This window comes from Capnocytophaga sp. oral taxon 902 (assembly GCF_013394735.1).
In the GTDB taxonomy this organism is placed as follows: domain Bacteria; phylum Bacteroidota; class Bacteroidia; order Flavobacteriales; family Flavobacteriaceae; genus Capnocytophaga; species Capnocytophaga ochracea.
Genome location: NZ_CP058261.1, coordinates 2,581,201 through 2,638,871, shown reverse-complemented (window position 1 = coordinate 2,638,871; position 57,671 = coordinate 2,581,201). Strand labels below are relative to the sequence as shown.

Annotated in this window: 50 protein-coding genes and 1 pseudogene (2 of these 51 only partly in view); 14 read left to right on the top strand and 37 right to left on the bottom strand. The window is 38.2% G+C overall.

Annotated features, from left to right (window positions below; translation table 11 throughout):
- Together HW278_RS11335 and priA are read left to right on the top strand one after the other, a co-directional pair.
- On the top strand, nucleotides 1–381 hold the 3' end of the coding sequence (locus HW278_RS11335) for a YihY/virulence factor BrkB family protein (RefSeq protein WP_009411102.1). The gene continues 531 nt to the left of window position 1, outside the view; the window shows 381 of its 912 coding nt (coding positions 532–912); its start codon lies off the left edge, out of view; the stop codon is at nucleotides 379–381.
- Complete coding sequence (priA, locus tag HW278_RS11330) at nucleotides 381–2,834, top strand: primosomal protein N' (RefSeq protein WP_178977881.1); 2,454 nt, start codon at nucleotides 381–383, stop codon at nucleotides 2,832–2,834. Before HW278_RS11335 ends, priA begins: the two co-directional genes overlap by 1 nt.
- A 102-nt stretch (nucleotides 2,835–2,936) precedes the next feature.
- Here the strand turns inward: priA and HW278_RS11325 are convergent, their stop codons facing one another.
- From HW278_RS11325 to HW278_RS11305, 5 genes are all read right to left on the bottom strand, one after another.
- Nucleotides 2,937–3,284, bottom strand: coding sequence for a DUF2853 family protein (locus tag HW278_RS11325; protein ID WP_009419954.1), 348 nt, complete (start codon nucleotides 3,282–3,284; stop codon nucleotides 2,937–2,939).
- A gap of 39 nt (nucleotides 3,285–3,323) precedes the next feature.
- Entirely contained in the window at nucleotides 3,324–4,997 is a 1,674-nt protein-coding gene (gene menD, locus HW278_RS11320; RefSeq protein WP_178977880.1) for a 2-succinyl-5-enolpyruvyl-6-hydroxy-3-cyclohexene-1-carboxylic-acid synthase, read from the bottom strand.
- A complete protein-coding gene (gene ppk1 / locus HW278_RS11315; RefSeq protein WP_178977879.1) occupies nucleotides 4,998–7,103 on the bottom strand; it encodes a polyphosphate kinase 1 in 2,106 nt (701 codons plus the stop codon).
- A 1-nt stretch (nucleotide 7,104) separates the two neighbouring features.
- Entirely contained in the window at nucleotides 7,105–8,379 is a 1,275-nt protein-coding gene (locus tag HW278_RS11310) for an ABC transporter permease (RefSeq protein ID WP_178977878.1), read from the bottom strand.
- A gap of 150 nt (nucleotides 8,380–8,529) precedes the next feature.
- Entirely contained in the window at nucleotides 8,530–9,459 is a 930-nt protein-coding gene (locus tag HW278_RS11305) for an ABC transporter ATP-binding protein (protein ID WP_002672307.1), read from the bottom strand.
- A 627-nt stretch (nucleotides 9,460–10,086) separates the two neighbouring features.
- Between HW278_RS11305 and lgt the strand changes: the two genes are divergently transcribed.
- From lgt to idi, 3 genes are all read left to right on the top strand, one after another.
- A complete protein-coding gene (lgt, locus tag HW278_RS11300) occupies nucleotides 10,087–11,046 on the top strand; it encodes a prolipoprotein diacylglyceryl transferase (protein WP_002672317.1) in 960 nt (319 codons plus the stop codon).
- Between the two features lie 61 nt (nucleotides 11,047–11,107).
- Nucleotides 11,108–11,623, top strand: coding sequence for a DUF192 domain-containing protein (locus HW278_RS11295; protein ID WP_009419960.1), 516 nt, complete (start codon nucleotides 11,108–11,110; stop codon nucleotides 11,621–11,623).
- 18 nt (nucleotides 11,624–11,641) lie between these two features.
- Nucleotides 11,642–12,160, top strand: coding sequence for an isopentenyl-diphosphate Delta-isomerase (gene idi, locus HW278_RS11290; protein ID WP_009419961.1), 519 nt, complete (start codon nucleotides 11,642–11,644; stop codon nucleotides 12,158–12,160).
- A gap of 57 nt (nucleotides 12,161–12,217) precedes the next feature.
- Here the strand turns inward: idi and speB are convergent, their stop codons facing one another.
- From speB to pncA, 7 genes are all read right to left on the bottom strand, one after another.
- The gene (speB, locus tag HW278_RS11285; protein ID WP_178977877.1) at nucleotides 12,218–13,123 is read right to left on the bottom strand and encodes an agmatinase; all 906 of its coding nucleotides are present in this window, start codon (nucleotides 13,121–13,123) and stop codon (nucleotides 12,218–12,220) included.
- Nucleotides 13,124–13,224: 101 nt separating this feature from the next.
- The gene (locus tag HW278_RS11280; RefSeq protein WP_002672326.1) at nucleotides 13,225–13,599 is read right to left on the bottom strand and encodes a DUF4293 domain-containing protein; all 375 of its coding nucleotides are present in this window, start codon (nucleotides 13,597–13,599) and stop codon (nucleotides 13,225–13,227) included.
- 56 nt (nucleotides 13,600–13,655) lie between these two features.
- Nucleotides 13,656–14,561 carry a YitT family protein gene (locus tag HW278_RS11275; RefSeq protein ID WP_009411114.1) on the bottom strand — a complete coding sequence of 302 codons (906 nt, stop codon included), beginning with the start codon at nucleotides 14,559–14,561 and terminating at the stop codon, nucleotides 13,656–13,658.
- A 104-nt stretch (nucleotides 14,562–14,665) separates the two neighbouring features.
- A complete protein-coding gene (locus HW278_RS11270; RefSeq protein ID WP_111972429.1) occupies nucleotides 14,666–15,856 on the bottom strand; it encodes a pyridoxal phosphate-dependent aminotransferase in 1,191 nt (396 codons plus the stop codon).
- Nucleotides 15,857–15,871: 15 nt separating this feature from the next.
- Complete coding sequence (locus HW278_RS11265; RefSeq protein WP_111972430.1) at nucleotides 15,872–16,696, bottom strand: endonuclease/exonuclease/phosphatase family protein; 825 nt, start codon at nucleotides 16,694–16,696, stop codon at nucleotides 15,872–15,874.
- 18 nt (nucleotides 16,697–16,714) lie between these two features.
- Entirely contained in the window at nucleotides 16,715–18,169 is a 1,455-nt protein-coding gene (locus HW278_RS11260) for a M14 family zinc carboxypeptidase (protein WP_178977876.1), read from the bottom strand.
- 23 nt (nucleotides 18,170–18,192) lie between these two features.
- Nucleotides 18,193–18,732 (bottom strand): bifunctional nicotinamidase/pyrazinamidase, encoded by a 540-nt coding sequence (pncA, locus tag HW278_RS11255; RefSeq protein WP_016479475.1) that lies wholly within the window; start codon nucleotides 18,730–18,732, stop codon nucleotides 18,193–18,195.
- Between the two features lie 473 nt (nucleotides 18,733–19,205).
- Here pncA and HW278_RS11250 point away from each other — a divergent pair, with 473 nt between their 5' ends.
- From HW278_RS11250 to HW278_RS11240, 3 genes are all read left to right on the top strand, one after another.
- The gene (locus HW278_RS11250; protein WP_178977875.1) at nucleotides 19,206–19,847 is read left to right on the top strand and encodes an O-methyltransferase; all 642 of its coding nucleotides are present in this window, start codon (nucleotides 19,206–19,208) and stop codon (nucleotides 19,845–19,847) included.
- Nucleotides 19,848–19,935: 88 nt separating this feature from the next.
- Nucleotides 19,936–22,158, top strand: coding sequence for a patatin-like phospholipase family protein (locus HW278_RS11245; RefSeq protein WP_053580689.1), 2,223 nt, complete (start codon nucleotides 19,936–19,938; stop codon nucleotides 22,156–22,158).
- Between the two features lie 88 nt (nucleotides 22,159–22,246).
- A complete protein-coding gene (locus HW278_RS11240) occupies nucleotides 22,247–23,701 on the top strand; it encodes an aminoacyl-histidine dipeptidase (protein ID WP_178977874.1) in 1,455 nt (484 codons plus the stop codon).
- A gap of 91 nt (nucleotides 23,702–23,792) precedes the next feature.
- Here the strand turns inward: HW278_RS11240 and fumC are convergent, their stop codons facing one another.
- Nucleotides 23,793–25,190 (bottom strand): class II fumarate hydratase, encoded by a 1,398-nt coding sequence (fumC, locus tag HW278_RS11235; protein WP_015783032.1) that lies wholly within the window; start codon nucleotides 25,188–25,190, stop codon nucleotides 23,793–23,795.
- A gap of 589 nt (nucleotides 25,191–25,779) precedes the next feature.
- Here fumC and HW278_RS11230 point away from each other — a divergent pair.
- Nucleotides 25,780–26,736, top strand: a complete 957-nt coding sequence (locus tag HW278_RS11230; RefSeq protein WP_178977873.1) for an acyltransferase family protein — start codon at nucleotides 25,780–25,782, stop codon at nucleotides 26,734–26,736.
- Between the two features lie 23 nt (nucleotides 26,737–26,759).
- Here the strand turns inward: HW278_RS11230 and HW278_RS11225 are convergent, their stop codons facing one another.
- The 8 genes from HW278_RS11225 to HW278_RS11190 form a co-directional block, all read right to left on the bottom strand.
- Nucleotides 26,760–27,488, bottom strand: coding sequence for a DUF4369 domain-containing protein (locus tag HW278_RS11225; protein WP_178977872.1), 729 nt, complete (start codon nucleotides 27,486–27,488; stop codon nucleotides 26,760–26,762).
- 48 nt (nucleotides 27,489–27,536) lie between these two features.
- A complete protein-coding gene (locus HW278_RS11220; protein WP_178977871.1) occupies nucleotides 27,537–28,604 on the bottom strand; it encodes an isochorismate synthase in 1,068 nt (355 codons plus the stop codon).
- 20 nt (nucleotides 28,605–28,624) lie between these two features.
- Entirely contained in the window at nucleotides 28,625–30,370 is a 1,746-nt protein-coding gene (locus tag HW278_RS11215) for an ABC transporter ATP-binding protein (RefSeq protein WP_178977870.1), read from the bottom strand.
- 68 nt (nucleotides 30,371–30,438) lie between these two features.
- Entirely contained in the window at nucleotides 30,439–31,068 is a 630-nt protein-coding gene (locus tag HW278_RS11210; protein ID WP_002675733.1) for a trimeric intracellular cation channel family protein, read from the bottom strand.
- Nucleotides 31,069–31,115: 47 nt separating this feature from the next.
- Nucleotides 31,116–31,769 (bottom strand): hypothetical protein, encoded by a 654-nt coding sequence (locus HW278_RS11205; protein WP_178977869.1) that lies wholly within the window; start codon nucleotides 31,767–31,769, stop codon nucleotides 31,116–31,118.
- Nucleotides 31,766–32,392: a hypothetical protein gene (locus HW278_RS11200; protein WP_178977868.1), complete on the bottom strand. Its 627-nt coding sequence runs from the start codon at nucleotides 32,390–32,392 to the stop codon at nucleotides 31,766–31,768. The genes HW278_RS11205 and HW278_RS11200 overlap by 4 nt, the downstream gene beginning before the upstream one ends.
- Before the next feature lie 36 nt (nucleotides 32,393–32,428).
- A complete protein-coding gene (gene mtaB / locus HW278_RS11195) occupies nucleotides 32,429–33,736 on the bottom strand; it encodes a tRNA (N(6)-L-threonylcarbamoyladenosine(37)-C(2))-methylthiotransferase MtaB (protein ID WP_178977867.1) in 1,308 nt (435 codons plus the stop codon).
- A 30-nt stretch (nucleotides 33,737–33,766) separates the two neighbouring features.
- Nucleotides 33,767–34,126, bottom strand: a complete 360-nt coding sequence (locus tag HW278_RS11190) for a hypothetical protein (RefSeq protein ID WP_015782817.1) — start codon at nucleotides 34,124–34,126, stop codon at nucleotides 33,767–33,769.
- Nucleotides 34,127–34,481: 355 nt separating this feature from the next.
- Between HW278_RS11190 and HW278_RS11185 the strand changes: the two genes are divergently transcribed.
- Together HW278_RS11185 and HW278_RS11180 are read left to right on the top strand one after the other, a co-directional pair.
- Nucleotides 34,482–36,617 (top strand): S46 family peptidase, encoded by a 2,136-nt coding sequence (locus HW278_RS11185; RefSeq protein WP_178977866.1) that lies wholly within the window; start codon nucleotides 34,482–34,484, stop codon nucleotides 36,615–36,617.
- 52 nt (nucleotides 36,618–36,669) lie between these two features.
- Nucleotides 36,670–38,058 carry an MATE family efflux transporter gene (locus tag HW278_RS11180; RefSeq protein WP_178977865.1) on the top strand — a complete coding sequence of 463 codons (1,389 nt, stop codon included), beginning with the start codon at nucleotides 36,670–36,672 and terminating at the stop codon, nucleotides 38,056–38,058.
- 88 nt (nucleotides 38,059–38,146) lie between these two features.
- On the opposite strand, the gene HW278_RS11175 is transcribed toward HW278_RS11180, so the two are convergent.
- The 5 genes from HW278_RS11175 to HW278_RS11155 all read right to left on the bottom strand — a co-directional run bounded on the left by HW278_RS11175 (nucleotide 38,147) and on the right by HW278_RS11155 (nucleotide 41,206).
- A complete protein-coding gene (locus HW278_RS11175; protein ID WP_178977864.1) occupies nucleotides 38,147–38,755 on the bottom strand; it encodes a hypothetical protein in 609 nt (202 codons plus the stop codon).
- Between the two features lie 140 nt (nucleotides 38,756–38,895).
- A complete protein-coding gene (locus tag HW278_RS11170; RefSeq protein WP_178977863.1) occupies nucleotides 38,896–39,264 on the bottom strand; it encodes a 3-hydroxyacyl-ACP dehydratase in 369 nt (122 codons plus the stop codon).
- 16 nt (nucleotides 39,265–39,280) lie between these two features.
- Nucleotides 39,281–39,886 (bottom strand): hypothetical protein, encoded by a 606-nt coding sequence (locus HW278_RS11165; protein WP_002671588.1) that lies wholly within the window; start codon nucleotides 39,884–39,886, stop codon nucleotides 39,281–39,283.
- On the bottom strand, nucleotides 39,864–40,478 hold the full coding sequence (locus HW278_RS11160) for an outer membrane lipoprotein carrier protein LolA (RefSeq protein WP_178977862.1): 615 nt from the start codon (nucleotides 40,476–40,478) through the stop codon (nucleotides 39,864–39,866). Before HW278_RS11160 ends, HW278_RS11165 begins: the two co-directional genes overlap by 23 nt.
- Nucleotides 40,475–41,206 (bottom strand): polysaccharide deacetylase family protein, encoded by a 732-nt coding sequence (locus HW278_RS11155; RefSeq protein WP_178977861.1) that lies wholly within the window; start codon nucleotides 41,204–41,206, stop codon nucleotides 40,475–40,477. The genes HW278_RS11160 and HW278_RS11155 overlap by 4 nt, the downstream gene beginning before the upstream one ends.
- 635 nt (nucleotides 41,207–41,841) lie before the next feature.
- On the opposite strand from HW278_RS11155, the gene HW278_RS11150 reads away from it, so the two are divergent.
- Nucleotides 41,842–42,768 (top strand): leucine-rich repeat domain-containing protein, encoded by a 927-nt coding sequence (locus HW278_RS11150; RefSeq protein WP_178977860.1) that lies wholly within the window; start codon nucleotides 41,842–41,844, stop codon nucleotides 42,766–42,768.
- 59 nt (nucleotides 42,769–42,827) lie between these two features.
- Here the strand turns inward: HW278_RS11150 and HW278_RS11145 are convergent, their stop codons facing one another.
- The 10 genes and pseudogenes from HW278_RS11145 to dnaN all read right to left on the bottom strand — a co-directional run bounded on the left by HW278_RS11145 (nucleotide 42,828) and on the right by dnaN (nucleotide 56,349).
- Complete coding sequence (locus HW278_RS11145; protein ID WP_178977859.1) at nucleotides 42,828–43,790, bottom strand: beta-ketoacyl synthase chain length factor; 963 nt, start codon at nucleotides 43,788–43,790, stop codon at nucleotides 42,828–42,830.
- A 46-nt stretch (nucleotides 43,791–43,836) separates the two neighbouring features.
- Entirely contained in the window at nucleotides 43,837–46,581 is a 2,745-nt protein-coding gene (gene ccsA, locus HW278_RS11140) for a cytochrome c biogenesis protein CcsA (RefSeq protein ID WP_178977858.1), read from the bottom strand.
- A 337-nt stretch (nucleotides 46,582–46,918) separates the two neighbouring features.
- Nucleotides 46,919–47,836: a UDP-3-O-(3-hydroxymyristoyl)glucosamine N-acyltransferase gene (locus HW278_RS11135; protein WP_178977857.1), complete on the bottom strand. Its 918-nt coding sequence runs from the start codon at nucleotides 47,834–47,836 to the stop codon at nucleotides 46,919–46,921.
- A 2-nt stretch (nucleotides 47,837–47,838) separates the two neighbouring features.
- Nucleotides 47,839–48,405, bottom strand: coding sequence for an elongation factor P (gene efp / locus HW278_RS11130; RefSeq protein ID WP_002671577.1), 567 nt, complete (start codon nucleotides 48,403–48,405; stop codon nucleotides 47,839–47,841).
- Between the two features lie 45 nt (nucleotides 48,406–48,450).
- Complete coding sequence (gene lpxA / locus HW278_RS11125) at nucleotides 48,451–49,245, bottom strand: acyl-ACP--UDP-N-acetylglucosamine O-acyltransferase (RefSeq protein ID WP_002671575.1); 795 nt, start codon at nucleotides 49,243–49,245, stop codon at nucleotides 48,451–48,453.
- A 6-nt stretch (nucleotides 49,246–49,251) separates the two neighbouring features.
- Nucleotides 49,252–50,639, bottom strand: a pseudogene (locus HW278_RS11120) (bifunctional UDP-3-O-[3-hydroxymyristoyl] N-acetylglucosamine deacetylase/3-hydroxyacyl-ACP dehydratase).
- Between the two features lie 7 nt (nucleotides 50,640–50,646).
- On the bottom strand, nucleotides 50,647–51,666 hold the full coding sequence (gene lpxD, locus HW278_RS11115) for a UDP-3-O-(3-hydroxymyristoyl)glucosamine N-acyltransferase (RefSeq protein WP_009411365.1): 1,020 nt from the start codon (nucleotides 51,664–51,666) through the stop codon (nucleotides 50,647–50,649).
- A gap of 160 nt (nucleotides 51,667–51,826) precedes the next feature.
- A complete protein-coding gene (locus HW278_RS11110; RefSeq protein ID WP_178977856.1) occupies nucleotides 51,827–53,044 on the bottom strand; it encodes an HD domain-containing protein in 1,218 nt (405 codons plus the stop codon).
- Nucleotides 53,028–55,118, bottom strand: coding sequence for an LTA synthase family protein (locus HW278_RS11105; protein ID WP_178977855.1), 2,091 nt, complete (start codon nucleotides 55,116–55,118; stop codon nucleotides 53,028–53,030). Before HW278_RS11105 ends, HW278_RS11110 begins: the two co-directional genes overlap by 17 nt.
- A 106-nt stretch (nucleotides 55,119–55,224) precedes the next feature.
- Nucleotides 55,225–56,349, bottom strand: a complete 1,125-nt coding sequence (dnaN, locus tag HW278_RS11100; RefSeq protein WP_002671565.1) for a DNA polymerase III subunit beta — start codon at nucleotides 56,347–56,349, stop codon at nucleotides 55,225–55,227.
- Between the two features lie 343 nt (nucleotides 56,350–56,692).
- Here dnaN and HW278_RS11095 point away from each other — a divergent pair, with 343 nt between their 5' ends.
- Both HW278_RS11095 and HW278_RS11090 read left to right on the top strand, forming a co-directional pair.
- The gene (locus tag HW278_RS11095; RefSeq protein ID WP_178977854.1) at nucleotides 56,693–56,974 is read left to right on the top strand and encodes a hypothetical protein; all 282 of its coding nucleotides are present in this window, start codon (nucleotides 56,693–56,695) and stop codon (nucleotides 56,972–56,974) included.
- Between the two features lie 108 nt (nucleotides 56,975–57,082).
- Nucleotides 57,083–57,379: a thioredoxin family protein gene (locus HW278_RS11090; protein ID WP_178977853.1), complete on the top strand. Its 297-nt coding sequence runs from the start codon at nucleotides 57,083–57,085 to the stop codon at nucleotides 57,377–57,379.
- A 41-nt stretch (nucleotides 57,380–57,420) separates the two neighbouring features.
- Here HW278_RS11090 and HW278_RS11085 read toward each other — a convergent pair whose 3' ends face one another.
- Nucleotides 57,421–57,671 carry the end of a DUF3810 domain-containing protein gene (locus HW278_RS11085; protein ID WP_178977852.1) on the bottom strand. It continues 805 nt past the right edge of the window, so the window shows 251 of its 1,056 coding nt (coding positions 806–1,056); its start codon lies beyond the right edge, outside the window; the stop codon is at nucleotides 57,421–57,423.

Genomic DNA, 57,671 nt, shown 5'->3' with positions numbered 1-57,671 from the left:
ATTTATTACGAAGTGTATTTAGTGCCTTACCTCGATAAAATCAATTTTATTACCGATTACGAAACGCTACTTAAAATATCGAAAATAGTTTTCGTCGCACTGATTACCTACTTCGGTACAGGACTGCTGTTTTACTTCGGTACAGTTGAAGGCAGGGAAAGTAAGTTCTTTTCAGCAGGTTCGCTCTTTACAGTGTTATTGTTCGGCGTGACAACCTATTTGTTCGGTATTTATATCGAGAATTTTTCTCGCTACAACCAGCTGTATGGGTCTATCGGGGCATTGCTTATCTTCCTGCTTTATATATGGTTAAATGCCAACATATTGTTATTGGGGTTTGAACTGAATGCTTCGCTTCTGAAACTTAAAAAACACGACTGATGTATTTCGTAGATGTAATCTTGCCGCTTCCGCTTTCTAAACTTTTTACCTATCGTATTAATGAAAACGAAGCACATTTCTTACAAATGGGGATGCGCGTGGCTGTTCCATTCGGTAAATCGAAAGTATACACGGCTATAGTACATCATATACATACGGTCGAGCCTTCTTATGACACCAAAGACATTGAATATATCTTAGATGAAACGCCTATCGTTACTCTCCAGCAAATAGAACATTGGCAATGGATAGCCGATTTCTATATGTGCACTTTAGGGGAAGTACTAAAATCAGCCTTGCCATCGGCTTTTTTATTAGAAAGTGAAACAATAATCGAAATTGCAGAAAAAGAACTAAGTTCAACACTCTTTACCGATGACGAGTGGCAGGTATACGAAGCCTTACATTACAAAACAGCCCTCAAAGGTAGTGAGGTGAGCAAGATAATCCCCAAAAATAAGGCTCTGAAAGTGATGAAGAGCTTGGTAGAGAAAGGAGCTGCTCGCATTTCCGAAAGAATATTTGAGAAATATGTACCAAAACTCATCAAATACATTCGTTTATCTTCTGAATATCAAACCGAAGAAGGCTTGCAAAAAGCCTTAGAACTTTTGAAGCGGTCGGAAAAACAAAAGAAGTTGATAATGGCTTATTTTAATTATATCAACAGAGAAATATTGCCTTTAAAAGCAGAAAAATTATTAGAAGAAGCCAGTGTATCGACAACAGTACTAAAATCAGTAATAGAAAAAGGTATTTTTGAAGAATATTACTTACAGAAAGACCGCGTTAGCTTCGCTGATAGTGATGTTTTGAAAAAAAAGGTACTCAATGAGGTACAAGAAGAAGCTCTTCATCAAATTCAGAAACAGTTTCAGACTAAAAACACAGTTCTTTTACAAGGGGTTACCGCCTCTGGGAAGACTGAAATTTACATTGAACTTATCGACCAATATTTAAAGGCAGGAAAACAAGTACTCTATCTTCTTCCTGAAATCGGCTTGACGGTTCATCTTATCAACCGATTGAAGAATCATTTTGGCAAGAGCCTCTCAGTATATCATTCTAAATACAGTACGAACGAACGGGTGGAAGTTTGGAATAATGTACTAAATAATAATCCCAAAGCGCAATTGGTTGTAGGTGTCCGCTCATCAGTTTACTTGCCTTTCAGGCAATTAGGGCTTGTAATCATTGATGAGGAGCACGATAATTCTTACCGACAGTTTGAACCAGCTCCTCGAATGCAAGCACGGGATACTGCTATTATGTTAGCAAACATTTTCAAAGCTAAAACTTTGCTAGGTTCGGCAACGCCTTCGTTGGAGAGTATGCACAACGTGAAGACTGAAAAGTACGGATTTGTATACTTATCAAAACGCTACGCAGATTTCCTTCCTCCTATTATCGAGCTTATCGATATTAAGGATAAGCACCATCGCAAACGTATGAACGGGCATTTTTCCGACGTTCTGATAAAGGAAATTACGAATACTTTATCGCAAGGGAGACAGGTACTTCTCTTTCAAAACAGGAGAGGTTATGCTCCTATCGTGCAGTGTATGCAATGTGGCACGGTGCCTCAATGTCCGCATTGCGATGTAAGTCTCACTTTCCATCAAAGCAGTAATCAGTTGCGATGCCATTATTGCGGTTATGCGATTCCTATGCCCAAAGCCTGTATAGCTTGCGGAAGTGTTGATTTAAGAACAAAAGGCTTCGGAACAGAGCAAATTAGTAAAGAATTAGAAGTGCTTTTCCCAAAAATAGCCATAGACAGAATGGATCAGGATACTACCAATGGTAAATACGGATATGAAAAAATATTATCCAAGTTCGAGCAGCAAGAAACGCAAATATTAGTAGGTACGCAAATGATCACGAAGGGATTAGATTTTGAAAACATAGGTCTAGTAGGCGTAATGAATGCCGATGCTCTTATTCATTCTCCTGACTACCGAGCTTACGAAAGGAGTTTTCAGCTATTATTGCAGGTATCAGGGCGTGCGGGAAGAAGTGCCCAACAAGGAAAAGTATTGATACAAACCTATAACCCACAGCACCCCGTAATTCAGCAAGTATTACAAAATGATTTCAGAGGAATGTATCAAAGTCAGATAGAGGAACGCCAATCCTTTTTATATCCTCCTTTTGTACAAATGATAAAAATAACTCTCAAACACAGTAATTTTAACCGAGTAAATGAAAGTGCTGAGTGGTTTGCTAATACACTTCGTGAAGTTTTTGCTTCTCAAAGAGGAATAGACGTCCTAGGTCCTGAATTCCCTCCTATTTCTCGTATTAGAAATGAATATCTGAAAGATATTTTGGTGAAAGTACACTCCTCCGAAGTCTCTTTACGTCACACTAAAGAGCATATCAGGCGCATTGAAACTAGTTTTCAAGCTATCAGCAACTTTCGTGCTATTCGGGTAAGTTATTTAGTGGAATAATTACTATTTATTTGAGATATGAATGTTCTTTCTAGAAATATCTACATAAAAAATAAGAGGCTATCTGAATTGGATAGCCTCTTGTTCTTTTTAAAAAATCTTTTATTTGTTGTAAACACTTTCTTTTTTGAAGTGTTTAGCCAACAAATAATAAACAACTGCACGGTGCTTATTTCTGTTTGATTTACCGTATTTTTCTAACACAGCTTCAATAGCTTTGTCTAACTCAGGACCGTCTTTCAAACCTAATTTTTTGATTAGGAAGTTTTGTTTTACACGGTCTAACTCTGCTTGGTCAGAGCCTGATACTTTAGAAGCATCGGCGTTGTAGATAGAAGGACCTAAGCCCACAGTTACTTTTGTTAAGAACGCTACATCTGGGTTCTTTTCACCACATTTTTCTTTCAAATCTTGGGTGTACACAGCAATTAATTCATCACGTTTGCTCATAATTTTTTATATTTAAAATTATTAATGCGGTAAAGGTAGTCATTTTTTCAATACCTCAAAATATTTTAACAAAACTTTATCATTTATTTTTCTTGGTGTATGAATTTCTAACAGCTTAGGTTTCTCTGACACTTCGAAGAAATTACTTAAATCTTTCTGTAAATCAGATAGATTAGTTGCTAACTGATAGCTAATGCCATACATTTTACAAAAATGTTCTGCTGTAAGCCTATGAGGTGTCTCAAAGAAGTATTCAAAGTTAGGGTCAGCTTTATCACCGGGTAGTATTCTGAAAATGCCTCCACCTTGATTATTGAGGAGAATCACTCTAAAGTCTTGTGGAATATATTTGTTCCAAAAAGCATTGCTATCGTAAAAGAAACTCAAATCACCTGTAATGAACACTGTGGGCGATGCGCTTCCTACAGCAGCCCCAATAGCAGTGCTCATACTACCGTCGATACCGCTAGTACCTCGGTTGCAAAACACCTTCCAAGAAGGGTGTGCTTTTATCAGTTGGGCATACCTAATTGCAGAACTATTGCTTATCTGTATAATATAATCATTAGGAATATTACTGAATACCTCACTGTACACTTTAAAATCGGAGAAAGGCGCTTGGCTGATATACTCTAAATGTATTTGCTGTATCTCGTTTTTCACCTCTAACCACTGCTGTTGATAAGTAGAAGAAACATTAACCAAATTAGGAATTACTTCCCTCAAAAAAGTATTGATATCCGCTTTAAAATGAGCTGTTAAACAGAAATACGAATCATAACCTTTGTGCAAATCTACATTATAGTGATAAGTAGGTTTATAACTACGTAAGAACTGTTTTATCTTTTTGGAAACTACCAAGCCTCCAAAAGTAAGTAATAAATCAGGTCGTAAGGCTTCTTTTAGAGCTGGGTCTCTTTCAGTATAAGTGAGCAATTTATCGATATAAGGAATAAAATCGGAGTGGTGCAAGTTAGATGTAGTTTCTGTCAGTACCAATACCGAAGGGTCTTTAGCAAGCCACTCTACATATTGTGTTTCTACACTATTAGGAGCCAATACTCCTACTAATACCATTTTTTTAGCTGAATCGTTCCAATGTTTCACGAAATCAGAAGCTCTTCTCTCATTAATAATAGGTTTCTGTGGTTTTGCAGCTATATTCTTAAAAAGATAGTGCTCTTCCGTAGTAAGGTATAAGGGTTCTTCAAAAGGTACATTGATGTGCACCGGCAATTGCTCCTCTATAGCTGTATTCAGTGCCCTGTTTAGCTCGTAAAAATTACTCTTATCGCTATGTGCTTCATCGGATAGATTGGCATTATAGGCACTGTGGTTTGCCAGTACATTCACCTGACGTATGGTTTGCCCGTCACCTATGTCTATTTTACTCGACGGACGGTCGGCTGAGATGACCACCAATGGTATATTGCTGTAAAAAGCCTCTGAAAAAGCGGGATAGTAATTCAGCAAGGCAGAGCCCGATGTACATACCACTGCCACAGGTTGGTGTAATTGCTGAGCAATGCCCAAGGCAAAAAAAGCAGCACAACGCTCATCTACGATGCTGTAACAACTAAAATAAGGGTCGTTGGCAAAGCCAATAGTCAGAGGGGCATTACGCGACCCTGGTGAAATAACAATGTGCTTTACTTGTTTGGCTTTGCAAGCTTCTATTACGTATTGTGCTAATTTTATTTGAGGTCTTTTCATCTATTTGGTGCGCTTATTTTTATGCTGATAATACTCGTATAAGGCTACCTGTGAGCGCAAAGCTGGGGTAGTATGAGGGCGGTAGGTATTGTCTTGTGCCTCGTTAATTATACGTGCCTTTACATTGTCTGCCCAACTTATTTCGAAGGTGTCTATCAACTCTTGCTGTATTGCTTTGTCGTAAATAGGGCAACCTACTTCCACTCTGAATGAAATATTGCGCGTCATCCAGTCGGCTGAAGAGATGTAGAATTTAGGGTTGCCTCCGTTGGCAAAGATAAACAAACGTGGATGTTCCAAGAACTTATCAACTATACTTATTACCTCTATATTCTCACTCATTCCTTCGATTCCTGGCACCAAACAGCAAATACCACGTACAATCATTTGTATTTTTACTCCTGCACGGCTGGCTTCGTATAGCTTGTCTATCATCTTGTAGCTAGTAATGTTATTCATCTTCAGCTTGATATACGCCTCTTTGCCTGCCTTAGCATTCTTGATTTCTTCGTCTATCAGGTGTTTGAGTTGCTTTTTGGTATAGTGTGGAGACACTATCAGATGCTTGAATTTTTGCACATTGTAATTGGTATCAAAGAAGTTAAAAATTTTGTTCACCTCTTTAAGTATCTCCTGATTGGCAGTAAACAGCGTATAATCAGTATAGATTTTAGCAGTAGTTTCATTGAAGTTACCAGTGCTGATAAATCCATAACGTTTTAGTTCTTTTCCTTCTTTACGTTCAATCACACATATTTTGCTGTGTACTTTCAGTCCGCGTACGCCGAAGATGACTTTTACACCTTCTGCTTTTAGCTGTTCAGCATATCGTATATTCGATTCTTCATCAAAACGAGCTTGCAATTCTATCTGTACGGTTACTTGTTTGCCATTTTTCACTGCATTGATAAGTGAATTTACTACTTGTGAGTTCTTTGCCAAACGATAAATGGTTATTTTCACCGATTTTACCTTAGGGTCAAGGGCAGCTTCCCTCAAAAACCATATAATGTTAGAAAAAGTATGGTAAGGCGTGTATTGCAAATAGTCTTTTTCAGCAATTTTCTTTAGCAAACTCTCTTCTGAGGTGAGTCCTTGTACAGGTAGTGGCTGTATAGAGGCATATGTCAAATCCTTGCGCCCTAAGCTGGGGAAGTTCATAAAGTCGCGACGGTTATGGTAGCGCCCTCCTGGGATTACGCTGTCGGTTTTCATAATACCCATTTTCTCTAATAAAAATTGCAAGGTGTCCTTGTCTATCATCTTGTCGTACACAAAGCGCACCGGCTCGCCTTTGCGTCTGTCTTCTATACTGGTCGAGAGTTTCTCGATAAAGCTCTTGCTCAAATCATCGTCTATGTCCAACTCGGCATCACGGGTGATTTTAATCATATTTGCCGTAAGCGATTCGTAATTGAAAATATTAAATATCTTGTGCAAGCAAAAGCGTATCACATCATCAAGCATAATAATATAATGCTTATCCCCTATTTGAGGCAACTCTATAAAACGGTCGAGGGTAACAGGCAACTCAATAAGGGCGTACTGTATTTTTTCTTTATAAACACGTGATGAAAAGAACTTTTGTACTCCTGAGGCTTTTTCGTCTTCTTCTTTTAGGGTCATTTTTACTGCCAAATACGCCACATCGTCTTTCAGTTGTGGGAACTTCTCTAAATCGTTAAGAATAATAGTAAAAAGGGCGGGGCGTACTTTGTCGTAGAAATAGCTATTTACAAAGGCTTCGTGCTCGGGTAATAACGTTTTTTCATCTACCATAAATATCTGCTCTTTCTCCAATTCCTTGGTAATAGTAGCGATAATTTTCAAGCTCTCTTCTTGTAGCTGTATTACCTCTTTGGTAATTTCTTCCAAGAGCTCTTTGGCGTGTACCCCCAGTTCTTTATCTGAGGTTTCGTTCATCGCCACACGCTTTACAGTAGCGTAACGCACTTTAAAGAACTCATCTAAGTTGTTCGAGAAGATACCCGCAAAACGCAAACGCTCCAATAGGGGCACTCGCTCATCGGCTGCCTCTTGAAGTACGCGTGCATTGAATTTTAGCCAACTCAATTCGCGGTTGATATATTGATTTTTTATCTTCATTTTACTTCATTTTGAGCCATTTCCATACCTCTCTATAGCTAGCTTTTTTGCCGTACATCAAGATACCAATGCGGTATATCTTAGATGCTAATTTAATGACCGCAAAGAAAGTGAGATACAAAATAACGAGGGAAATCAGTACTTCCCACCACGCTACCCCAAACGGTATGCGCATCAACATTACTACGGGCGAAGTGAGAGGTATGTATGAAAATACTACCGAAATCGTACCGTGAGGCTCTTCAATTACTGAGAACATACCTACATAAAAGGCTAATATTAGCGGTAATAATATAGGCATTAGGAACTGTTGTGTGTCAGTTTCGTTGTCTACCATTGCGCCAATCATCGCATAAAGCGAACTGTATAGCAAATAACCTCCTATGAAAAACAATAGGAACACCACAAAGGTTTCAGCAAAAGGAAAATGGTACAAAGCAGCCACTATATTGTTGATTTCCGACACGTTACCCGCTCCTTGTACCGCTTGGGCAGAGGTATTTACTTCAAAGAAGGAGGGTGCTAATGCCAACAGTACACCTCCTATAACTATCCATATCGCAAACTGGGTAAGACCTGCTAATGAAGTACCCAATATCTTGCCTAACATTAGTTCAAAAGGCTTAACTGATGAGATAATGATTTCCACAATGCGATTAGTTTTTTCCTCTATCACACTGCGCATTATCATATTACCATAGATGATGATAAACATAAAAATAAGATACCCCGCTATGCCTCCAATGGTTATTTTCATTACGTTATCCAACTCCGAGGTCTTCTCTCCCGTAAAATTCTCCATTTGTATGCTTATATGCGTTTTAGCGGCATCTATCTCCTTTTTGTCAATTCCTTTTTTAGTAAGGTTATGCTGAAAAAGTGTCCGCTCCATAGCATTAGTAAGCTCACTGGTAAGCGATAACGAAGGCGACTCTTCACTATAAAAAGCAATATTTTGGTCGCCATTATCAGGGATATACAACAATCCGTATTTGCTTTTTGCCAACACTTCGGCTTTGGCATCTTTGAGTGAAACATTGCTGAGATATTCGTACTGAATAGTCTCGGTATTCTCAAAAGTGTTGGTATAGAGTCCACTCTCGTCTACAATCACAATATCCTTAGCCTTGCTCTTATTGTTTACGTTGGTCAAAAAACCAATCACAAGCGCAAAGATAACCACTATCAGCGGACTTACGAACGTCATTATTACAAACGACCTATTACGTATTTTATTCAAGTACTCTCTTCGAGTAATAATTCCTAAGTATTTCATCTTAATTTGTCAATTTATGCTATCTAAAAGTCTCTTTTGCGTCGCTACAGCTCCTCCTCTTGGGGGTTAAAAATCTATATTCAATAAAGAACCTTCCCTCTCTTTATTCACTTACTCCGTTATAGCGGAAAACCTTTCAGACATCTTATACTATTCTTTCAATTTATTAATGGTCGATATAAAAATCTCATCTACTGAGGGGATAGACTCTACAAAGTGCGTTACTTCGGCACGTGTAGTGAGGTATTGCAACAAATCGTTAGCCGTTTGTCCCTCTTTCTTCTGGATATGTAATTTTAACTCGTCATATAGCGTTTTAAAATTTGTCTCACTCACTTCAAATTGGCTTTTAAGTTCAGCTAAGAGGGCTGTTTTCTGCTCTTCAGCAACTTTTAAACCTACTTCATACAAGTTGTTTTTATAAGCCCTCTTAATGTCGATGAGCTTACCATCTAATATCTTACGCGATTTATTGATTAGCGCAATATGGTCGCACAACTCTTCAACCGATTCCATTCGGTGAGTAGAGAAGATAATCGTTGCTCCTTGCTCCCGTAAGTATAGAATTTCGTCCTTGATAATATTCGCATTAATGGGGTCGAAACCGCTAAAAGGCTCGTCGAATATCAGCAGTTTAGGGTTGTGAAGTACAGTTACCAAAAATTGAATTTTCTGTGCCATACCTTTGGAGAGCTCTTGTACTTTTTTGTGCCACCAATCGCCAATATCAAGGCGGTTGAACCAAAATTTAAGTCGCTCCTTAGCTTCTTCCTTGCTCAATCCTTTCAGTTGTGCTAAATACAAAGCCTGCTCACCTACCTTCATCGTTTTGTACAAACCACGTTCTTCGGGTAAATAGCCTATTTGTGCCGTATGCTTAGGTTGTAACAGTTCTCCGTCGAAGAATACTTTACCCGCATCGGGCAATACAATTTGGTTGATAATACGTATCAGTGAGGTTTTTCCCGCCCCATTAGGTCCCAGCAGACCAAAGATACTCCCCTTAGGGATATGTAACGACACATCGTCTAAAGCCGTATAGTCGCCGTATTGTTTACTAATATTTTCTATTCTAAGCATTTATTTAATGGTTACTGATAAATGATTAACAGTTAATTCTAAAGTGCAAAGATATAGCAATTCAAACTCAAAAGCAAATATTTGTCATTGGTTTGTATTCAGTAACTTTGCTAATGGTTGTTTTTTACTACAAAGTTTTTTTGCGTTTTCCTCGCAATATACCCCATTTTAACACTTTTTTCTCAATAATAAGAAGAGCATTTTTTATGAGTTGATATACAGCATACTAAGGGCTTATCTTCGCCTTAGCTTCGGTTTAGGTTCGCCTTACCTTCGCTCTTCCTTCGGTTGAGATGGCTCAAAAGTAAAAGATAAAAATTAAACCAATATATTGTTTATCAATATTTTGTATTTTTGAGGTTCAAAATAAGACCTTTTGGTATAAATTTAAAAAATCTGCGGTATTTAATATTCTTTAACAGAAAAATCTCAGTACATTTTAGTTCATTACCCCAAGCCCCAATCTGTCCTATTCTATTCACTTAATCATCATTATTAGTATTATTGGCATTTCTAGTATTAACTTCGGTATTATTGATATTATTGGTATTAACTCGGTATTAATTTTATAAATAACTTGCCGTTTTAAATAAAAATCGTACTTTTGCATCTCAAAAATAAATACTAATGATTGCTTTAAATTTTATATGGAATTCTAATGAGATTCTTGCCTCTTTAAACCTACCTTTTATAGGTACTTTTTCACTTCGCTATTACAGCTTGATGTTTATCGTGGCTTTTAGCTTGGGGTGGTTTCTCACTAAAAAAATATACCTCAACGAAGGCAAAACAGTACAACAGCTGGACACCTTGTTCGTTTATACCGCTATAGCTACCTTAGTAGGCGCACGTTTAGGCGATTGCTTATTTTACAATTGGGATTATTTCAAAGACCACTTGCTCGAAATCTTTTTACCTATTAAAGAGAAACCCGGTGGCGGTTGGGAGCTTACAGGCTTTTCAGGTTTAGCAAGTCACGGAGCTGCCGTAGGTATTATTATCGCAATGATACTGTATGTGCGTAAGTATAAAGATATTAGCCTATCGTGGATATTAGACCGTGTGGTGATTCCTATCACTATCGGAGGTATGTTTGTGCGCTTTGGTAACTTTTTCAATTCCGAAATCAACGGCAAAATAGTAAGCAATACTTATCCGTTAGGGGTAAAGTTTGTACAAGGCGGAGCTATCTCTCCCCGTCGAGCAATGGCTATTACTGAACAAACCGACCCTCAAACTGCTTATAAACTCATTGCTCACGACCCTCGTTATGCTGATATTTTAGCTTCTATCCCTTACCAACACCCTGCACAATTATACGAAGCTTTTGGCTATTTTTGCTTGTTTTGGGTATTGTGGTACGTGTATTGGAAAACTGACAAAAAAGACCAACCTTACTTCATCTTTGGACTATTTTTAGTCCTCTTGTGGAGTATTCGTTTTGCAGTGGAATTTGTAAAAGAAAGTCAAGGAGGTTTCGAAAGCTCTCTCGGCTTGCTCTCTACTGGTCAGTGGCTCAGTATTCCATTTATCTTAGCAGGTTTCTACTTGTTATTCAGAAATCGCATCGAAACACGTAAGTATTAATATTAATTTTGTGAACATTTTAGAACTTAATTAGAGTTAAAATTTAAATTTTATAATTAGAATGCAATTTTTTAGAAAACACTTTGTAACTGTAGCATTAGTATTGGTAGCCTTAGCAGCTATTGCCCTTATTTTACCTCGTTTCTTCTCTAATGAGAGTAATAGAGTACAAGAAATAGAAATCACTCCTCAGGATATTGATTTTACTCGGGACGGTGAAGTCTCTATCTTTAAGAACGACTCTCTTATCCAAACTATTGAAGTTGAATTTGCTAAAAATGATGAGGAGCGTGCCTTAGGACTAATGTACCGCTCTTCAATGGACGAACATCAAGGAATGTGGTTTATTTTTCCAGAAGAAGCTCCCCGTTCTTTCTATATGAGAAATACTGAAATACCTTTGGATATCATCTATTTAGATAAAGATAAAAAGGTGGTAAGTATAGCTAAAAATGCTCGCCCTTACGACGAAACCTCTTTACCCTCAGAGAAACCTGCTATGTATGTATTAGAAATCAATGGAGGATTGTCCGATAAATGGGGAATTGAAAAAGGCGATAGAATGGAAGTAAAATAAGTACTCCTATTTGCAAATATGGAAGAACAAGTAATATTAGTGAACGAACACGATACTCCCATAGGCTTAATGGGGAAGCTTGAAGCACACCAAAAAGCCTTATTACATAGGGCTTTCTCGGTATTTATACTCAACGATAAAGGGGAGATTATGCTACAACAAAGAGCTGCGAGTAAATATCATTCGCCTAACTTGTGGACGAATACTTGTTGCAGTCACCCACGTCAGGGCGAGACAACTATTGAAGCAGGCAAGCGTCGCTTACAAGAAGAAATGGGTTTTGTTACTGAACTTACCGATATATTGAGTTTTATCTACAAAGCCCCTTTTGATAACGGGCTTACAGAGCACGAACTCGACCATATTCTCATAGGATACTATAACGCCTCCCCTACTATCAACCCTGAAGAAGTAGCCGATTGGCGTTGGGAACTTCCAGAAAAGATAAAGGAAGATATTGCTAAGCACCCGCATCGGTATACTGAATGGTTTAAGATTATTTTCGATAAATTCTTACATCAAGTACTAAAAGGATAAACAAAATAGGCTATTTGATTTTTCAAATAGCCTATTTTGTTATTTATAATCATTAATTTATCCCTTCTTCGCAAAAAACTCTTCTATACTTTTATTCTCTTTTTTCTTACTTCTATATTTAAAATAATAAGCTAACATCTTGTAATAAAGTTTAGCTGCCAAGAAAGCCGTAGGCTTAGCCTGCGGACTATCCATTAGTTCTACAATGTCAAACGCTACCACATTACATTTTTTAAACACTTTACGTAAGAGTTTAAGAGTAGGGTACCATTGCAATCCTCCTGGTTCAGGAGTGCCTGTTGAAGGTGCAATAGCAGGATCAAAAGCGTCTAAATCTATCGTGATATATACATTCCCCGATACCTTGTCGAGTACATCTTCAACCCACTCTTTGTTTTTAGCTATTTCGTGAGCGAAAAATACACGTCCTTTTGGTAAATACTGCTTCTCTTCTACATCCATCGAGCGAATACCTACTTGTACCAATTTGTGTTTTTGGTTGGCTTCGAATACGGCACAAGCGTGATTAGAGGTCGAACCGTGATATTCAGGGCGCAAATCAGTATGGGCATCAAGTTGCAATACTGTGAGTTTTTCATACTTTTCACCTACGGCACGTATAGAACCAATAGACACTGAGTGTTCTCCACCAAAAAGAGTAAAGAGCTTATCTTCGTGCTTCAATAGTTCTTGGGTTTTTTCATAAACCGCTTGCGTCATTGCCTCAGGCGAACTGTTTTCGCTTACTTCACCTGCTAAAAACACTCCGTTGAGATAAGGCTCGGTATCTGTTTCAATATCGTATAGCTCCATATTTTCTGAGGCATCTAAAAACAATTCAGGTCCTTTATCGGCTCCTTTACCCCAAGTAGACGTACCATCATAAGGTACCGTTACCAGTATTACTTTCGAGTTTTCCAGCGTTGCATTTTCTGTTGGAATACCTGCATATGTTCTTTTCATTATCTGATTTATTTAATAAATAGGGCACAAAGATAATAAAAAAATCCTAAGTTTAAACACTTAGGATTTTTTTAACGCACAACACTACTAAGATTATAGGTCTATCGCAATCGGTCTGCTGATTTTACGAGCTTCTCGTCCCGTCTGATAGCCTTGTTGGCTAAAAACAAAAAAACGATAGAAAGCACGGGTACGAAAACCCCAACACCTTTCTCCGAAAGCAAGCCTTCTCCAGATGAGTTTAGCATTCGATATACAAATATTCCTAGTAAAGTAAAATTTATAAGGACGTTCAGCCAGTTAAGCCACTGCTGAACACTTCTTTTCTTATATTTAAATATGGTGTATAGAGCCAATATTGCTGTTATCCCTAATAAGATACTCCTAAGCCAATCTATACTGAAAAGCATCGGGACGGCTACGGTAGCTACAATCACTACCAACAGCATATAAATAGTTTGTATTCTCTGAATCATTCTTTTTTGTTTTGAACGTGCAAATATAGTACTTTTTCTAAAACCTGAAAAATATTTTACTTTAATTTATCAAAACCATTACCATAAACCCCCATTACGTTAGTCTTCGTTACAAAGGCAGCAGGATCTATTGTTCGCACCAAACGGAAGATAGAAGTAGCCTCTGTGCGGCGAGCTATTACAATCACTATTTTTTGTGAGGATTTAGAATACCAACCTATCCCATCGATAATAGTACAACCGCGTTTGAGTTCACTATTGATGTGATTCGCAATCTCATCATAGTGTTTAGAGAAGATAAACAACTGCACCGACTGTCTTGCTCCATTGATAACAATTTCTACCATCTGCCACATCAGTGGTAAGAGGATAAGTCCGTAAATAGTCTTTTCGAGTGAATTGTCTTGGCGTTCCAAAATGAAGAAAGACGATAGCACAATACACACGTCCACCACCAAAAGAATACGCGCTATACTAATGCTGTAATACTTGGTAATAACAAAGCCTATTATATCAGTGCCTCCTGTACTTCCGTTAGCTGAATAAACCAATCCTAAACCCGTACCGCATAGCAATCCTCCCATAATTACATTTAAGAAGTCGTCTCTCAAAGGAGGGTGTTCTATAAAGTAAGGCATTAAATACTCTTTCCCAGCCCAAATCAATCCCGATAGAATAGTTATAGAGATGAGTGTTCGGTAGGTGAATTGCTTACTCATTGCTTTAAAGCCTATCACCAAGAGTATAAAGTTGATAATCCAATAGGTAATAGCCAAGTCGGCTCCTAACTTATAATTTAGGATAAGACAGATACCTGCCAAACCTCCTGTTACTATCCCATTAGGCATTATAAAGCCTGTAATTCCTATCGCATATGATATAAGCCCTAAGATGATAATAAGATAATCCTTTATGTAAAAAGACTTTAAGTATTTAATAGTCTTGCTATCTGCTATTGCCATAACACTACTTTAATTTTACAATGATTCTTTAGTCATTTATTTTTTAGGCGCAAAAGTACTATTTTTAATTGAATGTGCAAACCAAAACTGAAAAAGTGTTTTAATTATTGCAAACTCTCTTTTATACGTCTTATAGCTTCTCGTAGGTCTTTCTCGGAAGCGGCATACGAAAAGCGAATACAATTAGCATCACCAAAAGCTTCACCTGTAACAGTAGCTACCATTGCTTCTTCTAACAGATACAAAGAGAAGTCGGTTGCGTTGTGGATATTGCGACCTCTTAGGGTTTTGCCAAAGAAAGACGATACGTCGGGGAACACATAAAAGGCACCTTCGGGGACGTTGAGTTTGAATCCGTCAATCTCACTTAGGAGTTGTAATACTAAATCTCTGCGCCTTTTAAACTCGTCTACCATATATTGTATTTTGCTCTTAGGTGCTTTCAGGGCAGCGATAGAAGCGCGTTGAGCTATGGCATTAGCACCGCTGGTTATTTGTCCTTGTACTTTGGTACAGGCTTTAGCAATCCATTCAGGGGCACCCATATAACCTATACGCCAGCCGGTCATCGCAAAGGCTTTGGACATTCCATTTACGGTGATGGTACGTTCATAAAGTCCGTCGATTTCGGCTACACTAGTTACTCTCTCATTGGTGAAGTTGATATACTCATAAATCTCATCAGAGAGAATAAAGATGTTAGGGTGTTTTCTAAGCACTACGGCTAGAGCTTCTAATTCTTCTTTGCTGTATATAGAACCACTGGGGTTACAAGGGGTATTAAACCATACCATTTTAGTTTTAGGAGTAATAGCTGCTTCCAACTGAGCTGGAGTTATTTTGAAGTCGCTCTCAATGGTTGTATGAACCTCTATGGGAACGCCTCCTGCCATTTTAGCTATTTCCTTATAACTCACCCAATAAGGAGCAGGAAATATCACCTCGTCACCGGGATTGAGCATCGCCAAGGCTACATTTGCCAAGCATTGTTTAGCTCCCGTAGATACTACTATTTGTGACGGCTTGTAATGAAGGTTATTGTCGCGTCTGAACTTTTCGCAAATCGCCTCTCTCAATTCCAAATAACCATCGATAGGAGTATATTTGCTGTAGTTCTGTTGTACTGCCTCGATAGCTGCTTCTTTTATAAAATCAGGGATATCGAAATCGGGTTCGCCTAAGCTAAGACCAATGATGTCCTTGCCTTCGGCTTTTAGTTCACGCGTTTTGGCTGCCATTCCTAAGGTAGCCGATACTTCCATAGCGTTGATACGGTCAGATAAATACTGTTTCATACTGTTTTAAAAAGTTTATTTTAGTTGTAATTCTACCCATACAGGTAAGTGGTCGGAAGGATAGAGACCATCGATGCGGGTTTCTATAATTTTATATTGTTTTACTTTTATAGACTTCTGAACAAAGATAAAATCTATATGTCCTTTTAAAGGTTCATCGGTTTTAAAAGCATTAAAAGTACCCATATTAGGTGTTTTATTAGTGGGTGATAACTGGGTATCGTACAACTGAGATGCTATTTTTTGTACGGCAGGGTGCTCAGTAGGAAGATTGAAATCACCCATTAAGATGACTTTCCCGCTCTTGGCAATCTCTTTAATTTTCTGTAAAACCAAATCGGCACTTTGTACCTGAGCTACTTTGCCTTCGTGGTCGAAATGGAGATTGAACACCCAAAATATCGTCTTTTTATCTTTGAGTTTTACCCAAGAGCAGATGCGGTTACAGCAAGTAGCGTCCCATCCTAAGGAAGGCACCTCAGGAGTTTGAGAAAGCCAAAAGTTCCCTTTGTCGAGCAAGGTAAAACGACCTTTTTTGAAGAAGATAGCCGAATGTTCACCCGCTTCCTTACCGTCGTCACGCCCTACACCTTCACGCTGATAAGTAGGGAAACGTTCTTCCAAAAATTTAAGTTGGTGTGGTAAGGCTTCTTGTACTCCAAAGATATCGGGGTTTGCCTCTGTAAGCACTGTAAATACCTTTTCTTTCCTATTACCATCAGTCCAAGCGTTTACACCGTCTTGAGGAACTTCGCAACGAATGTTATAGGTCATTACAGTTAGGTCTTGCGCTATAGAAAAAGTAGGCAAGACACATAAAATAAATAATAATGGTTTCATAATAATGTTACTTTTAAATCATTCTTTTCGGTAAATGGGATAAATAGGTTTGTCTTCTTCTTTCCCTAAAACACTATCAAAAAAGTTCCAATTAAAGAAAGAATCAGGTGCTTGAGGTTCTAAGGTTTCTAACAGATAATGTTTAGCGGGTTGCGCTACCTCAATAAGATAATCGCCTTTGTAAAGTTGTACTTTTTCTTTCTGAGAACTCACTTGTGTTTGGTGATGCAAATAATGCCCCTCAAACGGATAGGTGTAAGTTTTAAAACTCTCAATGCGATAAGATGTTACATTCATCAGCGTATCTTTCTCTATTTCTGTTATTGCTACACCGTTAGCTTTTAGACGGTCAATTACTCTTTGCCATACTTTAGGAACGATATAACTTTGAGGAATACTAACACTGTGCACGGGTTTAAAATGATTGTAAAGAGGTTTTTCATCTACTTTTGTATATTGAGTAGAATCTATTTCCCATTCCAACGAATATTCTTTTTGTGCATTATCAGCCTCTGTTTGTTTGATTTTTACTTGCTTGATATACTGATTGTCAGCATCGGCTATTTCTACAAGGGTTTTCATCATCTCATAGTTAGCTTCTACGCGTTGTTTGTAGGGTTTCTGCTCATTAGTATTAATGCGGATACTCATACAGTCCCACAAGCTGACATAACCAGTGGCATATCGAGGAATATCGGGGTGTGAGGATAAGGTTAATTGCTTAAAAGGGGTTCTCAAACTATCGCTTTGGAAAGGGAGTTGTCTTTTTTCTAACTGCTGAGAGAGACGTGGCAATAAAGCATCACGTACATAACCTCCTGTAAAAACGCCTAACTTCTCAATTTGTGAGGTAGAATAGCTTAACACATAAGAAGTATTAGCTACATCAGTTACGTGGTTATCAATAAAGATATCTGGCTGTACTTCTTGTAAGATTTTAGCAAACGACAAGGTATTCTCTACATCAGCTTTTACAAAATCGCAGTTTAAATCGTAGTTTGCTTCACTGTTTTTCCTACCTGTGAGCATTCCGCCTATATTATACACTGGGATAGTTACTACTATTACATTTTTGGAAAGCTTAATTTCATTCTGCGCCAAATTACGAAAGAGCAACATAGTAGCGTCCACTCCATCAGGTTCGTTGCCGTGAATAGCATTATTGATAAAAACAATGGTTCTATCTTTGTGATACTTGGAGAGATTAAACTCGGCATCGGGACTGTAGATTACCAAGTGCAACGGCTGACCATTATCGGTTTGCCCCATTGTTTTAAAGGAAATAGATGCAAATTCTTTCGATAAATCTTTGTAGTAGTCTATTACTTCCTGATATGATGAGCTCTTGGTACCATCAGTTTGCTCAAAGGGTGTTTGGTAGTTTTCTCTTGGAGAGAAGAAAGGTGTATCACAACCCGCAAAAGCCACAGCTAATATTATATACGCAATATATTTCACTTCTATTTTTAACATATTATTCTTTTAATATTTATTTTTTAGCAATTGATTGACCTTATACCTTTGTCGAACAAACTTACCTTATAGCCTAAGGCTTTGGCATCATTGGCACTATAAGCTACACAAAAATCACCTGCTAAGCCACAAAATACGAGTTCTGTAATGCCTTTGTCTTGCAAAAAGCCGTGTAATCCTGTGTTGTTCTGTTTATTATTATCAAAAAAAGCACTGTAGCTATCCACTTCGGGGTTCATTCCTTTGCGAAAGATGGCTGCAATGGGACGAATATCTAAATCTTTATGCAGTTCAGCTCCGAAAGTACCTTGCACACAGTGGTCTGGCCACAGTATTTGGTCGATACCTCCGAGCTGTATTACTTCAAAAGGCTTTTTACCAGCGTGCTGACTTGCAAAACTTTTATGAGTAGCAGGGTGCCAATCTTGCGTTGCAACAATAAGGTCATACCCTTGTGTCATTTCGGCATTGATAAAGGGAATTATTTGGTCGCCTTGGGGTACAGGTAATGTACCGGTAGGCATAAAATCGTTTTGAACATCTACAATTACAAGTGCTTTCATAGTAACTCTTTTCTAAACTAATGATTAATGATTAATGGTTAATGATTAATGATTAATGGTTAATGGTGAGTTAGGAGGGATTATATGAAATCTTATGTGATAAACGGTGTGAGCCATACTAGCAAATAAGCAATGAACGAACAAAATATCCTCTCCCCACCCCTCTTCCAAAAAGAGGGAGTGTAGTAACGGAAAAATAAGACAAACAATGAACGAACAAAAGACGAACAAAAGGCGAACGATGAACGAACAAAAGACGAACAATGAACGAACAAATGACGGTGCGAGCCGCACGGGCAAATGAACAATGAACGAAGAAAAGGTATAGTAAAGTTATTGTTATATTGGAAATAAAAAGTACTTTACCTCGCTTCTTCTACATTTCTACCAATCTTCTCTACCTTTGGCTTTTGTGGCAAAGGTACAGCTTTTTTGAATATTATTGCTATCTTTGCCAAAAAAATATTTTACTAATGCACTTTTTATCAGAAGATTTAGAAAATTACGCTTGCGAACATACTGACAACGAACCTCCTTTACTGCAAGAACTCAGTAGGCGCACTCACCTTACTGTATTGCAACCGAGAATGATTAGTGGTCATTTACAAGGGCGTTTCCTGAGTTTGCTCTCTAAATTGATACAGCCTAAAACTATTTTGGAAATAGGCACTTACACGGGCTACGCAACCCTCTGTTTGGCAGAAGGTTTGGCAATTGATGGTGTTTTGCATACTATCGACATCAAAGAGGAACTCACTGACCTGCAAAGAGAGTTTTTTGACCGAAGTGGCTATGGGGCGCAAATTATGCAACACTTAGGCAAGGCAACCGATATTATCCCTACTCTCAGCACTACTTTCGACCTTGTTTTCATAGATGCTGACAAACAGAATTACGCTCATTATTTTGATTTGGTGATAGAGAAAATGAACTCAGGAGGTGTTATCCTCTCTGACAATGTGTTGTGGAGTGGTAAAGTAGTGCAAGAAGTAAAGCCTTCGGATAAACATACCCAAGCCTTAATGGCTTACAACCAAAAACTAAAAGAAGATCCTCGTATAGAGACAGTGCTACTCCCCATACGGGACGGTATTACCATATCGAGAGTAAAATAGAGTGATTAAAAAATTAATCCTCATTTTTATATTGTTATTTGTTAATTATTTTATACCTTTGTACCTGTTTTAAAAAGCAATTCATTGGATGAGAATATTCTTAGCAACCATATTTCTGATACTTAGTAGTCCTCTTCTGCGTGCGCAAGATACTACCCACAAAAAGGATTTAAAAGTGGGATTGGTACTCAGCGGTGGAGGTGCGAAAGGGTTAGCACATATAGGGGTACTAAAAGTGTTGGAAGAAGCAGGAGTGCGCATCGATTACATCGGGGGTACGAGTATGGGGGCTATGGTAGGAGCTTTGTATGCGGCGGGTTATTCAGCTAATGAGTTGGACTCTATCTTCCGTCAGTTAGACTTTGATAAACTCTTGCAAGACAAGACTTCACGTCGTGCTAAATCATTACACGAGCGCTATATATACGACCGTTATGCAGTAGCATTACCTTTCAATAACTTCAAAGTAGGGTTGCCTCGTGCGGTATCAAAAGGACAAAACATCTACAATGAGTTTGTGAAACTACTCTATCCGGTGAATGAAATCTATGATTTTTCGCAGTTACCCATTCCTTTCTTGTGTGTAGCAACGGATATAGAAACAGGTAAAGGCGTAGTACTTGAAAACGGTTTCTTGCCTCAAGCAATACAAGCAAGCGGTTCGTTTCCTTCGCTATTTGATTTGGTAGAAATAGATGGTAAATGGCTTACCGATGGCGGTATTGCCGATAATTATCCGGTAGACGAAGTTAAGAAAAAAGGAATGGATATTATCATAGGGGTAGATGTACAGAGTCCGCTAGCAAAACGAGAGGAGATTAACTCTTTTTTGAGTATTTTTTCGCAGATTACTACCTTCCCAATGATAGATAATATGCCAAAAAAAATAAAAGAGACCGATGTATACATCAAACCTAATATAGAGGGATTCAACGTTATTTCGTTTGATAAAGGAGAGACAATCATCAACAATGGCAAAATAGCAGCGGAACATTTTCTACCAAGATTGCGTGAGATTGCAGCTCAACAAAAACATACAGAGGAAAGAGAACGAATACAAAAGATAGATTCCTTTTACTTAAAAGACGTCCATTTTCATAACAACGAGCACTTTTCACGTAGTTATTTGCGCGGTAAACTACACTTGAAATATCTAAACCGTAAGATTTCGTTCGAGCAACTGAACGACGGAATCGACAACTTGATGGCTACTAACAATTTCCATTCTATCAATCACCAGATTAGGCACACATTTGAAGGGGAACATATAGACTTTTATTTAAGAGAGAATCCGCAACGCACCTTTTTAAAATTTGGAATACATTATGACAATCTGCTAAAAACAGGGTTCTTGATGAACTATACTCGGAACTATTTCTTACAAAGCAGTGATTTTCTTTCACTCGACCTTATTGTAGGAGATAACATACGCTATCAGTTTGATTATTTTGTGGATAAGGGATTTTACATCAGTTATGGATTGCGGTCTAAGTTTGTGCAATTCGACCGAAAGCTGAACACAAAACGCTTGTCTAACTACCGAATAGAGCAGTCGGAACTCAACCGAATGGACGTAGAGGCTTACGACTGGGTAAATCAGCTGTATTTGCAAACACTTTCGGGTAATGGTTTTGTATTTGGCTTAGGAGTAGAGCACCGTAAAATACAGTTTGATACTGAGCAAGTGTATTCAATAAGTTCAGCGACTTCGTATTCGGAAAAGAGTCATATAGGCAGTTTGTATTCTTATCTTAAATACGACAGCTTTAACAATAGCTTTTTCCCCAGTAGAGGGGTGTACTTCAATACACAGTTCAATTTTTATGCACTTGCCTCTAACTACTCAGATTTTAACAAATTTACAACGGGTAAAACAGAGTTATCATTTGCTTTTCCTATCTTGCCAAGATTGAGCGCACGAGTAGGATTAGAAGGCGGTGTTACGATAGGAGGCTCTAATGTATACTCATTAGACTTCTTTTTAGGAGGGTATAACAAGAATGTATTTACGAACTATTCACCTTTTTACGGCTATGATTTTTTGAGCATTGGTGCTAAAAACTACTTAAAATCAGAATTGGTAATAGATATCCAACCCTTTAAGAAACAACACTTGCTATTATTAGCGAATATTGCTAAAGCAGACAACAATCTTTTTGAGAGTTTCGAGTGGAAGAAATACCCAGACTATTCGGGGTATGGGATAGGATATAGCATTGAGAGCTTTTTAGGTCCTATAGAACTGAAGTGCACTTACTCACCTGAAATACGACAAGCGATATGGCTGTTTAATATAGGATACTGGTTCTGATTAGGTAAAAGATAAAAGGTAAAAGGTAAAAGCGGTAGCGACTAAATACTAACAACTGATAACTAAAAACTAATAATTAATAAATATAATGAAAATAACAGAGTTAGAACCAAAACAGTTATGGGCGAACTTTGCGAGCTTGAATGCTGTGCCTCGTCCATCAAAAAAAGAAGAGAAAGTCATTGCTTTTATGGTGGCTTTCGGCAAAAGTTTAGGGCTTGATACCTACCAAGACGAAACGGGCAATGTGATTATTAAAAAGCCTGCTACGGCAGGAATGGAAAACCGCAAAACAGTAGTGTTACAATCACACCTCGATATGGTACACCAAAAGAACAATGATACGGTATTCGACTTTAGTACGGAAGGTATTAAAATGCTAGTAGATGGCGACTGGGTACGTGCTGATGGTACAACTTTGGGAGCCGATAATGGTATTGGGGTTGCAAGTATTATGACTATCTTACAAAGTAAGGATATCCCTCACCCTGCTCTTGAAGCTCTCTTTACTATTGACGAAGAAACAGGAATGACAGGAGCCAAAGGGCTCAAAGGCGGATTGCTCTCTGGTGATTTTCTTCTCAACTTAGATACTGAGGAAGACGACGAAATTGATATAGGATGTGCCGGTGGTGTAGATGTATCGGCGTTTAGAGAGTACGATGTGGTAGATACGCCTGATAATTCAGTAGGCTATACACTTACCATAAAAGGATTGCACGGCGGACATAGTGGTACAGATATCCATAAGGGCTATGCTAATGCAAACAAACTGATGAACCGTATATTATTCACTTGTACTGAGAAATTTGGTTTGCACATTGCAAGTGTAGATGGAGGCGGTTTGCGCAATGCTATTCCGAGAGAAAGCGTAGCGGTGGTAACTATTAATAAAAACGACGAAGTGGCTTTTAAAAAAGAAGTAGCTACGCTTACCCAAGCACTCCAACACGAGTATTCAGTAACTGAACCGACTCTTACAGTATTACTTGAACCTACTGCGGTACCTGAGAAAGTAATGGAAGAAGAAGAACAAGAAGATGTATTACGCGCTCTTTACGCAGCTTTCAATGGGGTGTACAAAATGAGTCAGACGATTGCTGACCTTGTAGAAACCAGTAATAACGTAGCAAGAGTACAAATTAAAGACGGCGAAATAAACGTGTATTGCCTCACTCGTTCGGCTTCAGAAACTTCTAAATATGATTTGGCTGATACGATTCGCAGTAGTTTTGAGTTAGCTGGATTTGAAGTAGAATACACCGGTAGTTACCCAGGTTGGGAGCCCAAAGTAGATGCTGAAATCTTGAAGATTGTAAAAGCACAATACAAAACGCTCTTCGGTGAAACACCTAATGTAGTAGCTTGCCACGCAGGCTTAGAATGTGGCATTTTAGGGACCCATTACCCCGAAATGGAAATGGTGAGCTTTGGTCCTACTATCAAAGGGGCACACTCGCCTGCTGAAAAGGTAAATATAGCTTCTGTACAGAAGTTTTGGAAGTTCTTACTAGCGATATTGCAACATATTCCTAACAAATAAGAACAAATATACAGTTACTTACATAAAAAAGGGAAAGCTATCAATTAGATAGCTTTCCCTTTTTTTTAATATTATAAACTTTTTATATTACTTATTTAAGGCTTCCGACCATATCTTCAGGGCGTACCCATTTGTCGAAGTCTTCCGGAGTTACATAACCTAAACGCACAGCTTCTTCTTTAAGAGTAGTGCCATTGCGGTGAGCCGTTTGGGCTATTTCGGCTGCTTTATAATAGCCAATCTTAGTGTTAAGAGCTGTAACAAGCATTAACGAGTTATCTACTAATTCCTTAATACGTTTGTAATTAGGTTCAATACCACTTGCACAGTGTTCTTCAAATGACACGCAAACATCTCCTATCAACTCAGCTGATTTAAGGAAGTTAGATGCCATCAATGGTTTAAATACATTTAATTCATAATGACCTTGTGTACCTCCTATTGAAATGGCTACATCATTACCCATTACTTGAGCTGCCACCATTGTCATAGCTTCACATTGAGTAGGATTTACTTTACCGGGCATAATAGAGCTACCAGGTTCGTTAGCAGGAATGATGATTTCGCCTATACCTGAGCGAGGTCCTGAAGCCATCATACGAATATCGTTTGCAATCTTATTGAGCGATACGGCTAATTGTTTAAGAGCTCCGTGGCTTTCGACAATTGCATCGTGAGAAGCTAAAGCTTCAAACTTATTAGGAGCGGTTACAAAAGGTAGACCGGTGAATTTAGCAATGTATTCAGCTACTTTCACGTCGTAACCTTTAGGGGTATTGAGCCCTGTACCTACGGCTGTACCTCCTAAGGCTAATTCTGAAAGGTGAGCTAATGTGTTTTTAAGAGCACGCAAACCGTGGTCGAGTTGAGATACGTAGCCAGAAAGTTCTTGTCCCAAAGTAAGTGGTGTAGCGTCCATAAGGTGCGTACGACCTATTTTTACTACATTTTTAAAGGCTTCGGATTTAGCAGCGAGAGTATCGCGTAGTTTCTGAACACCAGGAATAGTTTTCTCAACTACCATTTTATAGCAAGCGATGTGCATACCGGTAGGAAAAGTATCATTAGACGATTGTGATTTGTTTACATCGTCATTGGCTTTTAGTACGGGGTCGCCTTCACCTATTTTTTTACCAGCCAACACTTGAGCACGATTGGCAATCACTTCGTTCACGTTCATATTAGATTGTGTACCTGAACCGGTTTGCCAAATTACTAATGGGAATTGGTCGTTGAGTTTGCCTTCGAGAATTTCATCGCAAACTTGAGCGATAGCATCGCGTTTTTCGGCTGAAAGCACTCCTAAATCGAAGTTTGCATAAGCGGCAGCTTTTTTAAGATAAGCAAAACCACGGATAATTTCAATCGGCATAGAAGCGGGTGCACCGATTTTAAAGTTGTTGCGTGAACGCTCTGTTTGTGCTCCCCAATATTTATCGGCTGGCACTTTCACTTCACCCAAAGTGTCTTTTTCAATTCTATAACTCATTTTGTTTGTATTAGTTAAAATAATCTTCTTTTAAAAACGCTACAAAGGTACGTTGTATTTTCTAAATATTAAAATTTTTCTGAGATTTTTTGATACCGGCCAATTCCTTTATCAAGTGCATTTTTTTTATTAGCTTTTGATAGAATAAACCTTTTAGTTTTTCAAAATCTAATACTTTTGTTGCTCTATACAAGTTCCCATCGCTACATTACCTTTGTCATTCGTTACCCGTCATTCGTCATTCCTTCCTTTTTCTTTCGTTTTAACACTTTCTACCACACACTCTTAATCATTCATTCCCAACTACTTAAATACCCTTTCTATACCAATCTTCCAAGATTCGTATAAGCTTCCTATAAGCTTTCTATAAGCTAATCCCATCTTAAAAGCACTTTCACACCTGCTACGATACCCTTCGTTTTCTTCCGAAAAGCCCCAATATGCCACTTTTGTAGTACACACTTTGTTAAAGTTTTTTTATTGCCTCAGGTATTTCTGGCATCATTGGCATTATTGACATTTCTGGTATGAATCAATTATTTTGTAGTATCAAAAAAAGAATGTATTTTTGCCTCATAAAGAAGTAACTATGAAAGAACGCAACCCTCTTATCGATGTGCTCAAAGGTTTTGCTATCATCTTGGTAGTGATAGGGCACGCTTCGCAATGGTTTTCGGGTGATGACCGCACCAACCCCTTGTATGTAACCATTTACGCTTTCCATATGCCCCTTTTTATGTTTCTTTCAGGCTATGTAAACTTCAATATTCGTGGCGAACTGAACCTCAGCAAACGCTTTCAGGTGTTGGTGATTCCTTTCTTCGTCTGGTTTTTAATTTCTGTCACCTATCACGGTTATATCCTCGATATAGAAAAAGTATGGGAACATCTTTGCGTGCTTATTTATAAACCCACACAAGGAATGTGGTTCTTGTGGTTGCTATTTTGGGAGTGTGCCTTGCTCTACCTGGCTTTGAAGATTAATAAACATCGTGAAATATGGGTAATGATAGGTCTCTGGAGCATTCTCATCTTCTTGCACCGAGTTACAGGAGCACAACCTATCTTTTATGGATTGCCCGAATTGTGTTGGTATTTCATCTATTTTTCATTGGGTTATGCCACACACAAGTACAAACCTCAAGCGCTGAAAATCCTCCGCCCTATGGGTTGGGTGAGCCTTATTGCCTTTCCGCTCCTATTGCTCTTTCCTGTCGATAAAGCTCATTACATACTTGACTCTCTCCGTTTATACGCTTTAGCACTTACGGGTATCACTGCTTCTTATGTTTTATGGGAATGGTTCTGCCGTTCTGAAAATAAGGCAACACAATGTTTGAAGTATTTAGGAGGCATTTCTTTAGAAATATATGTCACCCACTATTATATGCGCTTCTTAGTAGTTTACATCAAAGAATATATAAGCGATAATTTCTATTTGAACGTAGCTATATTTACCGTTTTAGCCATCATCGCTTGCGATATAATACAACGATTGGTACAGCGCATAAAATGGCTAAGAAGAATACTCTACGGTAGATTTTAAATAGGTGAAAAACTCTTAATTTTTCACTTCTCCATTTCTTTTTCTGCCTTGCGAGCTTCTTCTATATAGTTTTTGAACTCTTTGCCGTATTTAGAATTGGCAACCTCTTTATTGAGTTTTCCATAAATAGAATCTAAGTATTTTACGCGAGTATTGGGGGCATCAACCAATACCACATAAGGGGTGATATACGAATCGGGGTGCGTAAGGGCATAGTTCAAAACAAAGAGGTGACGACGGAAGTTATTTTTCTCCGATGCTGCATTCAGCGAGTCGGCTAAGGTAGTATTACCCGCCTTAAAAGCATTCACTTGCTGTTCGAGGAGTTCAGCATTGCGCATTCCGAACTGTCGCATAGTGTGGGCATACTCTCCATAATCCTTTTGCGATTGTGAACCACTGATATTGGCTTTCACTTCAAACATATCATAAGAACTGTTGATAGTAATCTGCTTAGGTTCACCAAAGAACATTAGGCGGTCACCGAGGTCGGTACCTGCTTGTTTTTTTAAATCGAGGTAAATAAAAAACACTTCAGGACTCTCTAAATGTCGCTTGAAGGTAAACTTACCATTGCCATTGGCTACTACCGAATCGATATTGGTGAGCTTATCGTTTACGAATTGTTGTAGGTAGATAGTACCTACTTTCAATCCGTCGATATTTCCTTCCACAATCATTGTGTTTTTGTCGTCCTTCTTGCAAGCTACTATCATTAATAGTGCTGAGACTGCCATTACTATTCTTTTCATTATTGTTTAGTTTTTAGTTATTAAAAAGAGAGACAATTTAGCCAAAGTTTATATGATTGTCATCATTGTCATTGCTTTATTTTGTGTTTCTTCGTATTCTTTTTCAGGAATGGAGTCTTTGGTAATACCTCCTCCCACATACAAATAGGCTTCGTTATCAGTGATTTGCATACAACGCAAATTCACATAGAATGCTTGGTTATTGTTGGACACCCAGCCACAATAGCCTGTGTAATATTGCCTTTTATAAAGTTCGTTTTCTATAATAAAAGTGCGCGCTTCCTCAGTAGGATAACCACAGACGGCTGGTGTAGGGTGCAGACGTTTTATTAACTCATATACTTTATCAGGAGCTATCTTTCCTCTTATTTTAGTACATAAATGCATCAGACTACCTGCTTGCACAGTTTTAACTGCTGAAACCTCAAGTTCATTAACATACTCTTGTAACTGCTGCACGATGGTATCAGTAACTATTTGCTGTTCTTCTTTTTCCTTAGTATGCCAATGTATCTCACCTTCTTTAAAAGGTTGTGTTCCTGCCAATGCCATTGTGCAAAAATCTTCGCCATTACTGCGGAAGAGTGTTTCGGGCGTAGCAGCGAGCCAAGTCCCTACTTTTGGGTGATAAAACAAATAGCAAAATGCCGAAGGGTATCGTGTTACCATATTGGCAAAGCTCTTAAACGGATTTACGACTTCTTTGATAGTTATCTTGCGCGAAAGAACCACTTTCTCAAAATGACCTCCGTGTATCTCATCAATAGCTTTGGTTACTAAATCTATGTGCTTTTGTTTTTCGGCTTCGGTATCTTCTAAAATATCAATATTAGTATTTTCTACAATCGATTGTGTAGGCAAATGGCTTACGGTAACTTTGTTAGGAGTGATGATAACAGCAGGTTCGTTAGCATCGAAAGGAGCGAAAACAAATCCCTCTTGTTCTTCTTTATCAGTGTTAAAAAAATGAAGTGTATCATTTTCTTGTTCCAACAATATTACTGAAGTGTGATAAGGGGGCTTGTAGCACACAAAAGGTAAGTGTTCAGCATATTTGTGCTGTACTTGTTTTAAAAGTTCTTCAAATGAAATATAATCTTCAGTTTCTATTCTCATAAGTTAAATCACATAACAGCTTATATGGTTTGGGTATCATAAAAAGCTTTAAAAGCACCATTTCGTGCCAATAGCTCATCTTTGGTACCTTGTTCTACTAATTTTCCTTTGTCGAGCATCAGTATTTTATCGGCGTATTTAGTGATAGACACACGATGACTCACTATAATTACGGTCTTGCCTTTTAAGGTATCGCGCAAATTAGTTAAAATCTTCTCTTCGGTATCAGTATCTACGGCTGATAAACAATCGTCTAACAAATAAATTTCGGCTTCTTTGAGCAATGCTCTTGCGATAGCTACTCGTTGGCGTTGCCCGCCACTGAGTGATACCCCGCGCTCTCCAAGCACCGAGTCGTATTGATGAGTGAACTCTGTAATATTGTTGTGTACCACTGCTTTTTGGCAGGCTTGTATTATCTGTTCTTCGGTAGCATTTTTATTGCCAAAGCGCAGATTGTTGCGAATAGTGTCCGAAAACAAAAAGTTCTCTTGTGGCACTACCGAAATAGCTCTGCGTAAGCTGTGTAGATTCAATTCTCTTACGGGTTTGCCTCCTATCAGTACTTCACCCTGATTTGCATCGTACATACGTGCAATGAGATCTAACAGTGTAGTCTTACCACTACCGGTTTTGCCTATAACGGCTACTGTTTGTCCTGCTTCTATGTGGAAAGATACGTCTTTAAGAGCTTCTATTCCTGTATCTTCATAACGGAAAAATACTTTATCAAATGTAATATCTCCTTTAATAGGGGTAAGCTCTCCTACCTGATTGCGTATCTGAGGTACTTCGGAAAGAAACTCGTTGATGCGCTTTTGCGAGGCTTCCGCTTGTTGTACAATAGAACTTACCCAACCCACCGTAGCCACAGGCCAAGTGAGCATCATCACGTAAATACTGAACTCTACAATTACTCCAATAGATTGTATTTCACCGGTGTAATAGAGCTTTCCCCCAATAAAGATTACAAAGATAAGGCTCAATCCTATCATCAGTATCATTGTAGGGATAAAGAAAGCCTGTATCTTAGCGAGCTTGATGTTTTTCTGACGACCGTCTTCGGCGAGTACTGCTAATTGCGCATCGGTAGCCGCCTCGTTATTATACGATTTTATCACCCCGATACCCGAGAAAGTTTCTTGCGAGAAAGTAGAAAGGTCGGATAGGTAGGCTTGTACCTTCATCGTTTCGATATTAATCTTTTTGCTCATTTTGTAGATAAGCAAAGAGAGAATAGGCAGTGGGATAAGGGTGTAGATAGTAAGTTTGGGAGAGATGATAAACATTAGCGGAATTACGCAAGCAAAAAGTGTAATAGTTTGCACACTGTACATAATAGCAGGACCTGCGTACATACGTACTTTCGATACGTCCTCGCTGATACGGTTCATCAGGTCACCTACTCGGTTGCGTTTGTAGAAGCTAAGCGATAACTGTTCGTATTTCTTAAATATCTCGTTTTTCATATCGTATTCGATGTAACGAGATACATTGATGATAAGCTGACGCATAAAGAACATCAGCACTGCCGATATGATAGTTGTACCGATGATAATAAGCGCGTATTCTATAAGTAAGGAAGTCATTTGTGAGGCATCTTTGTTAGCCGATTTAGCAAAGTCCTCAATGGCTGCGATAGAGTTTTTTACATATCGCGGCATAAAGAGTGAAAACACTCGCGACACTATGGTAATAAGTATCCCAAGTAGTAAGTGGTATTTATATTTATAAAAATATTTACGTATATGTCTCAGATGTGCCATTGGCTTAAATTCTCAATCAGAGTGCAAAAGTAATAAATAATGAGCAAATAACAATAAGAACTCAATTATTAAAACTTCGGTAACTCCCAATGGTATTTTACCGATAGCAATCGCACAGCTATAACTACCATTATGGTAATGAATACTACTAAGTTGTGATTTACAAAGTTATCAATAAGGAAATAAACAGTACCTCCTGCTATGCAAGCCGTTGCGTAAATCTCTTTGTGGAAGACAGCAGGTAGTTTGTTGGCTAATATATCCCGAATAACTCCTCCGAAGCTACCTGTCATCGTACCTAAGATAATAGCAATAGTAGGCGACAAGCCAAAACGCAATGCTTTTTCTATCCCGATGATAGTGAACACCCCCAGCCCAATAGTATCAAACACCATCAGCGATTTGCTCCAATGCTCAGAGAATTGCTTTTTAAAAACAACAGTAATCACTACACTAATGACTATCATCAATATATATGTAAGGTTGTTCATCCAGAATACCGGTACACTGCCTATCATAATATCGCGGAGCGTCCCCCCTCCTACTCCTGTTACAAAGGCTAAAATGAGCATTCCAAATATGTCCATACGGCGTTCTAACCCCACTAACACGCCCGAAATACCAAATACAGCCGTTCCTATTAAGTCCCAGAGATAAATCTGGTCTATCTGCGATAGTACATTGATAAAATCTTCCATTCTAAGTTTTATTTTAATTTCTGTGACTTGCCACACTTCTCTTAGCATTAATGCCAAATCTCCAAAAGTCGCCAAGTGTCCCCTACTGGCACAAACACAAACGCAATAGCTTTTTCCGTATTTTTACAACATACCCCATCGGGATAATAACTAAAAGTATAGGTTTGCAGGGCGTTGATATCATCGGTGAGTAACTCTTCTTCGGTAAGAAGTACACTGCCGTCTTTCTGTACCAACAAACGCATTAAAGGCTCTGCCAAATGCTGTTGTCTAAACGCCATATCAGTAGTGAATTGCTTGAAGAAAGTAGGGAACTGCTTTTGCTGGTCTACCAGCTGTTTAGTTTGCTTTTCCATTTCGGCATAAGGTAATAAGCTACCGTCCTTTTGCTGTAAGAATACCTGTTTGCAATCATCTTTAGCTACACAAAAGGTGTACAAATGTATATCGGCATAAGGCAATTGGCTCAGCAACTGATAGCGGTAATACGCTTTACTATCTTGTTGCAAGCTATCTTGCACCCAATAGGTGCGATTACTACCCGCAAGACTTTCTATCTGTTGTATTTTCCCTTTTACTTCTGCTAATTCAGCAACTGTTTGCTTAGCGGTCTCAGTATTACAGCTCTTTTTTAAGCTAATAATAGGGTTATCGCAAGCTAAAAACAGTAGTAAAAGGGGTATTGTTAAAAGAAATTTCATCTTTCAGATATTACTTTTACTTTATAATCCAACTTATCTACATCTATATTTTCAGGAATTATAGGCAAAGTATCCATCTTTTCAAAAAACAATTCATAGCCACACTTACTCTCAAAAATATCAGGTTCATTTACATCTAAGAAGCCTAATACTTTTACCCCGTAATTACCTGCTGGGATATCAAATCTATCTCCTGTGTCTCCATTTAATTCTACATCTTCTACAGCGGGTTGAGGATTTAGGCTCTTTTCATTAGCAAAATCGGAATAATTACTTTCGTAATCCCAATTCATTATCATAAAGATATCTTCTACAGCTAACCTTCCGCTTTTTACTTGTAGAGGTAATGAGACTTCATTTTTAAAAACTACCCATTCGGTAGGGATTTCACTTTTAGTAGTTGTATTTATGAGTATTTCATAATCAAAAGGTTCTATATTATAGATAGGTAGTAATATTCCTCGTTGGATACTTTCCTCACCTATTGCAGGGTTATTGATGAAGTATTTCAGTAAATCGTCATCTTCTATACCTTTTTCGAGTAGGAACTCTTGTAGTACTACTGGATCAAAGAGTACAAACCCAGGGAATTCTAACATTAATTCTGTTTTATAGCGTACCATTGTTGTTTTATTATTTTTAAATTTCTTTATTTTACTTTATACAAATTCAAATCTTACCATTCCGTCTGCATCTATCTTAGTGAGCTTTACTTTGTGCAATGTATTCACTAAGGAAGGATCCCACGGGGCTTTTACCTTTACGTAGTTCTCTGTAAATCCGTGAATGTAACCCTGTTTGTTGTCGCTCTCAAAAAGCACAGTCTTCTCTTTCCCCAGCTGACTCGTATAAAAGGCATTGCGTTTCTTTGCCGAGAGTCCACGTAACATCTTACTGCGCTTAGCGCGTACGGCGTCGGGCACTACCCCGTCCATTAGCACCGCCTCAGTATTGTCGCGCTCAGAATAAGTAAATACGTGCAGATACGATATGTCCAAATCATTTAGGAAGTAATATGTTTCCAAGAAGTGCTCATCGGTCTCCCCCGGAAAGCCTACAATCACATCTACCCCTATACAAGCATCGGGCATCACTTCGCGTATTTTGGCTACTCTACTCACATAAAGCTCACGCAGGTAGCGGCGTTTCATTTTTTTGAGGATTTCATTACTTCCACTTTGTAACGGAATGTGAAAGTGAGGCACAAAGCTGTTAGATTGCGCTATAAAGTCGATTGTTTCGTCCTTAATGAGATTCGGCTCAATCGATGAGATGCGCAGGCGTTCTATGCCTTCAACCTTATCAAGGGCTTGCACAAGTTCCAAAAAGGTATGCTCGTGCTTTTTGTTGCCAAATTCTCCCTTGCCATAATCACCTATGTTCACGCCCGTAAGCACAATTTCTTTGATACCTTTTTCCGAGATTTTCTTAGCATTAGCAATGATATTTTCAATAGTATCACTGCGCGAAATACCACGTGCCATCGGTATGGTACAGTATGTGCACTTGTAGTCGCAACCGTCCTGTACTTTTAGGAAAGCCCTCGTACGGTCTCCAATAGAGTAGCTCCCCACATAGAAATCTGTTTCCGAAATCTCGCAGGAGTGTACCACACCCTCATTATTTTTGGTAAGGTCATCGATATATTGGGTAATGTTGAACTTTTCTTTTGCTCCCAACACCAAATCTACCCCATCTACCGAAGCGAGTTCTTCGGGTTTCAGCTGGGCATAACAACCCACTGCCACCAAGAATGCCTTAGGGTTTGTTTTCAGTGCTTTACGCACTATTTGTTTGAATTGCTTGTCAGCATTTTCAGTTACCGAACAAGTATTGATTACATATATATCAGCGGGGTCGTCAAAATCTACGCGCTGGTAGCCTTCTTCTTCAAAGCTCCGCGCAATGGTTGAAGTCTCCGAGAAGTTTAGTTTGCAACCCAAAGTATAAAATGCTACTTTCTTCATTATTAATTGTCAATTATCAATTGTCAATTGTTAATCGTTAAAAAATTCTCTCTCTAAAAAATACTGTACAATGGCTTTTTTCATCAGTATGGTTTGTTCACCAGGCTTTAGGTCAGGGAGGTTTTGCACCAAACGGTAATGAGGCCAGCCGTCAGGGTCTGTAAATTCGTATTGGTAATAGCCAAAGGGTTCTAAGAGCTTACAAATGCCAATGTGCATCAAGTCTACTTTCTCATCTTTGACGTAAGTGCGTCCCAATTGTCCCAATTCTTGTACCCCGATGAGGTAGATAATCCCATCTACCCCCAATGTCTCTCCTTCGGTAAAAGTATCGGAAAGGCGTTGTACCACCTCTTCCCAACGGGCTTTTAGTAGCTCGTGTTCGGTCATAATAAATTCATTTTGGGTGCAAAAGTACAAAAAAAAATCATATTGCAAATTCGTGCTACATCTGCCTTACCTTCATCTTATCCCCTCTTTAGTTCCGCCTTATCATCGTTCTTTGTTCGTCCTTTCTTCGTCTTTTATTTATCTGCCCATGCGGCTCGCACCGTCTTTTGTTCGTCTTTTGTTCGTCTTTTGTTCGTCTTTTGTTCGTTCATTGTTCGTTCATTGTTCGTCTTTTGTTTGTCCTTTTTACTAATTCTCTCATTTTCTAATTAATCTGCGTACACGGCTCACACATTTGCTAATTTGCCAATTATTCCCTATCTTTGCACCCTAATAAATCATTATATTATTTTTTATGAAGAAAATCAGTCTTATACTGTTGGCTTTTTTATTGCTCACTCCCATAGCAAAAGCCGACGAAGGAATGTGGTTTTTGATGTTCATCGAACGTCTCAACCAAAGAGATATGCAGAAGTTAGGCTTACAACTCACTGCTCAAGAGATTTATAGCATCAATAATAACAGTCTCAAAGATGCTATCGTACAATTTAATGGAGGTTGTACTGCGAGTATCATCTCCAAAGATGGCTTAGTGCTCACTAACCACCATTGTGGCTATGGCAATATCGCTCAGCTCTCCACACCTGAAAACAACCATCTAAAAAATGGATTCTGGGCACGCTCTCACGCCGAAGAACTTTCACCTAAGCAATCATTCGTGCGTTTCTTTGTGCGTATGGACAATGTAACCGACCGTATGCTATCAGTGGTAAAACCTTCAATGAACGAAAAAGAACGCGAAGCTGCTCTCAACCAAGAAATGGCTAAAATACAAAAAGAAAACAGCGAAGGGGGTAAATATATAGTTTCAGTACGTCCGTTCTTCCAAGGTAATGAATATTATTACTTCGTATACCAAGATTTTAAAGATGTACGACTTGTAGGTACGCCTCCTGAAAGCATTGGGAAATTCGGTGGCGATACCGATAATTGGGAATGGCCTCGCCAAACAGGCGACTTCTCGCTTTTCCGCGTATACACTGATAAAGACGGTAATGCCGCCGACTATTCACCTAATAACGTACCTCTTAAAGCAAAACGCTATCTTAAAGTGAGCCTTAAAGGCGTGCAAGATAAAGATTTTGCAATGATTATGGGATACCCAGGACGTACCAACCGTTGGGAAAGCTCTTATTGGGTAGACCAAAACGTAAAATATGCCTATCCTGCGTGGGTAGAAGCCTCTAAAACAGCTATGGACGCAATGAAGCGCTTTATGGATAAAGACGATGCCGTACGCTTGCAATATGCTTCACAATATTCAAGCATTGCCAATTATTGGAAAAACCGCCAAGGTATGATTGATGCTCTTACGGCTCATAAAACAGCAGCTACTAAGCGTAAAACCGAAGCTATTTTCGCCAAATGGGCTAATAAAGCTGAAAATAAGGCTGAATATGGCGACGTACTGAACACTTTATCTAATTTCTTTGAAAAAACCAATGCTAAATCAGCCGATGAGAATTATTTGGGTATGCTATGGCGTGCTTCTTTCTTTATAAAGATGCCTGTACGTTACATCAGTATTGTAGATGGGGCTAAACGCGGAGGTATGCCCGCTGAAGAATTGCAAAAAAGAGTTGATGACTTGTTAGCCGATTATGACAAAGTGAATTTAGAGGTCGAAAAGGCTATCCTTGCCGATATGTTACAGCTCTATGCTAACAAAGGTAACGAAGTTCCTTCTCAGTTGAAAGATATCAAAACAAAATATAATGGTAACTTCCATAAATATGTAGAAGAACTTTTGGCTAATAGCATTTACCGAAGCAAAGAAACAGCGAAAACAGGTACTCAACAAGATATCATACAATTAGCACAAGACCCTATTTTGCAACTCTCCGAAGTGCTTTTCAACAGTTACCGCAACCCTTCTCAAGAACTTATAAACTTAGAAGACAGCTATGCCAAAGCCTTCCGCAAGTTCGTAAAAGGTATGCGCGATTCTAAAATCAGTACTATCTTGTATCCCGATGCCAATTCTACTCTGCGCCTTACCTATGGTACGGTCATTCCATTGGCTGCCGATAAACGCAACCCCGATGCGAAAAAGAACTACTATACTACCTTCAATACCCTAATGGCAAAGTACAAAAAAGGCGATGCCGAATTTGATATGCCACAGCGTATGCTCGACCTTTATAAGAAGAAAGAATTTGGAAGGTATATAGACAAAGACGGTTCTATGCACGTAAACTTCCTTACTAATAACGATATCACAGGTGGTAACTCAGGTTCGCCTGTAATGAATGGTAAAGGAGAACTCATAGGGCTTGCTTTCGACGGCAATATCGAAGCAATGGCAGGCGATGTAATCTTTGACAAACAACTACAACGCACTATCAACGTAGATATTCGCTACGTCCTCTGGGTAATCGATATTTATGCCGGAGCCAAGAACATTATAAATGAAATAGAAACAGTACAGTAGATAAAAAAGTTAGGAGTTAGCATATAAGCTAATTCCTAACTCCTAAAATAGAATGAGCCTATCAAGTTATACAAAAGAATTCAAATACAACTTTAAAATTGCTTACCCCATCATATTAGGAATGCTCGGGCACACCCTTGTTGGGTTCGTAGATAATGTAATGGTAGGTAAAGTAGGTATTACTGAACTCGGAGCAGCTGCTCTGGGTAATACCGCTATATTCATTGCAATGTCGTTTGCCATTGGTTTTTCTATTGCTAGTACTTCCTTAGTAGCAATGGCTGATGAAGCAGGTGATAAACCAACTGCTCAGTCTATTCTCAATCACGGAATGGTACTTAATGTAATATTAGGAGTAGTTCTCTTCCTTTTATTGTTTTTTGTAGAACCTGTGATGCGCTATACAGGACAAAGCGAGAAAGTAATAGAGTTGGCAGTACCCTATACTCATTTGGTAGCTTTTTCGCTTATCCCGTTGGGTGTCTTCACTACCTTCAAGCAGTTTGCCGATGGCTTATCAATGACCAAATATGCTATGTATGTTACTATCTTAGCAAACTTGCTAAACGTCTTTCTAAACTATCTTTTTATTTATGGTAATTGGGGTTGCCCGAAATTAGGAGTGTTAGGTGCTGGTATTGGCACCTTAGTATCACGAATTGTAATGCCTATAATGCTTTTCTTTATGCTGAAAAACTTAGAGAAGTCGCGTGAATACGTTATGAGTATCAGTTTTAAGAATATGCAACAAGCAATGTACAAAAAGATAACTGCTCTCGGACTCCCCACCGCTATGCAAATGATTTTTGAAACAGGTATCTTTACCGCAGCTATTTGGATAAGCGGAATGCTGGGAGAAAATCATTTATCGGCAAACCAAATTGCGCTCAACTTATCGAGTATGACTTTTATGGTTGCTAATGGCTTAGAAATTACCGCTATGATACGTGTAGGAAATCAATTAGGAGCGAGAAACTATGCTAATTTGCGCAGAGTAGCTATTTCGGTATTTCTGTTAGTACTCTGCACACAAGTATTTTTTGCCCTTCTTTTAGCGGTATTTCGCACTTGGTTACCGTCATTGTACTTAGAGATGGATAACATTGAAAAATTAGCTAATAATACTCTAGTAATAGGCGAAGCTGCCAATCTCTTGCTCATTGCAGCTATTTTTCAAATATCCGATGGAATGCAAGTAACAGCTCTTGGTGCTTTACGTGGAGTACAAGATGCTAAAGTGCCTATGTACATCACCTTTGTTGCTTATTGGCTAATTGCCTTCCCTATTCTTTATGTGTTAGGCGTTCATACCAATTTAGGTACTATGGGCATCTGGATTGGCTTGCTCACCGGTCTCACAGTCGCTGCTGTCTGCCTCTTGTATAGGTTCAACCGTATCAGCTTACAACTGATAGCCAACAGACACCAATATACTTCTTAAAGTTTTTGTAATTCATAAATAACAAAGGGCTGTTCAATGTACATTGAACAGCCCTTATATTTTTATTATAATAATTTATAAACTAATTTTAATCTTCTTCTTCTCCATCCCAGTATTCCAGAAACTCCTTTATGAGCTTGGCGGGATTGGCTTTCTTTGTCCAAGAAATAGGCGTATCTTCAAAATCTCGCTGGTGAATAATGATAGGAATATTACGCCCAAATACCTTTTCTACCTCCCCGTCGTCCAACAATCGTTTGGCTAGAGCTATCACCTCTTTGATAAAGTCTTTACCAAACTTATCACCTTTTTTGAGGAGTTTGTCGTAAAGTTCTTCATCTTCTTCTATAGCGCGGTCGTTTTCCTCATCAGAATAGAAATAAGGAGTTTTAGCAAACCACTGTTTCAGCAATTTGTCTTTTTTACCTCCTACGGTTTCCACTTCTGTTTGTAACCAATAATCAAAATTCCACTTGGCATCTTCTTTCGAAGTGGCGTTGTAACTTTCTTCTTTTACATTTGAAAGGGTATTATAGCCCAGTGTAATTTTAGGAAATCGCAAGTCATCATCGTCCCACGTATAACAAAAAGACAGTGTATAGACTTCTTTTTTATCCTCTTCATTTGCAATTTCTTGAATTGCATTTTTCAACTTCTCGTAACTCTTCTCTGTAAAGTTTTTTAGTTCCTTTTCCACTATAAAATATTGATATTTTAATTCTATTTGCTTTTAATGATTTTTTCAAAATGTCTGCAAAAGTAACTATTTTATTTTACATAGCGTAATTTTTGAGCTATTTTTTTTCATTTCAGATAATGAATAAAGAAACGAGCTTTTTAAGATACTATTTTATACAAATTCGTAAGTTTTAGTGCTGCCGTTTCATCAAAGGAAGTGGTATTTTTCACTTGTATGTCGGCGTCTTTATGCTGAATGGTGAGTGTGAGTTGCAAAATAGGGTGAGTAATGGGGTTGATAAGCGCCATAAACTTCACATTGGTAGTTTTGGCTAAAAAGAGTTTATGCCTTGTAATTTCCTCAGTAAGATTCTTGATTATTTGCATCATACACACTCCTGGTGTAATAGGATTACCAGGAAAGTGCCCTTTGAAGATAGCGTGTTGAGGGTTGAGGGTAAGGGTGCAGAGATAGTTTTCTGCGTCTTGCTTTTCTAAGCTATTGAGGGTATAAAATTCTTTTAACATTTTTGAGAATAAGCAATTAATGATTTATAATTAAGGGTTCTAAAACTATTTTAATAGTAAAGGTGTGATGTTCTATGGTTATGTTGTTGCTATTATAGGTAAAAGTAGTGTATAGTTTCTTACCTTGCATATTGAGCTGTTTGGAGAGGTTGGTTCCTGAGGTAAACAAATAAACGGCATCATTCCCATCTTTGCTTTGTTGTACTTCGATAGTGCCATTGGTGTATTTTTGAGTAACCTGCCAATGGGTTTTAAGAAGGTGCTTAAAGTCAGTGGTGAGGGTACGAATGATGATTTTCCTATTGAGGTCGGAGGTTATATAGTTGGTTTTTATCTTTCCGCTTTGGTTTTCAAAATCGAAAAGTGTATTACCAAAGTCGGTAGTAAGGGCTACTCGCCACGTATTATCCGCGGTAATTTTAGCTACTAAGAGTCCGTTGAAAGTGTGACCATAAGCGGTAATGGTAGCGCGATAGAGGTACTCCTCCCCTACCCTTATGTGGGGATTGGCTATCGTTGTTGGCGTTGTAGCCATTGATTGGTATTCAGCAGGGAGGTTATAAGAAGGTGAACAGCTGCCGAGCCATATAACAAACAGACTACATTTTAAAATTTGCTTCATCAATTTTTGTATTTAGTTTTTTATTGCTGAATAAGATTTCGGTGTAGTCTTTAGAAGGTTCAATAAGTTTTACGCGCTCCACGACACTATCGACATCGAAATAAAGATGTATTTCACTCACATATTTCAAAAGTATCTTATCCTTAGGCAATAGTTTTACCAATGTACTTTTGCCTGATTTGGCAAAGGTCATAGCAAATTCTTTCTCGTTGAACATATCACCACTGATAGAACTCACAATGAGGTTATTTATTTTTTTAAAGACTTTATTATCAGCTTTCATCTGTGAGACATTACCTGCATCGTTCACCGTGATTTTATCTTTCTGAAAAATAATGCGATACTGGTAAGGCTTTGTGTATTGCCAATTTAGTTTATCGGGTTTAGCGAATGCCATTTTTCCAAAGGTCTCAATATCCTTACTCATAAAATCCAAATGTTTTTTCTGAGTAAAATCAGCTTGCATTGTTTGAATTGCCTTGTTTTTAGCAATGGTTTGAGTTTTAAAGTCGCGTATTTGGACTTCGGTAAGAGCTTGAGCACTGATTGTTAAAGGTGCAACACAAATAAGGAATATTAAGAGTTTTTTCATTCTAAATTATTTATAATTGTATAGTTATTTTCTTTGAGATACTGCAATAAGCGTTCCAAAACGGTGAGGGTATGAGGCAGACGGTCGTGCATCAGGATAATATTGCCATTGGTGAGCTTGCGTACGATACGGTGAAAGAGCTTGTCTTCGTTGTGTATTACGGTATCTAATGAGCGTACATCCCAACCTATAGCTTTCTTAGCTGTTGCACGAATTGCTCTAGCAACGGGGGGTGAGGTGATTCCGTATGGAGGTCGGAAATATGGGGTAACGATATCCAAGTGCGCCAATGCTTCATCGGTATGGCGGATTTCGTTGGCAAGGGCTTTTGCGTGCAGAATATTTTTAGGCTGATGTGTAAAAGTATGGTTTGCCACTAAATGACCTTCGGCTTGCATACGTTTGACGACCTCTGGATACTTTTGTATTTGTTCACCTACACAAAAAAAGACTGCTTTGGCGTTGTATTGCTCCAAAAGGTCTAAGAATTGTGGTGTGAGTTCTGAGGGACCATCATCAAAAGTTAGCGCTACTGTTTTTACTGGACGCCCCTTTAAGAAGTATTGTGTTTTAACAAAATAAGAGAGGCGGATATCGAATACGCCCCAAGAGGTAATGCCTAAAAACAACACTATTAATAACACATATACCCACCAAGGAGCATTTTGTATAAATGCTGTTACAAGAGCACTGATAAATATTGCGATTGTAAAAAGATGTTTGTTCAATGTTTAAATAATAAAATGTTGATACTTTGTCAAGGAAAATCTCACTCGGATTTCACGGGTTTACACGAAATTAAGACTAAAAAAACTTTTTGTAATATATTATTTTACAAATTTCCACCTAACAATGAATACTTTAGTTTTTCTACAATAAAAGTTGCTTTAGTACGGCAAAAGTAAGATACATTTTACTTCCTTACAAATATTTGAGTTATTTTTTTCTCTAAGCGTAGGAATTCAGTTTTTATTAAGGGAATTTTATTTTTACTTTTTTCGATGTAAAATTTTCTTCGTTTGAAAATAAGTTGTACATTTGTCGCGAATTTAAAAATTGTTTAAACACTTTTTAAAAGAAACCAGAAAAAACAATTACATAAAAACATAAATTAGCGTTTCGCTTTACAATTTTCCTTTCATAGAAAACGACCAATTTTTAACAGCAAGGAAAGTGAAGTGGAAATGCCTGCGTTATAGCGTGGGCATTCCTTTTTACTTTTGCTGTATGCCTTTGGTCGGGCTTCTATGAGAAAGTAATAGGGAATGTGCCCGCGTTTTTTTATGTGCTTATGTAAACGGTAAAGGCGGAAACCGAAAAGCCTGTAAGAGAGTAGGAATGACAAACTTTTTTTTACTAACAAATGAGAAAAGTAATTTTAATGACAGTAGTAGTGCTGATAGCACTAACTGTAAGTAATTGTAGAAAGGAAACAGAAAAAATTATTGAAAGAGTTGAGGTGCAAAAAGGCAATCAAATTCTTTCAGGGAATGATGTACCAACGACTTCATTAGGAAGTGTAGGAGACTATTATCTAAACAAAACTACAATGGAACTCTACGGACCTAAAACAACTGAAGGATGGGGGAATGCTATAGGTCTAAAAGGAGCTCAAGGGGAAAAGGGAAAAGGTGGAGCAACTATTCTATCTGGAATTACAGCTCCTACTACTTCACAAGGAAAAGTAGGAGATTGGTATATTGACACTCAAAACAAACTTCTTTATGGGCCTAAAACAGAAAGTGGTTGGGGTACCGCAATTAGCTTAATAAGTAATAGCAGTAGCACTACCCAAAAAACAGATTTTTTAGTAAGTGACGATGGTACTACACTATTGCAATGGAGGAATAAAAACTCTGTAAATATTGATATGACAACTATCCCAGAATTAGCCAATGTTACTAAAATAGGAAATGGTGCTTTCACATATTGTTCAGATCTTACATCCATAAAACTATCTGAAAAAATTACTCTTATAGGACATTATGCTTTCTCAAGTTGTGATGGCCTTACAGAATTACATATTCCTAAAAATGTAACAAAACTTGGGAGTCGTTTGCTTGATGGTTCTCCTAACATAAAAGATATTTATGTAGAAGCTATAACTCCTCCTACCATTAGTACTTCTTGGGGATATGGTACTTATGTTAAAAACATTTATGTTCCTGCAAGTAGTTTAAACGCTTATAAGAATAATGTTCAATGGAAAAAACTTACTGATATAATAGAGTATGACCCTAATACTCACCAACAAATGGTAAAAGGTACTAAACTAAAAGCTATGCCTTGATTTTCATCAATAATAGAAACAAAAACTGCAACACCTACTTATTGTAAGTGTTGCTTTTTTTATTTCTTCAACAGTACAAAACTAAAATCTTTGCCTCTATATGAATTTACTAATAAAATATGTTGTATGGGGGTGGAAAGAGTAAGCTCGCAAATGGCAGGAAGGGTTTGCTTTTGTAGTACTTGACAAGCAAACCAAAGTCCGAAAGCTGAAGCTGTGTAATACTCACTACTCAGGTTTTTGTAGTGCAAGGTGGGGCGTTGCCAAGAACGATTTTCTGCTTCTCCAGTAAGTATCAAATCTATTTTAGAGAGGGTAAGATGGTGGCGAGAAAGAAAGTCTTTTAGGGCTGTTTGTTGTTGCTCGGGGGTGAGTTCATTGTACAAAGCCACATCTACAAGTTCTCCATAGGTATTGGGGGTAGCCTCTGCTGATAAAGCAAAGAAACTTGCGCCTTCCCCTTTTTGATCAAGTCCTACTAAATCATATAAATACAAAGTGTGCGGACTGTGTTCATCTACACCTCCTACCAAAGCCGTATTGATAGCGTCTTGCCCCATTTGCATTTTAGCATCTAACAAAGCCGATTCAAATGATACAGCCCCATTTACATAGGTAAAGTTTTCTCCTTTGCACTGCAACAAAAGAGCTATCTGCCCCGCAACAGTATTATGAGTAGATTGTATAAAAGCCGTAGGAGTGAGGTGCTCCTCGTTGTCGTTGATAAGCGCTGTAAGGAATTTTTCAGAATCTTGCAGGCATCCCATACCGGTACCCACCAAAATAGCATCAGGGGTAGAAATATGCGCTTCTTTAAGGGCTTCAGTAGCAGTGGCTATACCCATTTTTACGCCTTTAGCCATACGACGACTGGCATTAGGGGCAATATATTCTTTATAAGAAGGTTCTTGAGCGTAACACACTTCCTCTGGAGTAACCTTTAGGGCTTCATCGAGGAAATGAGGAGTTAAGAAAGTAGGTTGAGTCGAGATACAGGCTGTTCCGTTGATATAAGACTTCATTCAATTAACAATTTACAATTAATAATAACGATTTAGGAGTTAGATATTAGGAATTAGTATTAGACTTTAGTAAAACTTGTGATGTATTTTTCACTCTCAAATACGATACCAATCCTAACAACAGCACTATCCCCACAGCATAATACACAAAGGTAGGGGTAATAATTTTATCGCCTGTGGCATAGCTGTGCATACCTGTAAGGTAGAAATTCACACCAAAATAAGTCATTAGGATACTGCCAAAGGCAACAATGCTCATAAAGTTGAACACCCATCGTCCACGCCAATGTGGTATCAAGCGCAGGTGTATCACTAACGCGTAAATCATAATGCTAATCAATGCCCAAGTTTCTTTAGGATCCCATCCCCAATAACGTCCCCAGCTTTCATTTGCCCACATACCACCCAAAAAGTTGCCTATGGTGAGCATTACGAGCCCCACTGTAAGAGCTAATTCGTTTACAATAGTGAGTTCTTGTTGTATGAGGTTGATTTTATGAGCATTCTTGCGGGTGGTAACTATCATCAGTAGGAGGTTGATAACACCTAATAGCATTCCTAAGGCAAAAGGTCCATAACTACCTACAATCACGGCAACGTGCAACATCAGCCAATAGCTATTGAGTACGGGTTGGAGGGTTCCAATAGCAGGATCCATCCAATTCCAGTGAGCGATCATCAGTATCATAGCGGTTACAAAAGCGGTGGCAGCAACCGTGAGGGGGGAACGTCGCGAAAAGAAAAGTCCTACCCCAATAGCCGACCATCCTACATATATCATACTCTCATAAGCATCGCTAAAAGGTGCGTGGCCTGAAAGATACCAACGCACAGCAAGTCCCACAGTATGCAGGATAAAACAGAGCCACAGTAAGACTATACCTATTTGGGTAAGTCTTCTAAAAATTTGTTTTGGTATAAAAATATGCCATAGTAATACTATAAATAACACTGTACCAAGATACAAATACGCTTGAAAGAGTTGTTCAAAAATGTTGATGCGATTGTACCATAATTCGGTTTGTATTTTGGCAGGTGAGGGCAATACCTCAGCCGAGTAAAATTCTTGTTGTAGTTTGATATTGTTGAGCACCTTATCAGCTTTGCTATAATCGCCTGTTTCAGTGGCTTGTTGTAGCAAGATAAGGTAAGCTGGCAATGCGTTTTTTACAAATTGTTTGTACAGTGGGTCGGTGATTTGGAGGGTGTCGTTTACGTAATCTAAGTGCGAAATCCACTTATAATTAGGAGCATTAGGCACAGGGAAGACCTTAAAGATATCGCCTTGTAGTGCTCTGTTGAGCAATCCAATACGTTGGTCTACTTCCTTAAAATCTTTTTGAAATTGGTTAGGAGTATTCGTGTTGTAAATATCCTTCAACAAAGGGGCGAGTTTGTACTGTCCATTTGCATCAAAAAAATCTTTAGGTTTTACCCATTTGGTTCCTTTGGGGACTCCCAAAAAACGATGCAAACTGTCATTAGCTTTCTTCACATAGATAATGTCCGACTCATACCACGCTTGCGGACTGAGGAGCATAGAAAGCAAGACTTGATCGGAAGTGAGTCCTTTATAAGTATCGTGTTTACTAAGTTTGCGTAAGAGTTCTGAAGAGAAGGTATTCACGGGCTTAAAACGCCCATCATCTTGAATGAGCATTGCACCAAACTTTTCAGCGTGCGCTTTGTTGGGTACTACCATAGAGGTTTGGGCAGTAGCCAAAGATCCAAAACATAATGCCAAAACGATTGCAACCCTTTTGGCTTGTAGGTCTTTAAGTTGCTGATTGAGTTTTCTAAATCGGGATTTGCCTACAAACATAAATGCCAGCAAACTGCCGAAGAGCAGTATATAACCTACGTAAGTGATAAGGGTACCCCAAAAGTCACGATTTACCGAGAGTATAGTACCTTGTTCATCGGGGTGAAAAGAAGATTGGAACAAGCGATAACCTTGATAATTGAGAATATGATTCATCTCAATATCATAAGGAAAGCTCTCCCCTCCTCCACTCACGGTTACTTTGCTTTTAAAGGAAGCGTAACTATTCTCGGTACCAGGGTATTTTTCGGCTATAAAATCGTTGAGGGTAAGACTAAAAGGCAATTTTTCTTCGCGTGCTCCATAGCTTAGGTGAAACTGTAAACCGTTCAAAGTGATTGTGGCAGGAGGGTGCTGTACTCCGCGTTTGCCCATCACCGTTACTTCTTTGTGTTCATTGCCTGAAACAACCTCTAATACTAAGGCATTCATCTCCTTGCCGATGCGTTTAAACGATTTATACGTAATGCTAAAAGGTTTGCCTTTAAAGTCGGACAACCACTTGTAATGATTAGATGTATAAGGCGAGAAAAGCACCTCTTTTTGTTTCTTTTTACGCAAGGGAGCTCCTTGATAATTGCCATCTACCATTGCAGTGATATAAGTGCGGTCGGAGAGGTAAGTATTTGTAGTTTCTCCTTCGCGTAGAGAAATCATACCTTCATCACCAAAATAGCGCGTAACCCCAGCCCCTACAATGATAAACACCCACGAGAGGTGTAACACCAGCACTGCCCAGTTTTCTTTTTTGAGCAATCGGTAACGGGAGATATTCCCTATAAAATTCAGGACAAAAAGCCCCATTATCGCCTCAAACCACCAAGTGTTATACACCCAAATGCGGGCGGTATCGGTATCGTAGTCGTTTTCTACGAAAGTACCCACTGCCATAGCTATGGCAAAAGCAATGAAGAGAATTGCCATCAGCTTGGTGGAATAGAGGAAAGAGATGAATCTGCGTACTATCATAATTGGGGGCAAAGGTAGTGAGTAATTAACAAATTAGCAAATTCTTCAATTAACTAATGAAGAGAGCTGAGAATCCGGAAGAAAACAAAAAATTTCGGAAGATGTTTTTTGACAAAAAATTAAAAAATAGCTTCTGGAGGAATATAGTTAGCTTATACAAAGCTTATAGGAAGCTTGAACGAATCTTGGACGATTGGTATACAATAGCTATATAAAAAGTTGAGAATTAGTAGTTAAGAATTAAGATAAAGAAGAGGTTTGGGCGAAGGTAAAGTGATAAAAAACGAAAGGAACTACCTAAAAAGGCAGTTCCTTAATTGTATAACTATAAAATTACTTATTTACAATTGATAAGCTGTTTGAGTGCACTCATTTCTTTATATTTCTCACGGGCTTCTCCAGCAGGATAACCAAAGTAAGTTTGTCCACCCTCTAAGGATTTAGAAATACCACTTTGAGCTAAAATTACTGCTTTTTCACCTATGGTGATACCGCTGGTTATTCCTACTTGTCCCCAAATAGTTACTTCGTTTTCTATCACTACACAACCAGCAATCCCTGTTTGTGAAGCAATGAGACACTTCTCTCCTACTACCGTATCGTGACCTATATGCACTTGGTTATCTATCTTAGTTCCTTTTTTGATAGTGGTATCACCTGTTACTCCTCTATCAATGGTACAAAGAGCGCCTAAATCCACATTGTCCTCAATTACTACACGTCCGCCTGACTTGAGTTTATCAAACCCTTCGGAGCGTTTTTTGTAATAAAAAGCATCTGCTCCGAGCACTGTGCCGGCGTGAATAGTTACGTTATCACCTATCACACAATCGTCGTAGATGCTCACATTAGAATGAATACGGCAGTTGTTTCCTATTACTACATTGTTACCCAAAAAAGTACCTGGTTGCACTACTGTATTTTCACCTATACGAGCTGAAGGGGCTATAAGTGCAGTTGCTTTTTGAAAAGGTTTAAAAAAGTCGGTGAGTTTATTAAAATCGCGAAAAGGGTCATCGGATATTAAAAGGGCTTTCCCTTCAGGGCATTCTACTTCTTTGTTGATAAGTACAATAGTAGCCTTAGAATGCAAAGCCTTCTCGTAATACTTAGGATGGTCTACAAAGACTATATCACCTGCTTGTACTACGTGAATTTCATTCATTCCAAGTACGGGGAAATCTTCTGCACCTACGTATTTCGCATTGATGATAGTAGCTATTTGCTTAAGGGTATAAGGCTGTGAGAAACGCATAATTAGTCTTTCATTCTTTCGACGTAAGTACCTTTTTCAGTTTCTACCTTAATGCGGTCACCTTCGTTGATGAAAAGAGGTACATTCACAATAGCTCCTGTTTCAACAGTAGCAGGTTTGGTAGCATTAGTAGCTGTATTACCTTTTACTCCTGGTTCTACGTGTGTAACAGTAAGGATAACATTAGCAGGCATTTCAACTGAAAGCGGTGTTTCGTCTTCGGCATTGAAGATTACCATCACTGTTTCACCTTCTTTAAGTAAATCGGGGTAATCGAGCATATCTTTACGGATGTGTACTTGGTTGAAGTCGTCGTTGTTCATAAATACAAACTCATCGCCTTCGGCATACAAATATTGGAAAGAACGAGTTTCGACACGTACATCTTCAATTTTGTGACCAGCAGAGAAAGTATTGTCAAGTATTTTACCTGTGGTAACACTTTTGAGTTTAGTACGTACAAAAGCAGGACCTTTCCCTGGTTTTACGTGTAGAAATTCAATAATTTTGTAGATATCGTGATTGAAGCGAATGCACAATCCTTTTTTAATGTCTGCGGTTGTTGCCATTTATTCTATTTTAAGTTATTTGTTTTTTGTTTTAAATTCTTACTCTTACTCTTTTATTAATTCACCGTGATAGCCTTTCATAATACCGTGCTGTGAGCGACGCACGAATTGCAATATCTCATCGCGTTCTACGGTGGCTTCCATTTCAGCTTCTATATAGTCCAAAGCGTGAGAGGTACTGAGTTTCTTTTGGAAAAGTACACGGTAAATATCTTGTATCTCACGTATTTTCTCAGTAGTAAATCCACGACGATGTAACCCTATAGAATTCACTCCTACATAAGAAAGTGGATTGCGTGCGGCCTTTACATAAGGAGGAACATCTTTACCTACAAGCGAACCTCCTGTTACAAAAGCATAACTCCCTATAGAACAAAACTGATAGACCGCAGTCATTCCTGCCATCACAGCACAATCACCTACAGTTACGTGTCCTGCAAGAGTAGTACCATTAGAGAAAATACAGTTGTCCCCCACAATACAATCGTGAGCGATATGAGAGTAAGCCATTATCAAGCAATTATTACCAACTACAGTTCTCATACGGTCGACGGTACCTTTATTGATGGTTACACACTCTCTGATAGTAGTATTATTGCCTATGTGAGTAGTGGTTTCTTCACCTTTATACTTGAGATCTTGTGGAATAGCTGAAATTACAGCTCCAGGAAAAATTTTGCAGTTCTTCCCTATACGCGCTCCCTCCATAATGGTTACGTTAGGTCCTATCCAAGTACCCTCACCTATTTCTACATTTTTACTGATAGTAGTAAAAGGCTCTATCACTACATTTTTAGCGATTTTGGCATCGGGGTGGACATAAGCCAAAGGTTGAATCATATACTTTTATTTTACTTTAACAATTTGAGCCATTAGCTCAGCTTCAGTAGCCAACTTCCCGTTCACATAAGCGTAAGCTTGCATATGGCAAATACCACGGCGAATAGGCGTTAGCAATTCTAACTTGAATATAAGGGTATCCCCTGGCACTACTTGTACTTTGAACTTCACATTGTCTATTTTCATAAAGTAAGTGAGATAATTTTCGGGGTCAGGTACGGTACTAAGTATCAATACACCTCCTGTTTGTGCCATTGCTTCTATTTGGAGCACTCCAGGCATTACAGGAGCTCCAGGGAAGTGTCCTACGAAGAAAGGTTCATCCATTGTTACATTCTTTAAACCTACGACGTGTTTGTCAGAAAGTTCAAAGATTTTATCTACCAACAAGAATGGCGGACGGTGAGGTAACAACTTCATTATATCAACAGTATTGAGTAACGGCGGTTGATTGATATCTATAGAAGGAACGTTGTTACGACGTTCATTTTTTATAATCTTAGAAAGTTTTTTAGCAAATTGGGTATTGGTGAAGTGCCCAGGTTTAGTAGCAATCACTTTTCCGCGAATGCGTGTACCTACCAATGCCAAATCGCCTATTACATCCAATAGTTTATGGCGAGCAGCTTCGTTAGGGTAATGCAAAGTAAGATTATCGAGCACTCCATTAGGTTTCACTGAAATATTATCTTTGTTGAAAATCTTTTTAAGTTTCTGCATCGTACTATCAGAAATTTCTTTATCTACATATACGATAGCATTATTCAAATCTCCTCCTTTAATCAAACCGTGATCAAGTAGAGCTTCGAGTTCGTGCAAGAAACTAAAAGTACGAGCATCAGCTATTTCGGTTTTAAATTCGGAAAGTTTATTGAGGTAAGCATTTTGGGTGCCCAAAATCTTAGTACCAAAATCTACCATTGTAGTCACTTGGTATTCCTCGGCAGGAATGAGAGTAATCTCACTACCTGTTTCTTCATTTACGTAAGTAATTACTTGTTTTACTATATACTCATCACGCTCTGCATCTTGAGGAGTGATACCCGCTTTTTCTATAGCTTCTACAAAATATTTAGAAGAACCATCCATAATGGGAGGTTCGGAGGAGTTGAGCTCAATAATCACATTATCCAAATCCATACCGACGAGCGCTGCTAAGATGTGCTCACAGGTTTGGATTTTCACCCCCTTTTTCTCTAAAAAGTGCCACGTTCTGTACTCGCTACATAGGTAGCATCAGCTTCGACAACGGGGTTACCTTCTAAATCAGTACGTACAAAGGTAAAACCATTGCCTACTGGTGCAGGTTTGAGCACCATTTTTACTTGTTTACCAGTATGTAACCCAATACCTTCTAAGGTAATTTCTTTGGATAAAGTATTTTGCTTTACCATAGTGTATTTATTTTAATTTTTTTTCTAATTCTTCTAAGCGTTTAAGCAAGTTAGGTAATTTTCTAAAAATGACATAAGCTTTGTTGTATTCAGCGTGCCCCAAAGCGGGAGAGCCTTGTATCGCTTCATCGTCTTTAAGGTTGCGACCTACCCCTGTTTGGGCTTGTATTTTCACGCGATTGCCTATTACTAAGTGACCTACGATTCCCACTTGACCACCTATCATACAATTTTCGCCTACTTTAGTTGAGCCAGCGATGCCTGTTTGGGCAGCAATCACTGTATTTTTACCTATTTCTACATTGTGGGCTATATGTATTTGGTTGTCTAACTTTACCCCCTTACGAATGATAGTAGAACCTAAAGTTGCACGATCTATAGCTGTTTCTGCACCTATATCTACAGAATCTTCAATCACGACATTACCTATCTGTGGTACTCTGCTGAACTCTCCTTTTTCATTGGGCTGGAAGCCAAATCCGTCAGCACCTAATACTACTCCACTGTGGAGCATACAATCTTTGCCTATGACAGTTTCGGAATATATTTTACAGCCTGCAAAAATAGTAGTCCCCTCACCTACTGATGAGTTATCACCTATGTAAGTGTTAGGATAGATTTTTACATTATCGCTTATCACTACATTTTCGCCAATATACACAAAAGCTCCTATATATACATTTTGTCCTATTTTAGCAGATGAAGCGATAAACGAAGGTTGTTCTATACCTACTTTATTCATTTTCACTTGATTGTAAAATTCTAAGAGTTTAGTAAAAGCGGCATAAGCATCGTCTACTCTCACTAAGGTTGCTGATATTTTATCTTCAGCCTCAAAGTCCTTATTTACAATCACTATAGATGCTTGAGTAGTATAGATAAAATGTTTGTATTTAGGGTTTGCCAAAAAAGATATACTCCCTTCACTTCCCTCTTCAATTTTTGAAAGTTTATAGACTTCAATTTGGGGATTTCCTTCTACTTCACCGCCGAGTACATTGGCTATTTGTAATGCTGTAAATTTCATTTAATTAGTTTATAATCAAAACGATATAAAGCAATATTTATATGTTTTTGTCTTAAAAAAAGGTTGTTTTTCGCAACAAAAATATAAAAATTATTTCATATAGCACTCTTTTTACTATTTTTTTTCTCTATTGGGTAATTTTACTTCCTCCTTTTCTACCTTACTTTGGATAGCAAATATAGTATCGTTCGGTTACTTGTGAAAGAGGTTCTAAATTGATGGCTTCAGAGGTTTTAGTAAGATCTACTACTCTTCCATTTTTGGTGAGAATCTTAATTATTTCCTTTCCTGGATTATACGCTCTGTTAGTCATCACTCCTGTAAAGACAAAGTACTTCATATCTTTTTCGCCTACTCCTTTGGCAACTGATAGTTTCTGCAGTCTCTTTATCTTCTGTTCTTCAAAATCGTTCAATCTGACTTTTATTTTTAGCAAATCGCGATTGAGCAACATTTTGCTGAGTTTAGAAAGAACTACATCGGAGTGGAACTGCCATTCTTTCATTGCTGAAATAATATCTGTATCGTCTAAAAGAGCAAACATCTCAAGTACTTCTTGTGAGAAATTATTTTTGGATATCTTGTTTTTCACAAAGAAAGCTAAGGCGGTGGACATAGTCAGTTCTTGCCCTTGTTGCACCAACTCTTTAGCGCGTTTGAGCAACCTGATGAGTATCTGCTCGGCTACTACGCTAGTTTTGTGCAGATACACTTGCCAATACATCAAGCGGCGGGCTATTAGGAATTTCTCTACCGAGTATAAGCCTTTTTCTTCGACTACTAATTCGTCGTTGCGTACATTAAGCATTGAAATAAGGCGTTCAGAATTTATATTCCCCTCAGCGACTCCTGTGTAAAAACTATCGCGTTTGAGGTAATCGGCTCTGTCCATATCCAACTGCCCCGAGATGAGTTGATGCATAAACTTACGTGGGTAAGTACCTTGAAATATTGCTATAGCGGTATCTAATTTGCCATTAAATACCTTGTTAAGCTCTTGCATAAAGCGCAGCGAAATTTCCTCGTGAGAAATACCTTCGACAATGCTGTGTTCCATTGCGTGAGAAAAAGGTCCGTGCCCTATGTCGTGCAACAATATGGCAATATAGAGTCCTTCAGCTTCTTTTTCAGAGATTTGTATTCCCTTGAAACGGAGCATCTCTACTGTTTTCTGCATCAAGAACACACACCCCAATACGTGCTCAAAACGAGTGTGTTTAGCCCCTGGAAATACCAAATACGAAAGTCCCATTTGATTGATACGCCTGAGCCGCTGGAAATAGGGGTGCTCAATAATGTCGAACACCAGAGTGCTGGGGATATGGATAAACCCATAAATAGGGTCGTTGATAATTTTTAGCTTATTTCTTGACCGCATTGAACTGTTTGTTTTTTAACCACTCGGCAGTAGCTTGATAAGTACCAATACAAGCATCGGCTTGTTCTTTGTTCACATTATTTTCTTTTATTTGCTCATAAAACAAGGGATACTCTTGTGTGGGTTGTTCGGTTTCTTTGCGCAAACTGTATTGAGTGGTTTTTCTCAAAGGTGATATAATAGTTAGTTTATCAGGGGTTAAGTAACCTAAATCCTGATAAGTAGCAATATAAGCGCGTGGCTGATAGCCTTCTTTTAGTACATCTTGCCCTATGAACTTAGAGGTATAATTGAAATTTAGCAAACCAAAAACGGTAGGCATCACATCTATTTGTGATATCATTGTATCTACTTTTTTAGGAGTGATAAAATCGGCAACAATAAAACAAGGAATGCGATAACCATCTAAAGGCAATTCGGTACTACCTGCACTCGATGCACAATGGTCGGCTACAATCACAAAAAGAGTATTTTTATACCAATCTTGTTGTTTTGCCATCTCAAAGAATCGCTTGAGAGCATAATCGGTATATTTTACTCCACCTGCACGTCGTTTCTCAGTAGGAGGAATGTCAATTTTACCTTCAGGATAAGTAAAAGGGCGGTGATTGCTCACGGTCATCCAGTGATTGAAGAACGGTTTGCCAGCTTTAGCTTGTTCGTTCATCACCTTTATAGCTTTGTTTGCCATATCTTCATCGCAAACACCCCATATATTGGAGAAAGTTACTTCTTCTGGAGTAAAGCTCTTGCTATCTATAATATCGTAGCCATTGCCAGTGAAGAAATCCTTCATATTATCAAAATAACTATCACCTCCATAGAGATATTTCACATCATAACCTTTACTTTTGAACACGCTACCCGTGGTAAACTTATTTTTATTGTCCTTGCGCTTCACCACGCTTTCCCCTGGAGTAGGTGGTATGCAAAGAGTTAGGGCTTCCAGACCACGTACTGTACGGTTACCCGTAGCATACAAATTAGTAAAAAACAAGCTGTTATTAGCTAAGCTATCCAAGAAAGGTGTACGGTTATCGGCATTACCATACATTGTAAGGTATTCTGCCGAAAGACTCTCTACTGAAATGAGGAGGACATTGCGGTGTACTTCGGTAGTATCGCTTACAATTTTTCGTTCGAGGGCAGGTGCATTGAGTTGTTTGAGCACAATGCTTTCAGCCTCTTTCTCTGGCAAGGTAGGATAAAACTGAAAGAAATCTAACTCACTATGGGTAAAAGCATAATAAAACTTGTAAACACCATTACTTTGTATTTCTTGAGCAAAAGTATTTTCGGCAGTCATAGCATCAAGCTGGGGTAATCTCCACATTCCTATAAGCACTAACAGCAAATAGGGCACTACTATAACCGTTTTTTCAAAGAGGGTAGGTATTGTTTTGAGCGCACTCTTAGTCTTGAGAAATAAATATATAGTAATTGCCAATACTACTACAAAAACCCCTGTAAATAAGGGTACTACAGGGTAACTCTCCATTATATTACCTATCACTTCATTGGTATAAATAAGGTAATCTACTGCTATAAAGTTATAACGAATCCCGAACTCATTCCAAAAGAAATATTCGCTTACTGCATTCATCACTATGGCAAATACATAGATAGCCAACGTAATAAAATACAATGCATTGCGCAGTTGGGCTCTGTACTTAGGCAAAAAGAGTAATAAGGCAAAACACAGCGTTTTAAAGCCGAAGAAAGCTAATGCGATTTCGGGAATCACACCTCCGTATTGAGCAAATATATTGTTAGGATAAAACTGTATATAGAGTAGTATGAGGATAAATGCTCCTAAAATAATGCCTCCGTAAGGTTTTTTGTACTTCACATTGGCGATAAAGAGGAAATAAAGCATTAAAATACTACTTGCCAATACTATCACAAAAGCGTCGGATAGTAAGCCTATGAAAAGCATCTTAAACACACTCCACACCGAAAATGTGGTAGCAGTGATAGGGTGCACCATAAAAACGATACGCATCACAAACGATACGATTAGGTATAAGGCAGCTATATATGTAAAAGGCTTTATTCTTTCTAAAATGGACTTCATAGATAGTTATTTTTGAATGATAAACATTGTGATTTCTCTCTTAAAAAAAGAAACGCCTTAAAAAGACTCATAAGGCGTTTCATTTTAAAAATGAAAAATTCTTTATTTATTGATTTGTGTTAAGCATAATTGGCATTGCCAACATTAGCACTTTCTCACCCTCATCAAGTCCATCAACAGGCGTGATAAGTCCGGCGCGATTTGGCAACGACATTTCTATCAAGATTTCATCAGAGTCTAAGTTATTAATCATCTCTTTCAAGAACTTGGAGTTGAAGCCTATTTCTAAATCGTCTCCCTGATAGTTGCAAGTGAAACGCTCCTCACCTTTATTGCTATAATCTACGTCCTCAGCTGAAATTACCAAGCTAGAACCAGCTATTTTCAAGCGCACTTGGTGGGTGGTTTTATTTGAAAACAACGACAAACGGTTAATAGAACTATAGAATTGCGAACGATTTAAGATAAGTTTGTTAGGATTTTCTTTAGGAATTACCGCATCGTAGTTAGGATATTTACCATCTATAAGGCGGCAGATGAATTCCATATCGTCAAAAGAAAATTTTGCATTGCTCTCGTTGTATTCTATTGTTACTTCTGTTTCGCTACCTGCTAAAATACCTTTGAGAATGTTCAACGGTTTTTTAGGCATAATGAAATCAGCCGCTTCATTAGCTTTGATGTCTAAGCGTTCGTATTTCACTAATTTATGAGCATCAGTACCTACAAAGGTGAGTCCGTTTTCACTGAATTGGAATAAAATACCGCTCATTGTAGGACGTAAATCGTCATTTCCTGCTGCGAAGATAGTCTTTTGCACGGCAGTTGCTAATACATCGCCTATCATCGTTACTTTGCTTGCTTCAGGTAAAGCTACAGGGCGAGGGAACTCCTCTCCATCTAAATAAGCTAAGGTATAATTACCGGTAGTAGAGCTAATTTCTATTACATTATTCTCTTTTACCAAAAAGGTAAGGGGTTGTTCTGAAAAGGTTTTAAGAATATCTGTCAATAATTTAGCTGATACTGCTATGCTCCCTTCTGAATCTGATTCTACTTCCAAAGTACCTCTTACAGTAGTTTCCAAATCGGAAGCAGAGATAGTTAAAGAATTGGTAGACAGTTCAAACAAAAAGTTATCGAGTATAGGCATTGTATTGTTGTTATTGATTACACCGCCAAATACTTGTAACTTCTTTAATAAGTAAGAACTTGATACTATAAACTTCATATTTTTATATATTTTAAATGACAAAACTTACCCCTTTGCGGAGTAATAATGGCAAAAGTAGAAAGAATATTTGTTACTACCAAATTTTTTTAGATATTTTTTAATTTTAATGTGAGTCCAACATAAGAGATAATATGACTTACACTACAGAAATTCTAGCAAAACAAGCAATTACAAATAGGTAGTTTCGTCGTTTTTTTAAATCTCCCACGAATTCCAAAAAATAGAAACTTTGTCAACAATAGAAAAACGAATCTATAAACAACAAAGAAAGACAGTTTTTATTTGAAGCAATCTTATACTTAGCTTATACGAATCTTATAGGAAGAACGAACAATGAACAGTGCAAGCCACACGGGCAGATAAGCAAAAGACAGTGCAAGCCACACGGACAGATAAACAAAAGACGGTGCGAGCCGCACGGGCAGATAAACAAAAGACGGTGCGAGCCGCACGGACAAATGAACGAATGACGAACGATGAACGAACAAAAGACGAACAAAAGACGAACAAAAGACGAACAAAAGACGAACAAAAGACGAACAAAAGACGAACAAAAGACGAACAAAAGACGAACAAAAGACGAACAATAAACGAAGAAATGCTAAAGAGAAGAGGAAGATAAGATAGCGTTAATAGCTTTTTAAAAATAAAAAATAATATATTTTGCTTATTTCTATTTGTAATTAAAAAAAACTTTGTATTTTTGTGCCATTATTTTAAACATAAAATTATGGAGAAATTTGGTGATATCATCAATGTAAATACACCTGTGCTCATTTGTTTTTATTCTGAAGGTATTGAAGTTTCACTACATATGAATGCTGTATTACGCGAAATAGTTACTATTTTGAAGGATAGAGTAAAGGTTGTGAAAATAGACATTAACAAGAATAAAGAATTAAGTAAGGCACTGAAGATAAGTGTCTTGCCTACTGTCATTATCTTTAATAATATGAATCTTATTTGGCGGGGAGAAGGCTTTCAAGACAGTGAAGTTTTACTAATGGAACTTAACAAATTTCTGTAATTAATGATTAAAGGTCAATGATTAATGGTTAGTTCTAATTCCTAATTTCTAACATAATGAGGAATTAGTAATCCTACCACTAAATCATAACTATTGATACCTTGTGATTGTTTGTTTGCTTTCAAGAACGCATCGTAGCTTGCTTTAAAAACAGGCTCAGCTTTGTTCTCATATTGTTGCCAAAACAAACGCACTTCTTTATAGTTTTCAAAGATACCTTTGTGAATTTGAGAGTGAAGACTTTCATATTCAGTAGGGGCTACTTGAGCTACTTCATTGAGAAAATAGCGCA

Bases quoted from the DNA above. Each gene is read 5' to 3' on its own strand.
- HW278_RS11215 (WP_178977870.1), bottom strand. From the start codon at position 30,370: ATGGCACATCTGAGACATATACGTAAATATTTTTATAAATATAAATAC.
- HW278_RS11185 (WP_178977866.1), top strand. From the start codon at position 34,482: ATGAAGAAAATCAGTCTTATACTGTTGGCTTTTTTATTGCTCACTCCC.
- HW278_RS11225 (WP_178977872.1), bottom strand. From the start codon at position 27,488: ATGAAAAGAATAGTAATGGCAGTCTCAGCACTATTAATGATAGTAGCT.
- ppk1 (WP_178977879.1), bottom strand. From the start codon at position 7,103: ATGAAGATAAAAAATCAATATATCAACCGCGAATTGAGTTGGCTAAAA.
- HW278_RS11220 (WP_178977871.1), bottom strand. From the start codon at position 28,604: ATGAGAATAGAAACTGAAGATTATATTTCATTTGAAGAACTTTTAAAA.
- HW278_RS11240 (WP_178977874.1), top strand. From the start codon at position 22,247: ATGAAAATAACAGAGTTAGAACCAAAACAGTTATGGGCGAACTTTGCG.
- lpxD (WP_009411365.1), bottom strand. From the start codon at position 51,666: ATGAAATTTACAGCATTACAAATAGCCAATGTACTCGGCGGTGAAGTA.
- HW278_RS11200 (WP_178977868.1), bottom strand. From the start codon at position 32,392: ATGGTACGCTATAAAACAGAATTAATGTTAGAATTCCCTGGGTTTGTA.
- HW278_RS11230 (WP_178977873.1), top strand. From the start codon at position 25,780: ATGAAAGAACGCAACCCTCTTATCGATGTGCTCAAAGGTTTTGCTATC.
- dnaN (WP_002671565.1), bottom strand. From the start codon at position 56,349: ATGAAGTTTATAGTATCAAGTTCTTACTTATTAAAGAAGTTACAAGTA.
- speB (WP_178977877.1), bottom strand. From the start codon at position 13,123: ATGAAAAGAACATATGCAGGTATTCCAACAGAAAATGCAACGCTGGAA.
- HW278_RS11305 (WP_002672307.1), bottom strand. From the start codon at position 9,459: ATGCTTAGAATAGAAAATATTAGTAAACAATACGGCGACTATACGGCT.
- idi (WP_009419961.1), top strand. From the start codon at position 11,642: ATGGAAGAACAAGTAATATTAGTGAACGAACACGATACTCCCATAGGC.
- HW278_RS11310 (WP_178977878.1), bottom strand. From the start codon at position 8,379: ATGAAATACTTAGGAATTATTACTCGAAGAGAGTACTTGAATAAAATA.
- HW278_RS11135 (WP_178977857.1), bottom strand. From the start codon at position 47,836: ATGCGTTTCTCACAGCCTTATACCCTTAAGCAAATAGCTACTATCATC.
- HW278_RS11270 (WP_111972429.1), bottom strand. From the start codon at position 15,856: ATGAAACAGTATTTATCTGACCGTATCAACGCTATGGAAGTATCGGCT.
- HW278_RS11090 (WP_178977853.1), top strand. From the start codon at position 57,083: ATGGAGAAATTTGGTGATATCATCAATGTAAATACACCTGTGCTCATT.
- lpxA (WP_002671575.1), bottom strand. From the start codon at position 49,245: ATGATTCAACCTTTGGCTTATGTCCACCCCGATGCCAAAATCGCTAAA.
- fumC (WP_015783032.1), bottom strand. From the start codon at position 25,190: ATGAGTTATAGAATTGAAAAAGACACTTTGGGTGAAGTGAAAGTGCCA.
- priA (WP_178977881.1), top strand. From the start codon at position 381: ATGTATTTCGTAGATGTAATCTTGCCGCTTCCGCTTTCTAAACTTTTT.
- HW278_RS11210 (WP_002675733.1), bottom strand. From the start codon at position 31,068: ATGGAAGATTTTATCAATGTACTATCGCAGATAGACCAGATTTATCTC.
- HW278_RS11265 (WP_111972430.1), bottom strand. From the start codon at position 16,696: ATGAAACCATTATTATTTATTTTATGTGTCTTGCCTACTTTTTCTATA.
- HW278_RS11165 (WP_002671588.1), bottom strand. From the start codon at position 39,886: ATGAAGCAAATTTTAAAATGTAGTCTGTTTGTTATATGGCTCGGCAGC.
- HW278_RS11145 (WP_178977859.1), bottom strand. From the start codon at position 43,790: ATGAAGTCTTATATCAACGGAACAGCCTGTATCTCGACTCAACCTACT.
- pncA (WP_016479475.1), bottom strand. From the start codon at position 18,732: ATGAAAGCACTTGTAATTGTAGATGTTCAAAACGATTTTATGCCTACC.
- HW278_RS11190 (WP_015782817.1), bottom strand. From the start codon at position 34,126: ATGACCGAACACGAGCTACTAAAAGCCCGTTGGGAAGAGGTGGTACAA.
- HW278_RS11105 (WP_178977855.1), bottom strand. From the start codon at position 55,118: ATGAAGTCCATTTTAGAAAGAATAAAGCCTTTTACATATATAGCTGCC.
- HW278_RS11110 (WP_178977856.1), bottom strand. From the start codon at position 53,044: ATGCGGTCAAGAAATAAGCTAAAAATTATCAACGACCCTATTTATGGG.
- menD (WP_178977880.1), bottom strand. From the start codon at position 4,997: ATGAAAAGACCTCAAATAAAATTAGCACAATACGTAATAGAAGCTTGC.
- ccsA (WP_178977858.1), bottom strand. From the start codon at position 46,581: ATGATAGTACGCAGATTCATCTCTTTCCTCTATTCCACCAAGCTGATG.
- HW278_RS11205 (WP_178977869.1), bottom strand. From the start codon at position 31,769: ATGAAATTTCTTTTAACAATACCCCTTTTACTACTGTTTTTAGCTTGC.
- HW278_RS11280 (WP_002672326.1), bottom strand. From the start codon at position 13,599: ATGATTCAGAGAATACAAACTATTTATATGCTGTTGGTAGTGATTGTA.
- efp (WP_002671577.1), bottom strand. From the start codon at position 48,405: ATGGCAACAACCGCAGACATTAAAAAAGGATTGTGCATTCGCTTCAAT.
- lgt (WP_002672317.1), top strand. From the start codon at position 10,087: ATGATTGCTTTAAATTTTATATGGAATTCTAATGAGATTCTTGCCTCT.
- mtaB (WP_178977867.1), bottom strand. From the start codon at position 33,736: ATGAAGAAAGTAGCATTTTATACTTTGGGTTGCAAACTAAACTTCTCG.
- HW278_RS11275 (WP_009411114.1), bottom strand. From the start codon at position 14,561: ATGGCAATAGCAGATAGCAAGACTATTAAATACTTAAAGTCTTTTTAC.
- HW278_RS11170 (WP_178977863.1), bottom strand. From the start codon at position 39,264: ATGTTAAAAGAATTTTATACCCTCAATAGCTTAGAAAAGCAAGACGCA.
- HW278_RS11180 (WP_178977865.1), top strand. From the start codon at position 36,670: ATGAGCCTATCAAGTTATACAAAAGAATTCAAATACAACTTTAAAATT.
- HW278_RS11250 (WP_178977875.1), top strand. From the start codon at position 19,206: ATGCACTTTTTATCAGAAGATTTAGAAAATTACGCTTGCGAACATACT.
- HW278_RS11245 (WP_053580689.1), top strand. From the start codon at position 19,936: ATGAGAATATTCTTAGCAACCATATTTCTGATACTTAGTAGTCCTCTT.
- HW278_RS11325 (WP_009419954.1), bottom strand. From the start codon at position 3,284: ATGAGCAAACGTGATGAATTAATTGCTGTGTACACCCAAGATTTGAAA.
- HW278_RS11260 (WP_178977876.1), bottom strand. From the start codon at position 18,169: ATGTTAAAAATAGAAGTGAAATATATTGCGTATATAATATTAGCTGTG.
- HW278_RS11150 (WP_178977860.1), top strand. From the start codon at position 41,842: ATGAGAAAAGTAATTTTAATGACAGTAGTAGTGCTGATAGCACTAACT.
- HW278_RS11160 (WP_178977862.1), bottom strand. From the start codon at position 40,478: ATGAAAAAACTCTTAATATTCCTTATTTGTGTTGCACCTTTAACAATC.
- HW278_RS11295 (WP_009419960.1), top strand. From the start codon at position 11,108: ATGCAATTTTTTAGAAAACACTTTGTAACTGTAGCATTAGTATTGGTA.